Source organism: Paraburkholderia sp. UCT70 (genome assembly GCF_050434085.1).
Classification (GTDB): Bacteria; Pseudomonadota; Gammaproteobacteria; order Burkholderiales; family Burkholderiaceae; genus Paraburkholderia; species Paraburkholderia tuberum.
Window position 1 is genome coordinate 1,370,871 of record NZ_JBNPVZ010000002.1, and the last position, 56,269, is coordinate 1,427,139.

Sequence of the window (56,269 nt, forward strand, 5' to 3'; positions counted from 1 at the left end):
GCGCAGTGAGCGCTTGATGCACACGCCGCGGCGCGCACGAAGCGTGCGCGCCCGGCTGCTCATCACCGCGCGGCCAGAGCCACGAAGCGTTCATTAGCCGCGCCGCGCGACCATCTCCGAGACTGTCTGCGCGGCTCGCTGCAGCGGTTCCAGGAACGCCTTCACCATCTGTTTGGCCGAATTGCGCTGTGCGTTGCCGCTGATGTTCATCGCAGCGATCACGCGGCCCTGGCGATTGCGAATCGGCGCGGACAGCGAAATCAAGCCGCCTTCGAGCTCCTGATCGACGATCGCCCACCCCTGGCGACGCACCTGCTCGATCAGCTTCTTCAACTCTTGCTTGTCGGTGACGGTGCGCGGCGTGTGCGCGTAGAGCGGCGTCGAGTTCAGCGTCGCGTCGAGCGTCTCGTCGTCGAGCGAGGCAAGCAGCACGCGGCCCATCGACGTGCAGTACGCGGGCAGGCGGCTGCCGATCGACAGGTTGATCGTCATGATCTTGTGAGTCGGCACCCGCAGCACGTAGACGATCTCGGTGCGATCGAGCACGGCCGCGGAGCAGCTTTCGTGCACCTGCGCCGACAGGCTTTCCATCACCGGTTCGGCGAGATTCCAGAACGGCATCGAGGTCAGATACGCGAAGCCGAGGTCGAGAATCTTCGGCGTCAGACGGAACAGGCGTCCCTCGGCTTCCACATAGCCGAGTGTTTGCAGCGTCAGCAGGATCCGGCGCGCGCCGGCGCGCGTGAGGCCAGTCGCCGCGGCGACGTCGGTGAGCGTCTGTTCAGGCCGCGTCGCGTCGAACGCGCGGATGACCGCGAGGCCACGCGCGAACGACTGCACGTACGAGTCGCCCGGTTTCTCCGGGGCCGGTTCGGCGTTGGCGGGCGCGACGGAAGACGGCGGCAGGGCTTTGCTCATGGACCTTGATCGTGGGTTCGGAAGAGTGCGCGCGAAGGACGCGCGACGCGCGTTCGTTTCGATGCGGCGCCGCGTTTTGCGTTGCGGCGCAAAGGCGAGACGATAGCTTAAGCCTTCTATTTCGCCAAATAACGCCGATTCGTGCAAAAACCCAGGGTTTGCGCGGATACGATGTCTACTCCAAATTTGTATGATGACCCGATAACCTGACTAGTTCGCGACACCCTGTCCAACCGATCCGCCATGTTCGACAAGATTCCCGCGCGCGCTTTGAGCGACACAGTCGCGCAGCAACTGCTGAAGCAGATCGACAAGGGCACCTTTGCGCGCGGCGCCAGGCTGCCGACCGAAGCCGTGCTCGCGCAGCAGTTCGGCGTAAGCCGCACGGTGATTCGCGAGGCGCTGTCGCGACTGAAGAACGAGGGGGTGGTCGAGCCGCGCCAGGGCAGTGGCGTGTTCGTCGCCGGGCACGGCGCGATCCGCCCGCTGCGAATCGACTACGCGGAAGCCGTGGAGCCGGGCTCGGTCGTGCAGATCCTCGCGCTGCGTCGCGCGATCGAGGCGGAGGTCGCGTCGGAAGCCGCGATGCGCCGCAGCGATGCCGACATGGCCGCGATCGACGCCGCGCTCGCGCGCATCGAGCGCGCGGTCGGCAATGGCGAAGACGGCGTCGCCGAAGACGTCGCGTTTCATCGCGCGATCGCGGCGGCTACGGGCAATCCGTATTTCCTGAAGACGCTGACGTTCCTCAATCAGTACCTCGAAGCGGGCACGCTCGTCACGCGCCGCAACGAGGCGCTGCGCGAGGACTTCTCGCGGCAGGTGCGCGAGGAGCACGCGGCGATCGAGGCGGCGATTCGCGCCGGCGATCCGATGGCGGCGCGCAATGCCGCCCAGACGCATCTGTACAACGCCGCGCGGCGGCTTGCCGAGGCGGGCATCGTCTGACGCGCTGAAGGCGCGCGGTGATTCCGACGCGCGAACCCACGAATGCGGCACCAATCCATAGAGGTCATGCATGTCGAGAAATGTCGGTGTCATTGGTTTGGGGGCCATGGGGCTCGGCGTCGCGCGCTCGCTGTTGCGTGCGGGCTTCAGGGTCCACGCGTGCGACTTGCGGCGCGACGCGCTGCAGGCGTTCGTCGATGAAGGGGGCATCGGCTGTGCGACGCCCGCGGAGCTCGGCGCGCAATGCGAGGTCGTGATTACGCTGGTCGTGAATGCGGCGCAAACCGAGGCCGTGCTGTTCGGTGAGCACGGCGCGCTCGCGGCCATGAAGCCGGGCGGCGTCGTGATCGCGAGTGCCACGGTCGCGCCGGAGTTCGCGAGCGATCTCGGCAAGCGCGTCGAGGCGGCCGGTCTGCAGATGCTCGATGCGCCGGTGTCGGGCGGCGCGGCGCGCGCGGCGTCGGGCGAGATGACGATGATGACGTCCGGTCCCGCGGCCGCTTATGCCGCGTGCGAAGACGTGCTCGCCGCGATCGCCGGCAACGTGTATCGGCTTGGCGCCACGCATGGCGCAGGCTCGAAGGTGAAGATCATCAACCAGCTGCTGGCCGGCGTGCATATCGCGGTGGCCGCCGAGGCAATGGCGCTCGGCCTGCGCGAAGGTGTCGACCCGGACGCGCTGTACGACGTGATCACGCACAGCGCGGGCAATTCGTGGATGTTCGAGAACCGCGTGCCGCACATTCTCGCGGGCGACTACACGCCGCTGTCGGCGGTCGATATTTTCGTCAAGGACCTCGGCCTCGTGCTCGATACCGCGCGTCGCACAAAGTTTCCGCTGCCGCTGTCGGCGGCCGCGCATCAGATGTTCATGATGGCGTCGACGGCGGGCCACGGTGGCGAAGACGACTCGGCGGTCGTGAAGATTTTCCCAGGCATCGAATTGCCGACGAAGCAATAGGCGAGGGAGAGGTCATGACGGCTCAAACGAAACCCGCGCTGCTCGGCTGCATCGCCGACGACTTCACCGGCGCCACCGATCTCGCCAACATGCTCGTGCGCGGCGGCATGCGCACGGTGCAGACGATAGGCGTGCCCACCTCCAACGCAGCGCTCGGCGCCGACGCGCTCGTCGTCGCGCTGAAGTCGCGCACGATCCCGGCCGCCGACGCGGTCGCGCAATCGCTGGCCGCGCTCGCCTGGCTGCGCGCGCAAGGGTGCCGGCAATTCTTCTTCAAGTACTGCTCGACCTTCGATTCGACCGATGCGGGCAACATCGGCCCGGTGACCGATGCGTTGCTGAATGCGCTGTCCACCGAGTTCGCTGAGCGCGCGTCGTTCACGATCGCGTGTCCCGCGTTTCCCGAGAACGGCCGCGCGATTTTTCGCGGTCATCTGTTCGTCGGCGATGCGCTGCTGAACGAGTCGGGCATGGAAAACCATCCGCTGACGCCGATGCGCGACGCGAACCTCGTGCGCGTGCTGCGGCGGCAAACGCAATCGAAGGTCGGGCTCGTGCGTTACGACCAGCTCGCGCAAGGCGATGCGGCCGTGCGTGCCGCATTCGCCGCGTTGCGCGCCGACGGCGTGCGCATCGCGATTGCCGATGCGGTGTCCGACGCCGATTTGCACACGCTCGGCGCGGCCTGCGCGGATCTCGCGCTGATCACCGGCGGCTCCGGCGTCGCGCTTGGTCTGCCCGCCAACTTCCGGCGCGCGGGTCTGCTCGGCGAGCAAACCCATGCCGCGCAATTGCCGCGTATAGAAGGTTTGTCGGCGGTGCTCGCGGGCAGTGCGTCGACGGCGACCAACGCGCAGGTCGCCGCCTGGTGCGCGACACGGCCCGCGTTCCGCATCGATCCGCTCGCGGCGGCGCGCGGCGAGGACGTCGTCGGCGAGGCGCTCGCGTTCGCACAACAGCGTTTCGTGCACGCGGAAGCGGTGCTGGTCTATGCGACTGCATCGCCCGACGAAGTGCAGGCCGTGCAGCGCGAACTCGGCGTCAACGAGGCCGGGCTTCTGGTGGAGAAGACGTTGGCGGCGATTGCGCGCGGTCTGCGCGAACGGGGTGTGCGCAAGTTCGTCGTCGCGGGCGGCGAGACCTCGGGCGCCGTCGTGCAGGCGCTCGACGTGCGCATGCTGCGCATCGGCGCGCAGATCGATCCGGGCGTGCCGGCCACGGCGACGACCGAAGCGGAACCGCTCGCACTCGCGCTGAAATCCGGCAATTTCGGCGCCACGGACTTCTTCGACAAGGCCCTGCGCCATCTCGACGGAGCCGCGCAATGAGCGACGCACCGGCACTTCACACCTGCGCCGAAGCGCGCGTTCGCGAGGAAATCTGCGCGGTCGGCGCGAGCCTGTATCAACGCGGCTATACGGTCGGCAGCGCCGGCAACATCAGCGCGCGGCTCGACGACGGCTGGCTGATCACCCCGACCGACGCGTGCCTCGGCCGCCTCGATCCCACCGACATCGCGAAGGTCGATGCAAACGGTCACGCGGTGTCGGGCGGCAAGCCGTCGAAAACGCTGGCGCTGCATCGCGGTATCTATGCGCGCAACGGCGAGGCGCGCGGCATCGTCCATACCCATTCGACGCATCTGGTCGCATTGACGCTCGCGGGCGTGTGGAGCGAAGCGGACGTGCTGCCGCCGATCACACCGTACTACGTGATGAAAGTGGGCCACGTACCACTGATTCGCTACCAACGCCCGGGTGATCCCCGAGTGGCCGCGCAGATCGCTGCGCTGGCCGATCGAGTGCGCGCGGTGTTGCTCGAACGTCTGGGGCCGGTAGTGTGGGAGCGCTCGGTCGCGCACGCGTCGTATGCGCTCGAAGAACTCGAGGAGACCGCGCGCCTGTGGCTGATGACGAATCCGCGGCCCGCGCCACTCGACGCCGCCGCGATCGAAGAACTCCGTGCCGCGTTCGGCGCGCGCTGGTAGCAGCGCGCATGACCGATGAACGCCGCGCACCGTATCGCACTGTCTTGAAGGAGCTGCCGCCATGCCTCGCTTCGCCGCCAATCTGTCGATGATGTACAACGAGCACGCGTTCCTCGATCGCTTCGCCGCCGCCGCGCGCGACGGCTTCAACGCGGTCGAATTCCTGTTTCCCTACGAGTTCCGCACGGGCGAGCTGAAGGCGCGGCTCGACGCGCATGGCCTCACGCAGGCGCTGTTCAATGCGCCACCCGGCGACTGGAGCGGCGGCGAGCGCGGCCTTGCGTCGTTGCCGGGCCGTGAGGACGAGTTCCGCCGCGGCATCGACACGGCACTCGAGTACGCGCGCGTGCTCGGCAATCGCAAGCTGCATGTGATGGCGGGGTTGATCGCCGGCGATCAAGCGGGCGAAACGCAGCGCAAAACACAACGCGACGTGTACCTGAACAACCTCGCCTATGCCGCGCGGACCACGCAAGCCGAACAGATCACGGTCGTCATCGAGCCGATCAATACGCGCGACATGCCCGGCTATTTCCTCAATCGACAGGACGACGCGCAAGCGATCTGCGCCGAAGTCGGCGCGCCGAATCTGAAGGTGCAGTTCGATTGCTATCACTGCCAGATCGTCGAGGGCGATCTCGCGATGAAGCTCAAACGCGATATGGCCGGCATCGGTCACATCCAGGTTGCGGGTGTGCCCGAGCGGCACGAGCCCGACATCGGTGAGCTGAACTACCCGTACCTGTTCGATCTGATCGATGCGCTCGGCTACGACGGCTACATCGGCTGCGAATACCGGCCGCGCGCGGGGACCTCGGCGGGGCTTGGCTGGCTGAAGCCTTATCTCGATGCGGGGCGTTGACTCTTTCCGACAACCACTGACGGACACGTAACCATGAGAGTACTGATCACAGGCGGTGCCGGTTTTCTCGGCCAGCGTCTCGCGCGCGAGCTGCTCACGCGCGGCGCACTGAAAGATGCGCACGGCGCACCGCAAGCGATTACCGGTCTCGTGTTGCTCGACGTCGTGCGTGCACACGATTTCGGCGATGCGCGCGTGCGCACCGAAGTCGGCGATATCGCGGAGCGCAGTGTGCTCGAACGCGTGATCGATGATCAAACCTCGGTGATCTTTCATCTCGCTGCGATCGTCAGCGGCCAGGCCGAGGCGGACTTCGATCTCGGCATGCGCATCAATCTCGATGCGTCGCGGCTGCTGCTCGAAATCTGCCGGCAGCGCGGGCACCGACCGCGCGTCGTGTTCACCAGTTCGGTCGCGGTCTACGGTGGCGATCTGCCTGCAGTCGTGCAGGACGACACCGCGCTCAATCCGCAGTCGTCGTACGGCGCGCAGAAGGCTATCGCGGAGCTGCTGCTCAACGAATATTCGCGGCGCGGTTTCGTCGACGGCCGCGTGCTGCGGCTGCCGACCATCAGCGTGCGGCCGGGGCGGCCGAATGCGGCGGCGTCGTCGTTCGCGAGCGGCATCGTCCGCGAGCCGCTCAATGGCGAGGAGGCCGTGTGTCCGGTCGCCGGTTCGACGCGGCTGTGGTTGCTGTCGCCGCGCAAGGCGATCGAGAGTCTTATCGCCGGCCTCGAACTCGATGGCGCCGCGCTTGGCAAGCAACGCGTGCTGAACCTGCCGGGCTTGTCGGTCAGCGTCGACGAGATGATCGCGGCACTGCGCGAGGTCGCGGGCGAGGCGGTCGCAAACCGCATTGTGCGGCAGCCCGACGAGCGTATCGAGAAGATCGTCGGGAGCTGGCCGGGCGCGTGGGATACGTCGCGCGCCGAACGGCTCGGGCTCGCGACCGAGCGCAGTTTCGCGGACGTGATTCGCGGCTACATCGCCGATGAAGGAATCGAAGTTCACTGAAGATCACCCCCTCCGCGTATTCCCTGGTGTCGCCTGGCACGGCTGCGGCCGTGCTTGACATGCTTTCGCGCCCCCGCCTATTATCGAGGCTGTTTTGTTCGATATATGACCTTGTGTTCGTATATAGAACATGAGGCAGGGCGAAGAAGGGGCGGCAGCCGTATCGGTCGTCAATCCCAAGCCCATCGTTCACGATCTTGCGCTAAGCTGCTCCGACGTGACGGCCGCCGCGACGCCGCCGTTTTGCCGCCTCCCGCCCGCGGCCGTTGGCCCCCGGGCCGATGCCTCGGCGCATCGAACCGGCGTCATCGGTGCAAGGCCGGCCGAGGCGCAGCGCACGCAGCATCTCAACTGGAGACATCCCATGACCGAAGCATTCCTGTGCGACGCGATTCGCACCCCCATTGGCCGTTATGCGGGTTCGCTGTCGTCGGTGCGCGCCGACGATCTGGGCGCGGTGCCGCTCAAGGCGCTGATGGAGCGCAACAAGAACGTCGACTGGACCGCGATCGACGACGTCATCTACGGCTGCGCCAACCAGGCCGGTGACGACAACCGCAACGTCGCGCGCATGTCGCTGCTGCTCGCGGGTCTGCCGAAGGACGTGCCGGGCTCGACGGTCAACCGTCTGTGCGGCTCGGGCATGGATGCGGTCGGCATCGCCGCGCGCGCGATCAAGTCGGGCGAGGCCGCGCTGATGATTGCCGGTGGCGTCGAAAGTATGAGCCGCGCGCCGTTCGTGATGCCCAAGGCGACCAGCGCGTTCTCGCGTCAGAACGAGGTCTACGACACGACGATCGGCTGGCGTTTCGTGAATCCGCTGATGAAGAAGCTGTACGGCGTCGACTCGATGCCGGAAACCGGCGAAAACGTCGCGACCGACTACAACATCAGCCGCGCCGACCAGGACGCATTCGCGCTGCGCAGCCAGCAGAAGGCGGCGCGCGCGCAACGCGACGGCACGCTCGCGCAGGAGATCGTCGGCGTGACGATCGCGCAGAAGAAGGGCGATCCCATCACGGTCATGGAGGACGAGCATCCGCGCGAAACGAGCCTCGAAACGCTCGCGAAGCTGAAGGGCGTCGTGCGTCCGGACGGCACGGTTACGGCCGGTAACGCATCGGGCGTGAACGACGGCGCGGCGGCGTTGCTGCTTGCCAATGAAGAGACCGCGAAGCGCTTCGGCCTCACGCCGCGCGCCCGCGTGCTCGGTGTGGCCACCGCCGGAGTCGAGCCGCGCGTGATGGGCATCGGCCCGGCACCCGCCACGCAGAAGCTGCTCGCGCGTCTGGGCATGAAGATCGACCAGTTCGACGTGATCGAACTGAACGAAGCGTTCGCCTCGCAAGGTATCGCGGTGCTGCGCGCCCTCGGCGTTGCCGACGACGATCCCCGCGTGAACCCGAACGGCGGCGCGATTGCGCTCGGCCACCCGCTCGGCATGAGCGGCGCGCGTCTGGTGACGACCGCGACGTATCAGCTGCAACGCGCGCAGGGCCGCTTCGCGCTGTGCACGATGTGTATCGGCGTCGGCCAAGGCATCGCGATCGCGATCGAGCGCGTGTGATGCGTGAGTTGGTTTAGCGCGAGCTTCGGTCCCCGCGCTATGCGGGTCTCCGCGCAAGCTGAATAGTGAAAAGCAGAAGGGCCGGCGTCGAGACACGCCGGCCCTTTGTTTTGATCGCGCCTTGTTGCGCCGGGCGCAGGCGTTATGACGCCGCTTCGACGGTCAGATGCATGACCTCATGCACCGGCGCGAGCCGCGCGCGGATCGTCTCGGCCGTAACGCCGCCATGCGTGCGCACACTGACGATCGCGGCTCGCGCCTCCGGGCCGATCTGCCAGACGTGCAGGTCGGCGATCTCGGCGTCGCCGTGCGAATCCAGGATTTCGCGGATTTCGCCGGCCACGTGCTCGTCGGTTCTGTCGAGCAGCACGCCGGCCGTGTCGCGCATCAGCGTCCATGCCCAGCGCGCGATGACGATCGATCCGACGATGCCCATCAGCGGGTCCAGCCAGACCCACCCGAGATAGCGGCCGGCCAGCATGGCCACGATCGCCAGCACCGAGGTCAGCGCATCGGCGAGCACGTGCACGTAGGCGGAGCGCAGGTTGTTGTCGGACCCATGCGCATGGTCGTGATGATGGTGATGATCGTGATGCCCATGGTGCGCATGGCCGCCCGACAACAGCAGCGCGCTGACGATGTTCACGACCAGCCCGATCGCCGCAACCACCGCGGCCTGTCCGAACGCGACACCGGTGGGATGAACGAGCCGGACCGCCGATTCGATGCCGATGCCAAGCGACACCAGCGCGAGAATCAGCGCCGAAGCGAAGCCGGCAAGCTCGCCCACTTTTCCCGTTCCGAAACTGAACGCGCGGTTTGCCGAGTTGCGTCTCGCGAACGCATACGCGAGCGCGGCAATCCCGAGCGCGCCGGCATGCGTCGCCATGTGGAAGCCATCGGCGAGCAGCGCCATCGAGCCGGTCACGTAACCGGCCGCGATTTCGCCGATCATCATGACAACGGTGAGCGCGACGACGAAGTGGGTCCGGCGCGCGTTTTCGTCGTGCGAGCTGCCGAGAAACGAGTGCTCGTGTTTGTGGATCAGATGGTCAGTCATACAAACTTACTTCGAATAGCGGCGGATTGCGCCGATCAATGCATCAACTCCCTTCTTGCGCTGGCTGGCCGTCAGGTCCGGATGCGCGACATGCTCGCGCGCGTGCGCCTCGACGATCTCGTCGAGCAGGCCGTTCATTGCGCCGCGGGTCGCGGCCACCAGGTGCAGGACTTTTTCGCAATCGGCGTCGGACTCCAGTGAACGCTCGATAGCCTGAACCTGGCCCGCGATGCGACGAACGCGCTTCAATAAGCCGTCTTTGTGTATGCTCAGATGTGCCATACATATACCCCCTATAGGTATATAGGATAGCACGGTACTGAGATGGCGTTTCTGATGGCTGTCGGCGGCCATGCCGATGCATACGTCGGCAAATCGTTCGCGTCATACTGTTGGCCGTGGTTGTCCTGTAGGCGCAGAGTTCATGACGCCGGGCACGAATGCTGCGTAGCACGAAGCGATTGCGCTCGACGCGCATGACCGACCGTCAAGCCGTATTGATACCTTGCAGGAGGAGAACGCGGATGAAAACAGCGACGATAGCTGCAGTATTGGTCATCGCGGTGGTGGCCGCGGCCCCGCCGGCGCGAGCGCAGGACGACATGGCGAGCACCGCGCAAGCGATGCTCAGCGCGGCGCAGCCGGTGCATATGACGGCGGAGATCGTCGCCATCGATGCGGGCAACCGTTCGCTGACATTGAAGGGTCCGCATGGCGACGTCGCGATCGTGCTCGTCAGCCAGCAGGTCGCCGGTTTCGATCAGATGAAGATCGGCGATCGCGTCGACGTGCTGTACAAGAATGCGTTGCTCACCAAGGTCGAGAAGGCAAGCAGCGCGGGCAAGGGGATTCGCGAGCGGGTCGACCGGCGGAGCTATGCGCCGGCGTCGGGCGGGTACGAGACGGCGCGGCAGACCGAGGTGCTCGCGACCGTGCTGAAGATCGATCGCAAGCAGCGCCTCGTGACGCTGCGCGGCGCGTCTCAGACCCAGACCTTCGAAGCGGCGCCCGATGTCGATCTGAGCGACGTGAAGGTCGGCGACACCGTGCATGCGGCGTTCGTGTCGGCCGCCGCGGTGCAGGTGACGCCGGTCGGGCAGTGAGCGGTTGGGGCCGCAGTCCATTCCGGCGGCCGCATCTGTTTCGCAAACCATGTCGAAATATGTCGCGGGCTCCCGCCGAATGCTTGCAAAGCCTTGCCTGGCGGGCCCGCGTCGCGGCGAAACAGCGCGACATATGTTCCGTGATGATTTCCGCGGTGTGTCCTTCTATAGTCCGTTCGTCGCCACGCGGCAGTGACGCAAGTGGCCCGAATCCAGCAAGGACATACCGTGAAAAATCGTTCATTCGCAGGTTCCGAGAGGGTCTGCGCCAGCATGGCGCGAGGCGCGCTGCGCAAGGTCGTGCTCGGCGCGGCCGCCGCCGTGCTCGCGCTCGGCAGCGCATCGGCGTTCGCGTGGTCGGGTCACGGCACCGCGTACACGTCGCGCGGCGTCTATAACGGTGCGCACTACGGCTCGTGCGGCGGCGGTGGTAGCTGCTCGCACGCGGGCAGCGTGGCCGGCCCCTATGGCGGCTTCGCGAGCAACACTGGCACAGTCACGCGCACGGCGCCCGGCCAGTTCTCGAACTCGGGTACCGCGACGGGCCGCTACGGCAACTCGGTGCAGCACTCGGGCGACACCAGCTGCGCGGGCGGCTCCTGCTCGCATAGCGGCACGCTGGCCGGTCCCGACGGCAAAACGGCGACAACGTCCAGCGACGTGACGCGCACCGCGCCGGGCCAGTATTCGTCGTCAGGCTCGATCACCGGATCGAACGGCAATACGGTCAATCATTCTGCGTCGACGAATTGCGCGGGTTCGACCTGCGCGCGCTCGGGCACGGTGACGGGTCCGGACAACAACAACGTCTATCACTCAGGCACCGCGACGCGGGTCGCGCCCGGCGTCGTGACGACTTCGACGAGCGTGACCGGCACGCAAGGCCACACGGTGAGGTCGAGCGGTACGGTGGTAACAGGCGGCGTGGTGGTCGCGGGCGGGACCACGACGGCGACCGGTACGACCGTGGTCGTTGCGCCGAAGCCGGTGGTGGTCGTGGCGCCGCCCCCGCCGGTCGTCGTGCCGCCGCCGGTCGTGGTGACGCCTCCGCCGGCCTATGTTCCGCCGCCGATGGTGGTCGTGGCGCCGCCCCCGCCGCAGACCGTCTATGTCGCGCCGCGTCCCGTGTATGTCGCGCCGCGGGCTGCGGTCTGGGTGCCGGGCCATTGGGTCGGGCGCGTGTGGGTGCCGGCGCATTGGGCCTGACGATGAGCGCGGCGATGAGAATCAGAACCTGCGTAGAATCGTGGCGCTCACGTCGCGCCGCGCGGTGCGACGCGATGTGCGAAATGGCGGGCTCGTGTCCACCATCTGCTGAGGCGGAGCGTCACTCGCGAGCGCAAAGGGCTGCGCGGGGCGCGCTCCGCAAAACGGTCGCGCTCGCGACGATCGTCGTGGCGACGTTGCTGGCGATCAACGCAGTCATCGACGCCAGCGACGCCAACGACGACCTTCGCGCGAACCCCGCCGCCGGGGCGGCGAGCGACTGTTCCGCGCGCTACGCCGCGTTGCTCGATCTGGCCGAACTCGCGCGGCGTGACGGCAAATCGTCCGAGGTGGTCGTGCGTGGCTTGAGCCAGCAGAACGGGGCAATGAGCGAGTGCATACCTGCAGGCCGCGTCAGGCCTGCACCGCCATGACATTGAACGCGGCCGCGTCAGATCGCATTCCAGAAATATCGCGCCGGGGATCGGATTGAACACGTAGGCGTCGATGGGCTCGAATCCCAGCGATGCGTAGAGGCCGAGCGCCGCTTGCATCGTCGTCGGCAGTGTGTCGAGACGCATGCGGCGATAGCCCATCGCGAACAGCGAGAATCCCTTGAAGAGGTATCGGTCCTGATCCTGCGCAACCCAGTTTCTGGCCGATTCGTGAAACAGCCACGCCAGTGGCGCCACGCCGACGCTGCCGCGCCTGGGTGATGGCACTCTTACTCACAAACGACCCGTCGGCCACAGGTAACGCAAGGTCCAGTTCATCGACGAGCTCGCTGATTGACTGGTGTGTGGCTGATACCAACTGATGGATTGAATCGCTTGACCGGGTATTCGTGGAGGAGGCGCAAGATCAAACTATGTTTCAGCCAGGACTGGTGCATTGCAGAACATCTTTGTCAAAACGTTGCTCAAAATCGCTTCGGCCGAAGCGATCGACAGATCATTGGGCATCGTCATGTTGAAGTAGAGGATGCCGTCGACCAATGCGATAACGGCGAGCGCGTGGTCGGCGAAAGGGCCCGGCAACTGTATGTTGAGGCGCTTGCATAACTGCTCAGTGAAGTACGCGATCATGTCGCGCTTTTGCAGGCATAAGGCATTCACATGTTGTCGGAATTTCGCGTCACGCATGGCATGCAAACGTGCCTCAGCCCAGATGATGTAGTTGTTGTCGTCGCGATAGCACTGCGCGTACAACAAGGTGAGCTGCACTTGCAGGTTTTCGCTGGAAGGTGCGGCGTCTCGCAGCTTCTGCAAGTTTTCTTGCATGTTCTGGTGATCGAGACGGAGCAGTTCGACGAATAGATCGCTCTTGCTGCTGAAGTTCGAGTAAAACGCGCCGCGGGTATAGCCGGCCTGGGCTGCGATATCCTCCACGCTAGTCGCAGCAAACCCTTTTTCGGCGATGCTCGACGCTGCTGCGTCGAGCAAGCGCCGCCGGGTTCGCTCGCGACTTTCTTCTCGCGTCATTCGTTTGTGTGGCATGCGGCAAAGCGCTCATATGGCAAAGAACGATGGCCAAAATCCACGCTCCTGGCAAATCGTTGGGTGCGTAGGCTTGCTATTTGATGGCGACCGCTTCGGATTCGCGAGGTTGCCATCCGCCACCGAGTGCCTTGAAGGCAGCAACCGCTGCGCGTGCGGATTCCGTTTGCGCCTGCACCCGCTCATCCGAGGCGCGCAGCAGGTTGTCGTCGGCTTGCAGGACTTCAATCAGGCTGACGACACCTTTTTGATAGGCCGCAAACGAGGCGGCTCGCGCCCGGCCGAGCGAGTTCACTCCCTGGGCGAGAACGGCAGCCTGCTCCTCGCGCTTGACGAGTGCTGAAAAGGCGTTTTCTACATCCTCAGTTGCACGTAGTGCAGCGAGCCGATAGGCAGCCAACTGTTCCGCCTCCTGCCCCTTGGCCTGCCCGATCTGCGCATTGATGCGGCCGAAATCGAACAGACGCCAGCGCAGGCCCAGCACCCCGGCAGCCTGACTGGCGCCGCCGGTGAACAGATTGCCAGCGGCCATTGATGTTGCGCTGCCGATCAGTCCGCTCAGAGAGAGTTTCGGGTAATACTCGGCGATGGCCACGCCGATGCGCGCGTTCGATGCGGCGAGGCGACGCTCGGCCACGATCAGGTCGGGCCGGCGCCTGAGCAGCTCTCCCGGTGTTCCCGTGGCCGCGATCTGCGGGGCGGCCGGGATGTCGCCAGCTTCGACCAGCTCGGCCCGATGCGTGCCGGGCTGTGAGCCCAGCATCACATCCAGCGCGTTCATGGCCGCGTCGAGACCCGTCTCGAGCACTGGCACGGATGCCCGAACCTGAGCCAGCGCACCTTCAGCCTGGCTCACCTGAAGGTCGGCCGCCAATCCTTTGCTATACAGGAGGTTGATGGTCGAGAGCAGATCCTGCTGCGTCTGCACCTGCCGCCGTGCAACCTTCAGACGGGCCTGCAATCCACGAATCGTGATGTAAATATCGGCAGTCTGCGCCGCCACTGCCAGGCGCGTGGCCACCGCACCGGCTTCCGAAGCCTGGTATTCGGCAAGTGCCGCTTCCCGCCCGCGGCGCAGGCCTCCGAACACGTCCAGTTCCCAGCTCGCGTTGAAATTGGCCTCGTAATCATTGCCGTAGCGATCGAAACCGGGCGTCGAATTCAGGACTCGCCCCAAGGGGGTTTCAACCGACTGGTAGACTCGCGCCGCCTGCCCGCTGACAGTGCCGGACGGCAGCAGCGCGGCATTCGCCGCGCCAAGTCCCGCGCGCGCCTGCGAGACGCGAGCGGCGGCCTGCGCGAGGTCCAGGTTCTGTTCCAGCGCGAGCGTGACGAATCGTGTCAGTTGCGGATCATCGAAACCCGTCCACCACGTGACAAGGTCGGCCCTGGCCGCCGCGTGCCGGTGATCCACCGCGACCTGGCCCTGGAACTGCTCGGGCATGGCCACGTTGGGCCGGACATAATCGGGGCCTACAGCGCAGCCAGCCGAGAGACTGGCGACAATAACCGCGGCAAGGATGGGTTTGGGTAGCATGAGCGTCTTCGCAAGATTCCGGTGGTGACTATAATACCAAATAGTCACTGGTTGTCCATTCCTGTATGCTATACCCATGAAAAAAGCCACCACTTCGCCCATCCCGGCGCGCGGCCCCGCTGACCACGAGGTACGGGATCAGATCGTTGTCGCCGCCACCGAGCACTTCAGCCGGTATGGCTACGAGAAAACGACGGTGTCCGACCTCGCCAAGGCGATCGGGTTTTCCAAGGCCTACATCTACAAGTTCTTCGAGTCCAAGCAGGCCATTGGCGAGATGATTTGCGCGAACTGCCTGCACGAGATCGAAACCGAGGTCAGGTTGGCCGTCGCACAGACCGATCTGCCACCGGAGAAGCTGCGGCGGATGTTCAACGTCTTCACGGAAGCGAGCCTCCGTCTGTTTTTCCAGGACCGCAAGCTCTACGAGATTGCCGCATCGGCGGCCACGGAGAACTGGCAGGCGGTGCTTGCGTATGAAGAGCGCGTCCAGAAGCTGCTTCGGGACGTCCTCCAGGAGGGTCGGCAAAGCGGGGACTTCGAGCGCAAAACCCCCCTCGATGAGACTGCGATGGCGATCTATCTGGTGTTGCGCCCCTACCTCAACCCAATGCTCCTGCAGTACAGCTTCGATTACACCAAGGTCGCGCCTGCACAACTGTCCAGTCTCGTGCTCCGCAGTCTGTCGCCTTGACGGAAATTTCGGTTTGTGACCATTGACTAAGTTGGTCACTAGAACCATAATGAAAGCCCCGATCACTCCGTCAATGGGTCTTTCATGCTCCGGCGTCGCCTTGCTACCTCTACAGTCGTCTGTGCACTGGCACTTGCGCTAGCCGCCTGCGGCGCAAAAGCACCGTCCGATCCGCGCACCGAAGCGCCCCTGGTGCGCACCGCCATCGCTCAGGCGGCGATCCCCGCCTCCCGTTCGTTTACCGGAACCGTCGCCGCGCGCGTGCAGAGCGAGCTGGGATTTCGCGTCTCCGGCAAGGTGCTCGAGCGGCTGGTGGATGCCGGGCAAACCGTCAAACGCGGCCAGCTGCTGATGCGCCTCGACCCCATCGATCTGAGGCTTGCCGCGCAGGCCCGGCAGGACGCGGTCACCGCCGCGCGAGCACGGGCGCAGCAGACCGCGCAGGACGAAGAGCGCTACCGCGACCTGCGCGGCACCGGCGCGATATCGGCATCGGCCTACGACCAGATCAAGGCGGCGGCCGATGCCGCCAAGGCCCAGCTCAGCGCGGCCGAGGCTGACGCCGACGTTGCGCGCAACGCGACGGGTTACGCCGGGCTGGTGGCGGACGGCGACGGTGTCGTGATGGAAACGCTGGCCGAGCCGGGCCAGGTCGTCAGCGCCGGCCAGCCCGTGGTACGCCTGGCCCACGCCGGGCGCCGCGAGGCTGTCATCCAGCTACCCGAAACCCTGCGCCCCGCAATCGGTTCGGTCGCCCAGGCCACGCTGTTCGGCAACGGCGGTGTTAGCGTTCCGGCGACGCTGCGCCAGCTTTCGGATACGGCGGATCCTCGTACCCGGACCTTTGAAGCGCGGTATGTGCTGCAGGGAGAGCTGGCCGACGCCCCACTGGGCGCCACGGTGACGGTCCAGATTCCGGACGCGCATTCCGCGATGCAAGGCGGTTTGCAGGTGCCGATCGGCGCGCTGTTTGACGCGGGCAAGGGACCGGGGGTGTGGGTCATCAACGGCGAGCCGGCAAGGGTTTCCTGGCGGCCGGTTACTGTCGAACATCTGGGCGACGATAGTGCTCGCGTCGCCGGTGAGATCAGGCAAGGCGACCGGATCGTCGCGCTCGGCGCGCAGCTGCTGCGCGAAGGCGAGCAGGTCCGGATGACAAGTCAAGCGGTCGCCATGACGGCCGAGGGAGCCCGTCCGTGAGCGAAGGCCGTTTCAACCTGTCGGCGCTCGCCGTGCGCGAGCGCTCCATCACCCTGTTCCTGATCTGCCTGATTTCACTGGCCGGGCTCGTTTCGTTCTTCAAGCTGGGCCGGGCGGAAGACCCCGCGTTCACGGTCAAGGTGATGACCATCATCACCGCCTGGCCGGGAGCCACGGCGCAGGAAATGCACGATCAGGTCGCCGAGAAGATCGAAAAGCGCATGCAGGAGCTGCGCTGGTACGACCGGACCGAGACCTACACACGGCCTGGGCTGGCCTTCACGACCTTGACCCTGCTCGACAGCACGCCGCCGTCGGAAGTACAGGAACAGTTCTACCAGGCCCGGAAAAAAATCGGCGACGAAGCAGCCAACCTGCCGGCTGGCGTGATCGGGTCGATGGTCAATGACGAATATGCGGACGTCACGTTTGCCCTCTTCGCCCTGAAGGCCAGGGGCGAACCGCAGCGCCTGCTAGTGCGCGATGCGGAGACGCTGCGCCAACGGTTGCTCCACGTGCCGGGCGTGAAGAAGGTCGACATCATCGGCGAGCAGTCGGAGAGAATCTATATCGAGCTCTCACATGACCGGCTGGCAACGCTGGGCGTGAGCCCCCAGGACGTGTTCGCGGCGCTCAACGGTCAGAACGCCCTGACGCCGGCCGGCTCCGTGGAGACCAAAGGTCCGGAGCTGTTCATTCGTCTGGACGGTGCCTTTGACAACCTGCAGAAGATCCGCGACACGCCGGTCGTAGCGCAGGGCCGCACGCTGAAGCTGTCGGACATTGCCACCGTTACGCGTGGTTATGAAGATCCGGCGACGTTCATGATCCGCAACAACGGCGAACCTGCACTGCTGCTGGGCATCGTCATGCGCGACGGCTGGAACGGGCTCGACCTCGGCAAGGCGCTGGACAGCGAGGTCGGCGCAATCAACGCCGGGCTGCCGCTGGGCATGAGCCTCACCAAAGTCACCGATCAAGCCGTCAACATTCATTCGGCGGTCGACGAGTTCATGCTCAAGTTTTTCGTCGCGCTGCTGGTGGTCATGCTGGTGAGTTTCGTCAGCATGGGCTGGCGGGTGGGCCTCGTCGTTGCCGCGGCCGTACCGCTGACACTCGCGGTGGTGTTCGTCGTGATGGCCGCGACCGGCAAGAACTTCGATCGCATCACGCTCGGATCGCTGATCCTCGCGCTCGGCCTGCTCGTGGACGACGCGATCATCGCGATCGAAATGATGGTGGTAAAGATGGAGGAAGGCTACAGCCGCATCGCCGCCTCCGCCTACGCGTGGAGCCATACGGCCGCGCCGATGCTGGCGGGCACGCTGGTGACCGCCGTCGGCTTCATGCCCAATGGCTTCGCGCGCTCCACGGCCGGCGAATACACCAGCAACATGTTCTGGATCGTCGGCATCGCACTGATCGCATCGTGGGTCGTCGCCGTGGTCTTCACGCCCTACCTGGGTGTGAAGATGCTGCCCGACTTCAAAAAGGTCGAAGGCGGTCACGACGCGATCTACGACACGCCGCGCTACAACCGCTTCCGTCAGCTGCTCACGCGCGTCATCGCGCGCAAATGGCTGGTCGCCGGTTCGGTCGTGGGCCTCTTCGTCCTGGCCATCCTCGGCATGGGCGTGGTCAAAAAACAGTTTTTCCCGATCTCCGACCGTCCCGAAGTGCTGGTCGAGGTGCAGATGCCCTATGGCACGTCGATCTCGCAAACCAGCGCCGCCACGACGAAGGTCGAAGCGTGGCTCGCGAAGCAGAAGGAAGCCAGGATCGTCACCGCGTACGTCGGGCAAGGCGCGCCACGCTTTTACCTGGCGATGGGGCCGGAACTGCCCGATCCGTCGTTTGCCAAGATCGTGGTGCGCACGGACAGCCAGGATGAGCGCGACGCATTGAAGCAGCGACTGCGTCAGGCAGTCTCCAACGGTCTCGCCCCCGAGGCGCGCGTGCGGGTTACGCAACTCGTATTCGGTCCATATTCGCCGTTCCCGGTCGCCTACCGTATCTCTGGCCCGGACCCGGACAAGCTGCGCGGTATTGCGGGAGAAGTTGAGCAGGGGATGGAGGCCAGTCCGATGATGCGTACGGTCAACGCTGACTGGGGTACGCGCACGCCCACGCTGCACTTCACGTTGCAGCAGGACCGTCTGCAGGCGGTGGGGCTGACATCCAGCGCCGTGGCGCAACAACTGCAATTCCTGCTAACCGGCGTGCCCGTCACCGCCGTGCGTGAGGATATTCGAACCGTGCAGGTCATCGCGCGTTCGGCCGGCGATGTTCGTCTCGACCCGGCGCGGCTCGGCGACTTCACGCTGGCTGGCGCGAACGGGCAACGCATTCCGCTGTCGCAGGTGGGCAAGGTCGACGTGCGCATGGAGGAACCAATCATGCGCTGGCGGGACCGCGTGCCGACGATCACGGTACGGGGCGACATTGCCGACAACCTTCAGCCGCCGGACGTATCGACGGCGATCACCAGGCAGCTTCAACCCATCATCGCCAGGCTTCCGACCGGCTACCGTATCGAAGAGGCGGGCTCCATCGAGGAATCGGCTAAAGCGACGAAAGCCATGTTGCCGCTCTTCCCGATCATGCTGGCGGTTACGCTCATCATCATCATCTTCCAGGTGCGCTCGATCTCCGCAATGGTGATGGTGTTCCTGACCAGCCCGCTGGGCTTGATCGGGGTGGTGCCGACGTTGATCCTGTTCAGGCAGCCGTTCGGCATCAATGCGCTGGTCGGTCTCATCGCGCTATCGGGCATCCTGATGCGCAACACGCTGATCCTGATCGGACAGATTCACCAGAACGAGCAGGCGGGGCTGGATCCGTTCAGTGCGGTCGTCGAAGCCACCGTGCAGCGTGCCAGACCGGTGATCCTGACGGCCATGGCGGCGATCCTCGCTTTCATCCCGCTGACCCATTCGGTGTTCTGGGGAACCCTCGCGTACACGCTGATCGGCGGTACGTTCGCCGGGACGATTCTGACCCTGGTCTTCCTGCCGGCGATGTATTCGATCTGGTTCAAGATTCGACCCGAGCGTATCGCCGGCTTGCGCAAAGATCGGCATGAGCAGGTGCAGCCTTCCGAGCGAACGCTGCAGGACGCGCTCGACGCGGGCAGTTAAAAAAACACCATCAATTCACCTGAAGGGAGCTGTTCATGTCGAATTCCACTGTTGTGGTTGTTACCGGCGTCTCATCGGGTATCGGACGCGCCGCTGCCGAGAAGTTTGCCCGGCGGGGGTGCCGCGTATTTGGCACCGTGCGCAGCATCGCAAAAGCGGCGCCTATCTCGGGAGTCGAGCTTGTCGAGATGGATGTTCGCAACGATGCTTCGGTCCAGGCTGGAATCCAGTCCGTCATCGATCGCGCCAGGCGAATCGACGTGCTCGTCAACAATGCAGGAACGAGCATGATTGGCGCGGTCGAGGAAACGTCGACTGCCGAAGCCTCGTCTCTGTTCGATACCAATGTATTCAGCATTCTGCGCGCGACACAGGCTGTACTCCCCCACATGCGGGCACAACGCGGTGGAAGGATCGTCAATGTCAGTTCGGTGCTCGGGTTTCTCCCGGCGCCCTACATGGGACTCTATTCGGCGTCCAAGCACGCTGTGGAAGGGCTGACCGAAACCCTGGATCATGAGGTGCGCCAGTTCGGCATACGCGCAACGCTGGTCGAACCGACTTTTACCAGGACCAATCTCGACATCAATGCGCCCCAGGCGGGTTCGAAAATCGCCGACTATGACCGCGAGCGTGCCCTTGCAATGAGCGCAGTCGTGAACAGTGTCAAAGGTGCCCCCGAGCCCGAGGGCGTGGCAAACACGATTGTCGAAGCGGCGCTTGGCGCCTGGCGGATGCGTCGCACGCCTGCCGGACAGGCGTCGTTGCTCAGCAAGTTACGCCGCTTTATGCCCGCTGGTCCCGTCGATTCAAGCTTGAGGAAAACATTCGGCCTTGGTTGAAGCGCTCGTCCACGCATCACATTGCGGCCAAGGTTCGACGAGTCCCTGTTTCTGAAAAAGGCGTGCGACCGCTGATTTGCGCAAACCCTGATACTTCGCCGCTTCGCACCGGCAGCCGTCGTCCAATGGCTTATAAGCGAAGAAGTAAGTTAGCCTTTCGTAACGATCAAGGGAGGGAGCGAAATGGCCGAAAAACTTTATCCCGTAAGACTTTGAGGAAGCCTTTCAGTGGTTTATAGAAGATACGCTTGCTCGCAGATCGTGTCGTCGATCGGACGCATCGCGACGCAGCCGACGATACCGCCAGGATCGGCGCCCGCGCCGTTGCTCGCGAGCAGCACGCGGCCGCGCGGCGCCGCGAATTTGCCTGGCAGGCTGGCGAGTTCGGCGTCGAATTGCTGGAAGCCGAGATCGATGCCGAAACTGTCCGCGGGCTCGCGGAAGATGGTCCGTACAGCCTCGATCTGCTCGGGGAAGCGGGCAGTGTGCAGATGGATCATGCGATGGGTCGGGTCATTGAACGCGCAGCGGAAACCGGATCTCGAACGTGGTCCCCACGTCCTCGCGCGACGCAAACTCGATCTGCCCATCGAGCACGCGGCATAGCTCCCTGACGATCGCGAGCCCGAGCCCCGTGCCCGGAATCTCGTCGCAGGCCGCGCGCTCGAACTCATCGAATACGCGCGCCGCGTCGGCGGGCGCAATGCCGACGCCGGTGTCGGAGACGCGAATCGCCCAGTGTTCGGCGCCATGCATCGCGAACCGGATTTCGACTTGCCCCGACTTCGTGTACTTGATCGCGTTGGTCAACAGATTGACCGCGATCTGCTTGAGCTTCAGCCGATTCGACGTGACGACCGGCAGCGCCGCGTCGAACGCGCTGCGCAACGCAAGCCCTTTCGCCTCGATCGACGGTCGCGTCGACGCGACGAGTTCGTCGAAGAGTTCGCGCAAATCGACGTCTTCGAGCACGAGCGGGGCGGCGTCTCCGAGTACGACCGAGTACTCGACCATCTGGTCGACCAGTTGCTTCATGTCGGCAGCCTGACGGTTCGCGAGCGTCAATGCGGTATCGGCTTTCGACGGCGCTCGCTCGATCAGTTGCAGCGCGATCGAAAACGCGTTGAGGAAATTGCGCAGATCGTGCACGACGCTGCGCGTGATCTGCATCCGCGATTCATATAGATCGCCGACCAGCCGTTGCTCGAGCGTCAATTCGTGATTCGCGCGTTCGAGCCGTCCCGTGTATTCGTCGATCTTGCGATCGCGCTCGGCGACCACTTCCTTGATCGACTCATACCTGACCACGCTGAATGCTTCGGCGATCAGGCGGCGCGCGCGGCTCTCGTGACGGCGCGTGCACGTCCGGTCGCGCTCGACGAACTCTTCGAGCGCTTCGAAGATCACCTGCTGAAAGAGGTCCAGTTCGCGCACCAGCTCTTCGATCCGGTAGCCCTGCTGCCAACGGACCTTGCCGTGCTTCTTCGCGTCGCGCTCGATCGACGTTTCGACGCGCTCGAGATCTTCTGCATCGAGCACCCGGTACAGCTCGTCGAGAATATCCGGCAGATGGTCGGCCAGTTGCCGATAAGTGAGCTTGTCCGCTTCGACGAGATCGGCGTCGGCGGAAACGGCATGCATCCATTGCCGCGTCAGGCCGCCCCGTTCCGCGCGGATGAAGTTGGCGAAGTTGCGCAGCGGGCTCACGCGTCTGTCGGTCATGATGGATACCGGAATGGAGTTTCTACAACATACAACGCGCGAACGGTCCGAACGCCTCGATTTGCGCAGGCACCGCAAACCTGTTTCGCTGCCGATCGGCCAGGCGACCCGACGCGCGCCGGCAACCCGCGTCATTATCCGCGTAATTGCCGTTCGTGGAACATCTCTTGCGAGACTCTGATCAGACAAGAAGGCAAATTTCGTCCGCAAAACATGATGTATTCGATCTTGCTGGTCGACGACGAACCGGAAATTCTAGCCGCATGGCGGTTGATTCTGGAGAGCGAAGGGTATGAGGTGAGTTGCGCGAGCAACGGCGCCGAAGCACTCGCTTGTGTCGTCGCTCACGTTCCCGACCTGATTGTTACGGACTGGATGATGCCGGTCATGGACGGCGCGGAGTTATGCCGCCGTTTGAAATCGATGCCGCTATCCGTCAACGTACCGATTCTGGTCCATACCGCGGTGCCGCCTTCGGGCAGCGATGCGCATTACTGCAGCGCATGTCTGCTGAAGCCGATCGGCGCGGATCTCTTTCTGACCACGATCGCGCAGCTCTGCGCGCCACGATGCTGATATGGCACGCGTCGCCGCGTTCACCGTCGTGTGATGACGTCAACGCCGTGCCACGTCATCGTCCGGAACGTCTGCTGAGTCGGCCTTCAGGAAATCGACGAACGCGCGCAGCGGCGCGGGCACATGACGATGGCCCGGATAGTAAAGAAAAGGCCCTGAAAAGCGCTGCCACCACGGTTCGAGAATCGCTTCGAGCGCGCCGCTGTCCAGATGCGGGCGCAGCATGTCTTCGAACAGGTGAATGATGCCGAGGCCCGCGACCGCGCCGCTGACCGCGAGGTCGATCGCGGCGCCGGGCCGCACCAGCAGCGGCCCTGTCGGATTCAATTGCAGCAGCTCGCCGTCGCGCTCGAAGTACCAGGTCGGCATCGCGCCGCTGGCGAATTGCCCGCGCAGGCAGGCATGCGCGAGCAATTCGCCGGGATGTTGCGGACGGCCGTGCGCGTCGAGATACGCGGGCGACGCGGCGGTCGCGAAGCGCTGCACGCGCGCGCCGATCGGCACCGCGATCATGTCCTGCTCGAGGCGTTCATCGTAGCGAATGCCCGCATCGCAACCGATCGACAGCACGTCGACGAAACCATCCTCGACCACCACTTCGACGCGAATATCCGGGTACTGCTTCAGAAAGCGCGCAAGCACGTCGGGCAGCACGATGCGCGCGACGCTCGACGGCACGTTGAGCTTCAATGTGCCGGTCGGCTTGTCGCGAAAGCCGTTCAGCACGTCGAGCGCCGCTTCCATTTCGCCGAACAGCGGCGTCAGCTTCTCGATCAGACGCAGCCCGGCTTCGGTCGGCGCGACGCTGCGCGTGGTGCGGTTCAGGAGCCGCAGCCCGAGTTTCGTTTCGAGGCGCCGCACCGCGACGCTCAGACTCGACGCCGACACGCCGCTCACGCGCGCCGCGTCGCGAAAGCCGCCGGCGCGGGCGACAGAAACGAAGGCGGCCAGATCATTCAGTTCCATGACGATTGATTGTGCAGAATTTTGAACAACCCGTACACGTTAGACCGCTTTATTCAACAACGCAATTCCGGCGATACTGCCGCTCATCACTTCACAAGGAGATCGTCATGCCGAACTTCAGCTTCAACGACACTTTCGCACTAGCCGGCCGCCCGGTGCGGCGCATGGGCTATGGCGCGATGCAGCTGGCCGGCCCCGGCGTGTTCGGGCCGCCGAAAGACCGCGACGCGGCGCTCGCGGTGCTGCGTGAGGCGGTCGCGTTGGGCGTCGACCACATCGATACCAGCGATTTTTACGGGCCGCACGTGACCAATCAGTTGATCCGCGAGGCGCTCCACCCGTATCCACGCGATCTGACGATCGTGACGAAGGTGGGCGCGGTGCGCGATGGCGCCGGCGCCTGGCTGCCGGCGCAGGAGCCCGCCGACCTCGAGCGCGCGGTGCATGACAATCTGCGCAACCTCGGGCTCGACGCGCTCGACGTGGTCAACCTGCGCGTGATGGGCAACGTGCACGAGCCGAGCGAGGGCTCGATCGAAAAGCAGGTCACGGCGCTTGCCGAGCTGCAGCAGCGCGGGCTCGTGCGTCATGTCGGCCTGAGCAACGTGACGGCCGCGCAGATTGCCGAGGCTCAGCGCATCACGAAGGTCGTGTGCGTGCAGAATCACTACAACCTCGTGCATCGCGACGACGATGCGTTGATCGATGCGCTCGCGGAACAGGGCATCGCCTACGTGCCGTTTTTCCCGCTGGGTGGCTTCACGCCGATTCAATCGTCCGAGTTGTCGGAGCTTGCGCGCAAGCTCGAGGCGACGCCGATGCAGGTCGCGCTTGCCTGGCTATTGCATCGGGCACCTAACATTCTGCTGATTCCGGGCACGTCTTCGGTGACTCATCTGCGTGAAAACCTGCAGTCGGCGCAGTTGAAGCTCAGCGACGAGGTGCTCGATCAACTAGGTGCGATCGGCGCTGAAAAGGGCTGATTACACCGATGCCGCGATGAACTCCCGCAACCATTGATGCGCGGGATCGCGATGCACCCGCTCGTGCCATAGCATCGCCATCTCGTAGCCCGGCACCTCGACGGGCGGCTCGACCATCCGCAGCGCGTCCGTGCCGCGCACGAGACGCGCGGGCAGCATCCCCACGAGATCCGTGCTCGCGAGCACCGACTGCATGAACAGAAAGTGCGGCACCGACAGCACGACCTTGCGCGCGAGTCCCACCTTCGCGAGCGTCTCGTCGGTGACGCCGAAAAAGCCGCCGCCATCGGGCGACACGATCACGTGTTCGAGCTTGCAGAACTGCGCGAGGGTGGGCCGGCGCTTCAGCTTCGGATGACCCGCGCGGCCGACCAGCACGTAGCGCTCGGCAAACAGCACGCGACGGCGCAAGCCTTCGGGCGCGCCTTCGCTCGTATGAAAGCCGATATCGATATCGCCCTGTTCGGCCTGGCGAGCGAGCCGCGGCGGCACCGCCTCGACGATCGCGAGACGCGTGCCGGGCGCCACCGCGCGCAAGCCCGCGAGCATCGGCAGGATGATCGTGGACTCCGCGTAGTCCGTTGCGGCGATGCGCCAGGTTTGCGTCGCCGCGGCCGGATGGAATGGACTGGTTGGCGCGACCGCGCGCTGCAGTGCGTCGAGCGCTTCGCGCAATGGCTCGCGCAGTGCCTGCGCTTTCGCGGTGGGCCGCATGCCGCGCGGTCCCGGCAACAGCAGCGGATCGCCGAATACATCGCGCAGTTTCGCCAGATGCACGCTGACCGACGGCTGAGAGAAGTTCAGCCGTTCGGCGGCGCGGGTCACGTTGTGCTCTTCGAGCAGCACGTCGAGCGTGACCAGCAGGTTCAGGTCGAGTCTTCTGAGATTAACCACGGCAATACCTGACATATTGGGAATTCATTTCCAATATATCTTGGCGATGCCTATCGTGACTGTTTTCTGCCACGAAGGTCCCATCATGAACGTTCTCATCATCTATGCGCATCCCGAACCGAAATCGTTGAACGGTTCGCTGAAGGACTTCACTGTCCGCCATCTCGAAAGCGCCGGCCATACGGTGCAGGTGTCCGATCTGTACGCGATGAACTGGAAAGCGTCGCTAGACGCACACGACACCAGCGAGCGTCACAGCGGCGAGCGCTTCTTCGCGTCGCTCGAATCGAAGCATGCGTTCGAGAACGGCTTGCAGAGCGAGGACATCGCGCGTGAGCAGGACAAGCTGAAGTGGGCCGATGCGGTGATCCTGCAGTTTCCGCTGTGGTGGTTCTCGATGCCGGCGATCATGAAGGGCTGGGTGGAGCGTGTCTATGCGTACGGTCTCGCGTATGGCGTCGGCGAGCATTCCGATGCGCGCTGGGGCGAGCGTTATGGCGAGGGCCGTTTCGCGGGCAAGCGCGCGATGCTGATCGTCACGACGGGCGGCTGGGAGTCGCACTACAGCGCACGCGGCGTCAACGGTCCGATCGACGACGTGCTGTTCCCGATCCAGCACGGTGTGCTGTATTACCCCGGCTTCGAGGTATTGCCGCCGTTCGTCGTCTATCGCACGAGCCGCGTCGACGAGGCGAAGTATGCCGAGGTCAGCGAGGCGCTTGGGCGACGGCTCGACACGCTGTGGACGGCCGCGCCGATCGCGTTCCTGCCGCAGAACGGTGGCGCGTATGAGATTCCGGCGCTCACATTGCGGGACGATCTGGCGCCGGGGCGGGTGGGGTTTGCCGCGCACGTTGAAGATGCGGGCGCAGAGACGGCAACTGAAGCCGATGAAGCGACCGAAGCCTGACTGGTTCGTATGTTTCGCTGAAATTTGGTTGTAAGTCGCCATTGCTACAGTCGTTCGCGGACATAGGCCGAGGCATGCCGGGGCGCTCTTCTTCGGATGCCTGACGAACGTAAGCAGCAAGAAGCAAGCGCAAGGGGCGACTCACCATGAATCCAGTCCATACGTTCTGGCTCATTCTGATGCTGATCGCATCGCCGGCGTGGGCGTTCCAGTCGCGCGTCGTCACGATTCCGAGCGCGGCGATGCATCGTACGTTCGACGCAACCATCGTGCTGCCCGATCGATACGCGCGTGGCAACCAGGCCGCGCGCTTTCCGGTCGTCTACGTGCTACATGGCTCGGGCGGCGATTACACGGACTGGACCGCGAATTCGCATATCGGCAAGCTCGCCGACCGCTATCACGTGATCCTCGTGATGCCCGACGGCGGCCGCGACAGCTGGTACATCGATAGCCCCGTCGATCCGCGCAGCCGCTACGAAACCTACGTGGGTACGGAAGTGGTGGCCTATATCGACAGCCATTTCCGCACGATCGCGACGAAGCAGGCGCGCGCTATCACGGGCTTGAGCATGGGCGGCTTCGGCGCGCTACGCATCGCGCTCGACCGGCCCGACGCTTTCGGCGCGGCGGGCAGCATCAGCGGTGCGGTGGACCCGCGCGGCAGCGAGGACGAGCCCGGCATCGAGCGGGTGTTCGGCGACCCGATGCAAGATGCGGACTTCTGGAACAGCAAAGCGATCGTCGCGAGTGCGGAGGATTTCGGCCGCGACCATATCGCGCTGACGATCGATTGCGGCGTGAACGACTCGCTCGTGCAGTCGAACCGGCTGCTGCACGAGCGGCTCGTCGAACTCGGCGTGCCGCACGATTACGCCGAGCGGCCCGGCGGCCATACGTGGAAGTACTGGTCGAACGCGGTCAAATATCAGGTGCTGTTCTTTGCCGGCACGTTCAGGCAGGCGGCGCGCGAAATGCGTGACGCGCGGGCCGCGGCCGCGGCCTGACGGCGGACGGCTATCCGCGTCAATCGATTCCGTGAAACACCGCGTCGTCCGGTCCCAGGTAGACCGGCGGGCGCCACGCGGCATCGCGCATCGAATGCTGGACCTGTTTGTCGACGCCGAGCAGCACCGCGAAAATCGCCATCCGCACCGGAATGCCGTTGTCGGTCTGCCGGAAAATCGCGAGCCGCGAATCGTGATTGAGGTCGGTGCTCAAATCGTTCGCGCCGGGCCGGCTGTCGCGCGGCAGCGGGTGCATGATCAGCGTTTCGGCGCCGCACACGCTATCGACGAGCGCCTGGTTGATCTGGAAGTCGGGCGTGTAGCCTTCGAACGATTCGTCGGTGAAGCGCTCCTTCTGGATGCGCGTCGCGTATACGACGTCGGCGCCGCGCAAGCCAGTGTGCAGGTCGTGCGTCTGTTCGATCACGTGAGCGTTGCGCGAAATCTGCTCGATGATATAGCCCGGCAATTCGAGCATCGGCGGCGAAATCAGCGTGAACTTGATGCCGCGATACAGCGCCAGCAGCTTCACGAGCGAATGCACGGTACGTCCGTACTTGAGGTCGCCGACCAGCGCGATGTGCGCGCCGTCGACGATCTTGCCGAGCCGCGAGAACTCACGCTGGATCGTGTAGAGATCGAGCAGCGCCTGGCTCGGATGCTCGCCGGGACCGTCGCCGCCGTTGATCACCGGCACGTTGGTCGCGCGCGCGAATTCGGCCACCGAGCCTTGCTCCGGGTGGCGGATCACCAGCGCGTCGACATAGCCGCTCATCACCCGGCTCGTGTCGTAGATCGATTCTCCCTTCGCCATCGACGAAAACGTGAAGCCGGTCGTGTCGCACACCGAGCCACCGAGCCGGCAGAACGCCGCGCCGAAGCTCACACGAGTACGCGTGCTCGCCTCGAAGAACAGATTGCCGAGCACCGCGCCTTCGAGCACGCGCGAGATTTTGCGGCGCCGGGCGATCGGCTGCATGATGTCGGCGACGCGAAAGAGTGCCTCGACCGAGTCGCGCGAAAACTGATCGACCGACAGCAGCTGCGGCTTGCCCTCGAACAGAATCTGGCTTGCGAGCGATTGCGAGTCTACGCTTTGCGTATATCCTTCGCCCGGCTCCGTGTTCGCGACGATCTCCGACACGAAACGCTCGACGATTTCCGGCATCGCCCGCGATTCCTGCGAGTCGTCCGGCAGCAGCCACGTATCCAGCGCCCGGCGTGACACGCCGATGCGGTTAGCGAACGTATCGCGCGTCATGTTCAGGCGACGCATCGCATCGCGTAGGAAGGCTTGTTGCGGAACGCTCATGAGGGCACCTGTCGCAAAAGTGGGTCGGCGGGAGTAAGGCAGCAAAGCGCGTTGATGTACGCGGTGCGTATATTAGTTTCCGGCGCGTAGAAGTCAAGCGTTTTCCTCCGCGAGCTGGTTCGTCGGCCCTCGCAGGACGGCATCGTCGCGCATTTCAGCGCGCTCGCGGACGCGAGCGCGCATCCAGTCGTGCTCTACGATATTCCGCAACGCACCGGCGTGCGGCTCGACCTCGACACGCTGCTGACGCTCGCCGTGCATCCGCGAATTCAGGCGATCAAGGATTGCGCCGGTTCGCTCGACACGACGCTCGCGTTGATTCGCGACGGCCGTCTGCAAGTGCTCGCGGGCAATGACCTCGAGCTCTTCTCGACGGTGTGCGCGGGTAGAAGTGGGGCGATCGCGGCGTCGGCGCATTGGCGGCCCGAGCGTTTCGTCGCGCTTTATCGCGCGTTGACGCAGGGGAAGTTCGACGAAGGACGACGCATTTTTCACGCGCTCGTGCCGCAGATCCAGCTCGCGTTCGCGGAACCGAATCCCGCGCCGGTGAAGGCGCTGCTCGCGGCGCGGGGATGGGTGCGCAACGAATTGCGTTTGCCGATGACGCGTGCGAGCGAGGCGTTGACCGAACGGCTAGCGGCGTTGGGGGAGACGCTGCTCAGATAGAGACTCCGCTTGCGGCCATCGTTCTGCCGCGGAGCATTGCGCCGAAGTCGTCGGCGTTGATCGGCTTGCCGAGCAGGTAGCCCTGCACTTCGTCGCACATCATCGAGCACAGCTTGTCGAGCTGCGATTGGGTTTCGACGCCCTCGGCGACCACGTCCATTTCGAGCGAGTGCGCGAGCGCGATGATCGCCGACACGATTGCGCTGCCCGCGGCGCCGTTCGCGTCGAGACCGTTGATGAAGAAGCGATCGATCTTCAGCTGCTTCACCTGGAAGCGCTGCAGATACGCGAGGCTCGAATAGCCGGTGCCGAAGTCGTCGATCGAGATGTCGAAGCCGCTCGCCTGAAACGCGCGGATTACTTCGACGGTGCGCGCGGCATCCTGCATCGCTACGGTCTCGGTGATCTCGAACATGATCTGCTCGCACGCGACGCCCTCGCTCCTGACGATGTCGAGGATCGTCTCGACGAGGTCCGGTTGCAACAGCTGACGCGGCGACAGGTTGATCGCCACCTTCATCGCCGGCAGGCCCTGTTCGATCCAGCCGCGAATGCGCCGGCAGGTTTCACGCACGACCCAGTATCCGATCTGCACGATCTGCCCGGAGCGCTCGGCGACCGGGATGAATTCGGCCGGCGTCAGCGCGCCCATTTCCGGATCGTGCAGGCGGATAAGCGCCTCGGCGCCCGCGAGCGCGTCGCCGCCGCGCTGAAACTTCGGCTGGAACAGCAGCGAGAAACGATCATTCGCGAAGGCGTCGTGCAGCACTTGCTGGATCCGCAGCGTGCGCGTGGCGGCCTCGTTCATGCTGCGCTCGAAGAAGCGGTAGGTGCCGCGGCCGGCGCGTTTCGCTTCGTACATCGCGGCGTCCGCGTGCTGGAGCAGCGTCTCGACGCTGTCGCCATCGCGCGGATAGAGCGCAATGCCGATGCTCGGCATCACCTGCAGCGGTTGTTCGTCGCTCCACGTGCCCTGGCGCATCCGGTGAAGCACGCCGTCGGCGAGCGCGGCCGCGTCGTCGCCGCACGTAAGGTGTTCCGTGAGCACGACGAACTCGTCGCCGCCGAGCCGCGCGACGGTGTCGCTCGAACGCACGCATTGCTGCAGGCGTTGCGCGAATGCGGACAGCACCGCGTCGCCGGCCGAGTGACCGAGCGAATCGTTGATCGTCTTGAAGCCGTCGAGATCCATGAACAGCACCGCGAACAACGTACGCTGGCGGCGCGCGCCGCTGATCGCGCGTTCGATCCGCTCGGTCAGCGTCGCGCGGTTCGGCAGCCCCGTCAGCGCGTCGAGCGTCGCGAGCCGCACGATCTGGCCGTTCAGCCGCGACACCGCGCCGAGCAGGAAGGTGGTGCGCACGTCGAAGCGCGACAGCATCAGCGTGACGATCAGCACCGCGAACGTGAGCAGGACCACCGAGGTGGCGAGCCATTGCGCATTCATGTCGTTGGCCGCGCCGCAGATCGCGCCCGGCGCGAAGTCGGCGGCGGCCATGCCGGTGTAGTGCATGCCGCTGATCGCGACGCCCATCACCAGCGCCGCGGCGAGACGTTTGCGCACGATATGGCGCTCGTGTTCGTTGCTGAGCGCGCGCGCCATCCACAGCGCGGCGCTCGACGCACCGATCGCGATCGCGATCGAGGCCGCGAACCATGCCGGCTGGTAGTGGATCGCGGGCGCCATGCGCAGCGCCGCCATCCCGGTGTAATGCATGCCGGCGATAGCGATCCCCATCGCCACGCCGCCCATCAGCAGCCGGACCGGCGTCAGGCGCTGCTGGGTCGTCAGCGAGAGCGCCAGATACGAAGCGCCGATCGCGAGGGCCAGCGAGCAGGCGGTCGTCGCCAGGTCATACCCGAGCGGGATAGGCAGCGAGAACGCGAGCATCGCGACGAAGTGCATCGACCAGATGCCGACACCGAGCGCGAACGCGCCGCCGAGCCGCCATGCATGCCGCCGGCGCGTCGAGCCGAGCAGGAAGATGCGGCCCGTCAGATCGAGCGCGGTGTACGACGCGAGTGTCGCGACCGCGAACGAAATCGCGACGAGCCAGAAATTATATGAACTCTGCATATTGGGTCCGCCGGGAGGAGTCCGGCTGGACATCTTATCGGCACTTTTCCAACTTTTGTTCAACTTATTTGCGATTTGCGAACAGGGGACAAAACGGGCGCGCGGACGGCGGCGGATGCCGCGCTGGAACGCGTATCGGATTGCGAGTCACGCTATGCATCCGAGCGTGGATCGGACGGCGGATCGGCGTCCTCGCGGCTCAATTGGAAGCCTTCGTCCAGCCAGCCGGTGACGCCGCCCGCCATCAGCTTGACGGGCCGCCCCAGCTGGGCGAGCCGCAGTGCGCCGCGCGCCGCGCCGTTGCAGTGCGGGCCCGCGCAGTAGGTGACGAACAGCGTGTCCGGCGCATAAGCCGCGAGCTTCGACGCGACGATCTTGCCGTGCGGCAGATTCAGCGCGCCCGGCACGTGGCCCTGCGCGAACAGCGCGGGACTGCGCACGTCGAGCAGCACGAAGCCGAACGCGCCGCTCGCGAGCGCGGCGTGGACGTCGGCGCAATCGGTTTCGAAGCGCAGCGACGCCTGGAAGTGCGCGAGCGCGGCGGCGCTGTCGGCGGCGGGGATCGCGGTGACGGCGTTCGGGACGGTGGTGAGGTTGTCGTGAGTCATGGCAGCAGGGGTGAGTTGATCGGGTGGTGGGGCGCGCGCGTTTCAGGCACGATCGATTGTGACGAGCGGCGGGTCGCCCGGTAAGTGGCGTGATCGTCAATCTTCGGTAACATTGCGCCATGCACAATCATCTCGTCGTCGCGCTGGCCTACGACCGGCTCTGCACCTTCGAATTCGGCTGCGTGACCGAATTGTTCGCGATCGAGCGTCCCGAGCTCGGCGTGTCGTGGTATCGCTTCGCGGTCTGCGCGAGCGAGCCCGGTCCGATCCGCGCGGCGGGCGGCATCACGCTGGCCGCGCCCTACACGCTGAAGCTGCTCGCGAGCGCCGACACGATCGTGATTCCGGGTTGGCGCGATGCCGACGAGGTGCCGCCGGCCGCGCTGCTGTGCAAGCTTCGCGCGGCATACGAGCGCGGCGCGCGGTTCTGCTCGATCTGCTCGGGCGTGTTCGTGCTCGCGGCGGCCGGCGTGCTCGACGGCAAGACCGTGACGACTCACTGGCGCTACGCGGACAAGTTGCAGCAGCGCTATCCGCAACTGCGTGTGCAGCCCGACGCGCTGTATGTCGATGAAGGGCAGGTGATCACGTCGGCGGGATCGGCGGCCGGGCTCGACATGCTGCTGCATCTGGTGCGGCGCGATCATGGCGGCGCGGTCGCGAATCGCGTCGCGCAACGGCTCGTGGTGCCGCCGCATCGCGAGGGCGGCCAGGCGCAGTTCGTGCCGCGCCCGATGCCGCCCGACGAAAGCGGACGTATCGCGAAGCTGATGGACTGGATGCGCAGCCATGCGGCCGAGCCGCATACGCTGCGCTCGCTCGCCGGGCGCGCGGCGATGAGCCCGCGCACGCTGCAACGGCAGTTCCGCGACGCGACCGGCATGGCGCCTTATGAATGGCTCGTCAGGGAGCGCGTCGCGCTTGCGCGTGAGTTGCTCGAAGCCGCGACGCCGCTGCCGATGGCGCGCGTCGCCGAGCTGGCGGGATTCGGGTCGGAGGAGTCGTTGCGGCGGCATTTTCGCCGGATCGCGTTGACGAGTCCGGGGGCGTATCGGCGCAGGTTCGGTGGGGAGGGGTGAGTGGGGCCGGGCGATGCAATCACCTTGCTCACCGCGGCGGCGACCTGACTAGGCGAGCGAGCGCCGATGGCTGGCTATCGCGTAGCGCGTCCCGCTCATCACGAAGGCGAGTATGGCGACGGTGGTCGCTGGAAAAGCCCAGTCCAGCAGATCGTAAGCACAATCGACGCCGCAGGTTGCTTTGAGCCACGTCCAGAGCGGATGCGACGCATTGATGACATTGGACATGTATTCGAACCACCATGGGCGTTCGTCAGCAACAGGAGCGCGGTCGCGTTGAACGCCGGTCGAGCGCGCCCACTGGCGATACCCGTAGGCAAGCAGCCCACCGATCGCCACTGCCGCGACAAGCAACGACAGCCCGAATGCCAGGTCGAGCCGTTCGTCGAGCGTGCTGGCGCTGGCGTTTGCGCTGATCGCCGATATCGACAGCCCGCGTGGCGGCATGATCCATGTGCGCCCGTTCAATCTGCAGGCGCTGGTCACGTCACTGCATCCGGGTTGAACGCGCATTGAATTCGCGGCACGCTCCGAGGTCACAGCAGCAGGCATGGAGCTCACGTCGAGCTTGCCCATTCAACGGAACCCGCTATGTCCGATATCGCAAAGATCATCGCCAACTTCAACGCCGGGCGGGACCCCGAACGACTCGCGATGAAATACAAAGCCATGCGCGGCTCGCCGTTCGTGTTTCTGCGCGGCACCTGCCATCTGTTCTATGCGCGTCTGCCGCGCGCGAACGTACTCGACGACGCGCCGCACGTGTGGATCTGCGGCGACATGCACCTCGAAAATTTCGGCAGCTACAAGGGCGACAATCGCCTCGTCTACTTCGACAACAACGACTTCGACGAAGCCTGTCTCGCGCCGGTTCCGTACGAGCTCGTGCGTCTGTTGACGAGCGTGCTGGTCGGCGCGGCCAACCTGAAGCTGAGCCGCGCTGAAGCGCTCGCGCTGTGCCACACCGCGCTCGATGCCTACGGCGCCGCGCTCGCGTACGGCAAGTCGCGCTGGATCGAAGCGGAGACCGCGACCGGCATGGTGCGCGATCTGTTCGTCGCGCTCGCAAGCCGCACGCGTGCCGTGCATCTGGACCGGCGCACGGTGCTCAAGGGCAAAACGCGCATGCTGAAGGTCGACGGCAAGAAAGCGCTGCCCGTCAGCGATGAACGGCGTGCCGCGGTCGCGCAGTTCATGCAGCAGTTCGCGGTGACGGAGCCGAATCCCGAGTTCTACCGCACGCTCGATGTCGCGCGCCGCATTGCGGGGACGGGCAGCCTCGGTGTCGATCGCTATGTGATTCTGGTCGAGGGCAAGGGCTCGCCCGATGGCAACTACCTGATCGATTTGAAAGAGGCGCTGCCGTCATCAGTGAGTGCGCACGTGACGGCGACGCAGCCGAAGTGGCAGACCGAGGCGCAGCGTGTCGTCGAAGTGCAGCGGCGCAATCAGGCGGTCTCGCAGGCCTTTTTGCACGCGGTGGAATTCAACCAGCGCTCCTATGTGCTGCGGAGTTTGCAGCCATCGGAAGATCGCGTCGTGCTTGCCGGCTGGGACGGCAAGCTGCCGCGACTCGAGGCAGTGATCAACAGCATGGCCGAGTTGAGCGCGTGGGCGCATCTGCGCAGCGGAGGGCGGCAGAAGTCGGCGATCGCAGACGATTTGATCGCGTTTGGCAGTCGGCGCGATTGGCAACTGCCGTTGATCGATCTTGCGACGCAGTGTGAGGCGCAGGTCGCGGCTGACTGGAAGGCTTATTGCGAAGCTTATGATCGGGGAACCTTCGAGACTGGCGGTTTCCAGGGATGATCGGCGGGGGATTGAAGACGCGGTAAGTAGAGGGTGACAACGTGCAAGCTTCGTTCACGGCGCGATCCAATGGCCGTGCCACGCGTGCCCCTCTCGTCGACAGATCGAGATAGTCGATCTCCTGAACCGAAACCATCACCACACTGAAGTGTTCGTAGCCATCGAGTTCTCCGATAAGCCATTGCTGTGATAGGGCCCGGCCGGTCGAACTCCGAACGAGCGTTCCGAGCTTTCGACGGCGCACGGTCGGATTCCTGTCGATCACCGAAGGTGCATTGAAGATCGGCTCCGTCGCTTTTCAGATCGACTCATTTCGACGAGTTGGGCGGCAGAGTTCCGGTGGCGACATCGTGTGAATAGTGCGGCGATGCCCACGTTCGATGCATCCCGGGACTCGGCGCGAATCATTCATATATGCCCAGCATTTTCCACCCGAGCGGGCCAACAACCAGCCATGCAACGGTGTAAAAGAGACTCATCCGAACGATGAGCTTAAAAATGAGATGCCCGAGTTCATCGTGAATTTTTGTCAAAAAGTTTTAATCTCAAATTAATGTCGTTGACCGAGACTCCGTTTAGATGGTTAATTCGTCGGGTGTTTTCTGGAAAATCAGAGGAGGTCAAATGGGACAGCAGAAACAGGATGAAACCGGCGGCAAGGAAGAGTGCCAGCTTTGCCGTATCACCTATTCAATCTACTCAAACTTCCCGCCAATGCCGTCCGCCATGGCGCTGAACGCCGAAACCGGCGAATGGTTTCCGTTCGATAGGCTGAAGTCGTATTCAAACGGTTACGACATGGCCGAAGCCCTGGGTTACGCATGGGCGTGCGATTGTCGCGAGCGTGCCCCCAAACGGTTCAATGAGCAGTTCGAGTTAAGAGACTCCACTGGCAAGCGACAGGCGGGGGTGCGTTACCGGATACGCGTCGGTTCGAGGGTCCTTGCGAAAGGCGTTACGGATGCTCAGGGGCGCACCCAGCGTGTTTCAACAGGTAACGCAAAGCAGGTTTTTATCGATGTTGCCGGGTCATAGCGGCGGACAGCAGGTAATTCTTTTATTATGGGAGAACAGATGACAAATGACTTTTCGAGCAAAAATAGCCAATACCTCAAGACCGACGAGAATGAAGAATGGGCCGAGGTCGGCACAGCCATTACCAATACAACTCCTGCTTCAATATCCAATGTCGTAATCAATACGTTGCCAATATGTGAAAATATGAGCAACGCCGAGTTTCGAAATCTAATAATGCGTTTGCGAGACGCAGCGTTGATTCTCATAAATGAGCGTATTGCAGATTTCGTGTGCAATAGCTTCCGATAGAGGGGGCAACGATGCGGCAGTATGCAAGCCAGATTCGGCACGTAGAATAATCGCAATCTACCCACATTTTTGTACCCTTCCTGATGTTGATGTTTCGACAAATTGCAAGTTGAAGGTCTTGATTCATGAATGTACGCACTATGCCGATACATTCGATTCAGACGATGTAGTTTATGGTTTTGGACCTGGTATTGGTTATTGGGCGCAAACTGATCCAGAGGGGGCATGCAGGAATGCAGACAATTTCGCGTGCTATATTGCCCATTTTGATACCCTCAGTGAATTTTCCGAAAAGAAGATTTGGTAATATGATCAAAAAAATTATTTTATCCGTTTTTTTTGTATTCTCTTTTGCTATATCGCAGCAATTGATGGCTTGTACGATATCGGAAGATTTGACCGAAAGCGTTCCACTGAACTACCAAGGAATTCCAAACGCCTACCGTCTAAAAATGGTGAGCATGGTATTGAATGCCCGGCAATGGCCCAATGTTGAGATTCAAGCCCAAATCGTCGCAAACGCTTACGTTGGGGAAGCCAATGCTAAAGAACTGGCAGAGTCGCGGGGCACGCTGCTAAAAGAATTTTTGATTGAACTTGGTATAAAGCCGCAATATATATATGTTGACACTCATCTGGAGAAATTGCCTTATGCAAAAGATAGCACTGGGCGCAGTGGATATCTACAGCTTAGCGTGGGTCTCATGCCGTTATGCAAGGGTGGCTGCCAGCGACTGTGCGACGATCCGCGCGTGACGCCGACAAGCAAGGCAATCAAGTAGGCCTCTGCTGCCACCTAAAGGCACTGCTTCGGCCGAGCCGCAATCTTGCTCATTCGCCCCTACTGCTGCGACTCGCTGTGAACGATGAGCAGTTCGACCATGATGACGATGACATTAGGCCAACGGTTAGCGTCGGCAACCGTGTCAGCGATCGGTCTCCTCGGATGCGGGGGCGGTGGCGATTGGGCCAGTACGGATGTAAGTGGACCGGCAGCATCTGCACAGGCAAAAGCGTTAGCCGCCACCTCGAGCCCCATCGCGGAGGCCGGATCGGCCACGTCCACGATCACATAACTTCAGCGCTATCAGATCGACCCCACAAAGGTCTTCGTCAAGGGTATCTCGTCTCGTGGTTTCGCGGCAGTGCAGATGCACGTCGCCCACTCATCCACCTTTAAAGGGGCCGCTGTCTACGCGATGGTGCAGCGCGTGACGGGCCGACCGTAGAGCCGTTCCACGGCCGGCGGGACGCGCAACTGCTTACTTCCGTGAGGCTCACGCATCAACCGTTGGCATGAGATCAGATGTCGCGCGTCCGCGGGATGACAACGGCCTGGCCGTGCAGTTTGCCGTCCGCGTCGCGAAGTTGCCACAGCGTGGCTTCCTCGATCATGAAGCGCTGGCCGGACTTAGTGACACGCACGCCCTTGTAGCCCGCCTCGTAGCCCAGCCGCTGGACGCGTGCCAGGAATTGCTGCCGCTCCTCGCGGTTCGGGGCCTCGGCTGAGAGTCGGGACGGCAGTCGGATGATTTCATCCCAACTGTATCCAAAGCGGCGCTGTGCGGCCTTGTTGCCGTAGATAAAGAGCGGGTCGGGATCGGCGTTGTGCGCGAGTACCGCGAATGGGGCACTCTCGTAGAGCCATACGGTTGCTTCGTCCACGGGCATGGCCTGCGGCACCAGCGGACGACCAAGCCGCTGGGCGTAGCTGTCGGCAAGGAGCTGATAGAAAGCTGGATTGCGGTGGAGCGGAATCATCTGAGACGTCTGGACGGAGATCGTGGACCTTTGCAAGGGCGTAGGCGCTCACGATACAGCATCTGCAAGCGAAGTTTCGCGGCCCTATGTTATCCAATTAGACTCGATCTGGAATGTTGCGCTCCATCTTGCCCCGGCGCGAATCTCTCATACGTGCCCCAGCACCTTCCACCAAAGCGGCCCAACGACCAGCCAGGCCACCATGTAAAACAGGCTCATCAAAAATCCCGCCTTCCACCATTCGCCCTGGGTCACGTAGCCCGCGCCGAACATGACGGGACCGGAGCCGATGCCATATTGCGTCAGGCAGCCGTTCACATTGCTCAGAATCCCGAGCGAGACTGCGGCGACGAAGGGCGGGACGCCGGCGGCGACCATCAGTGCCATGGAGAGCGGAAACAGCGCGCTGATATGCGCGGTGGCGCTGGCGAAAAAGTAGTGAATGTAAACGTAGATCGCCGCCACCATCATATAGACCGCCAGCATCGGAAAGCCCGCGAGATGCGCGCCGAATTCCTTGCCGAACCAGCTCACCATGCCATATTCGTTGAGCTTGGAGGCCAGCATGATGAGCAGGCCGATCCAGATCATCGTGTCCTAGGCGGACTTCTCGTTCAGCGCGTCCTGCCAGGTCAGCACGCCGCTGATGAACAGCAACGAAACGCCGATCGCCGCCGCGAGCGTCGCGCCGACGCCGAGATCGTCGCCGAACACCCACAGCACCAGCAAGCCGACGAAGATGCACGCCATGATGATTTCTTTGACCGAGACGGGGCCCATCGTTGTGAGCTCTCGTTGCGCGAGGTCGGTGGCATCGGGGGTGCGTCTGACCTGCGGCGGGGCGATCCACAGCATGGCGATCGGAATGACTGCGAGGCACAGCAGACCGGGGATCGACGCCGCCACCGCCCAGTCGAGCCAGCTGATCGACACGCCCTGGTCCGCGGCCAGCCTGACCGCCAGCGGATTGCCCGCCATTGCCGTGATGAACATGCCCGCCGTGATGATGTTCGCGTGGAAGGCGCAGAGAATCAGGTAGCGTCCCACCTTCGCGCGTGATTCCGGATCGGCGTGACTGCCCAGCACTTCGGAAATGGCTCGCGTGATCGGCAACATCACGCCGCCCGCGCGCGCGGTGATGCTCGGCATCGCGGGGGAGATCACGAGTTCGGTCAACACGAGCCCGTAGCCGAGCCCGGTCGTTCGCTTTCCCAGCAATCGCATGAACAGAAGGGCGATCCGGCGGCCAAGGCCGGTCTTGATCACGCCGCGTGAAATGAAAAACGCGAGCATGACGAGCCATACGAGGTCGGTGCCGGTGGATTTGGTGACGTCGGCAAACGACAGAACGCCGACGAGCACGCCAATGGTCGAGCCGATGATGGCAACCACCGACATCGGCAGCGGGGCGGTCATGATGCCGGCAATGGTCGCGACGAACACGGCGAACATATGCCACGCCTTCGGCTGGAGCCCGGCGGGCGCGGGCAGAAACCACAGCACGACGCCGACCGCGATCGGTACCAGATATTTCCAGACGCCGGCCGGCAGTCCGACCGAGGGCTTCGGCGTGGCGGGAGGCGAACTGGTGGGCCGTGAAACCTTGGCAGGTGTAGGAGCCATGATGGACCTCGTGCCGGCGTGGTTGGGTATTTTCGGAGTGCGCGGGAAGGCGTCACCGCTCGTGGAGCACGCTTTCCGTCGCGTCCTTGACGATGCGCGCGCTACCTAGCAAGGTCTCGCGCTCGATAGGGTCGAGTTCCGGATAGGCGATTAACCGCGCGCCCGCGCCATTGACGACCATTGGCAGCGACACGCACACGTCCGGTACGCCTTCCACTTCGGGCTGGACGATGCCAACCGTGAGAATCAGATCGGTGTCGTGCACGATGGCCTCGCAGATCCTTCCTATCGCGCTGGCGATGCCGTAATGGGTGGCGCCTTTGCCTTCCTTGATGAGCTTCGCCGCCTCGTGGACGGAGCGCAGGATCAGATCCCTGCTGGCGGGGCCCAGCTCCTTACCGTTCCGCGTCAGGAAGGTTTCGAGGGGCATGCCGCAGACCGTTGCGGCGGACCACTGGATCACGGCCGATTCGCCGTGCTCGCCGAGCACATAGGCGTGAATCGCGGAGGCCACCACGCCGAGCCGCTCGGACAGCAGGGAGCGCAGCCGCCCGGTATCGAGCGAGGTTCCCGTGCTGATGACGCGCTCGCGCTCGCAACGCAGTTGGTCGTAAACGGCGCCGGTCAGCACGTCGCATGGGTTGGTCGCGATCAGATAGATGGCGTCGGGCGCGAGCGGCGCGATCCGCCCGACGATTTCGGTCGCGATGTCCGCATTGGTTCTGGCAAGGTGCAGGCGTGTCTCGCCGGGTTTGACGCCGGCGCCGGCCGTGATCACGACGATGTCGGCGTCACGCGCGTCTTCGTAGTCCCCTGCGCGAAAACGGCTGTGCCCCCAGAATGCCGCGGCGTGGGCGAGATCGAGAACCTGTCCCTCAGCGCGCACCCGCGCGACATCGATGATGACGACTTTCGCACTCGGAATGGCCAACGCCACGAACAGCGCTGCCGATCCCCCGACCAGCCCCGCGCCGACGATAACGATCTTGGCCTGCCGCATAGCGAACCTCGTCAAGTTCGGGCTTCAGCCCCCTCGGGGCATAGTCGCACGCGCGCGTTTGTCATCAATCGGACCTTGGTCTTACACGGCCGCGGCGCGTTTTTTCACGCGGTTCGCTCAACCCATTGACTCCGCCAATCCGGTGCCTCGAACGGATCAGCAAAATACTGCGTCTCGTGGACGACCTTGCCTTCGCGGAACTCCATCACGCTGACCGTGTAAGCGATGCGCCCCCGATAGTTGATCGTGTACTCGGTGATCCACAGATTGCCCTCGCCTTGAATGCGCCTGATTGCGAATCCCGATGGCTTGCCGGGATGATGGCCGCGCAGCGCCTGCAAATTGGTTCGTCCATGAATTCGCTCGCCCGATTGGGGATAGTCGCAGAGCGCATCGTCGGCGTAGATAGCGTGTTCGGCGTCGAGATCGCCGTCCGCCGACGCTCGCCAGTGTGCGTTCAAGGCTGCACGTATCGCTTCTTCGTTCATGGAGCGCCTCCAGAGCCGGGTGTTGCAGTCGACCAGCCGCGCGTGGCCGTCGCGTTGAAATTTCGCCGCCAGCGCATAGTCTGCGCCATAAAATCTCTGGCCCAACCGTTGCTGGAAGTACTCTCCCAGACGTGCAAAAAATGTCTGGCGCCTGCAGGGATTGCTCGCCGAGCAGTCCGGTCATTCGGACTGCCGGCCTGCGCGCGAGGGCCGGGACATCCGTTTGCCGTCTCCTATGTTCCGGAGTCTCCGAAGAGAAGGCGCGCGCTCGGTAAGCATTGGCGACATCTGTTGCTCCGCCCGCCGCGCGTCCGCGAACTGCTGCCTGAATTCAACCGGCGTCATGTCCTTGGCGGCTTTGAATTGCCGGTTGAAATTCATGTATATCGCTTCGCTGCCGGGCTGCGCGAAGAACGATGCGTATCTGAAGCGGCAACTGCCGGGCTTTCTCGAAGGCAGGAGCCCGCCGGATTTTCCGGCCGATCATTTCGAAGTCGATTTCGTCGGCCGCGCGACGCCAGACGATCTCACCGAGCTTGGCCGTGCGCAAATGGGCTTCGACTTGTGACCGGAAAGGGCATCGCCGCGTCTGGATCGGGAGCAGAACTTGCTGCCGCTTCAGCATGGCAACGACCTAGGGAGGACCGGCCATGGCAACCATACCGAACAAGGACGAAAACCCGATTCGCCCGGATCAGTCCGACGTCGTGCAGACGGATCTGCCCGACGTCGGTCCATCGCAGGACCCGGATGAGCCGCCACTCGATCCCGACATCGACCCCGATCGCGAGGACGACAAGCCATAGATGAGCGCGTTCGCCCGATAAAAAGAATCGAAGTGAAATGCGTGCGTTTCTGATAACCGCGGCATTTCCCCACATGGCGGAATTGCCGCGCGAGTTCGGTTTTGCCATGAGTGCCGCGCATAGCGAATTCAACGGAGACGGAGGTTTGCCGGAGCGATGCGCTCCGTGACAGCCTCGCTGAGGGGGCGTCTCCGCGCGCACAAAAAGATGCACGCGAGCGACACGCGCCAGGGCTGCCAAAGAGAAACGTGTGAGCGCGGCGTGTCCTTGAGCCGCTACAACTGACTCTCGATCGCGGCTTTATCGATGACCGACCAGACTTGCTGGATCTTGCCGTCACCAAACTCGTAGAAGACGTTCTCGGAAAACTCCACCCGTTTTCCTTGCACGGGAAGCCCAAGTAACATGCCGATGGGTGTGCAGTCAAAATGCAATCGGCTTGCGATATGTGGCGGCTCGCAAACCAGCATCTGAATCTCGAAGTGCAGGTCCGGAATTTCGCGGAAGTCTCTTTCCAGCATCTCGCGATAGCCCGACAAACCGATTCGTTGGCCGTTGTACTTCACGTCTTCGCCAACGAAGTCTCGTAGCTTTGACCAGTCCTGCGTGTTCAGGCAGGCGATATAGCCGCGGTAGAGTTCCGACAGATTGAATTCGCTCATCGCAATCGTCTTCCATGCCTCAGTGGATAAGCCGATTGTCGGCGATCCGAGACTTTGCGTTGCATGGCTGCCAGGGATTTTCGTCGGAAGCTGCAACTGTCCGTTGCAGTCGGACAACCCTCGATGCGCGCCGCATCACCCTCGCACGCATGCCAGAAACCCCTCCAGACAAACCCGGATTGCTGCGCCGATTTCCCCGCTGCTATCGTTCGCTGGACAGTGTGGAAGCGCTTCCACTTAAGCGTTGACAGTAAGTCCAAACGCCAGTGCCTCGAGTTCCACCACACCCGGTTCAACGACCTCATTGGCAGGAGAGAATCCGTGGTAAACGACGCATCCGCAATCATCGACGCCGCCCGTCCAACCGCTCACGGCGAACCGCATTCCGATCCATTCACACCGCCCGCCGATTCGTCGCTGTGGCGCCAGGATTTCCTGCTCGGCGCGGCCACCGCGTCGTATCAGATCGAAGGCGCGGTCAACGAAGACGGCCGCCTGCCGTCGATCTGGGACACGTTCTCGGCCACACCGGGCAAGGTGTTGGCCGGCGACACCGGCGCCGTCGCGTGCGATCACTATCATCGCTGGGAACAGGACGTCGACCTGCTCGCGGGCCTCGGCCTCGAAGCGTACCGGCTGTCGACCGCATGGCCGCGTGTGATGGACGAAAACGGCACGCCGAACCGCAAGGGGCTCGACTTCTACAAGCGCCTGCTCGGACGGCTCAAAGAGAAGAACATCACGACTTTCGTCACGCTTTATCACTGGGATCTGCCTCAGCATCTCGAGGATCGCGGCGGCTGGCTCAATCGCGAAACCGCGTACCGTTTCGTCGATTACGCGGATCTGATGAGCCGCGAGCTGCACGGCCTCGTCGATGCGTGGGCGACGCTCAACGAGCCGTGGTGTTCGGCGTACCTCGGCTACGGCAACGGCCATCACGCGCCGGGACTCTCGAACCTGCGTTTCGCCGCGCAGGCCATGCATCATCTGCTGCTCGCGCACGGTCTCGCGATTCCGGTGCTGCGCGCGAACGACCCGCGCTCGCACAAGGGCATCGTCGCGAACGTCGGGCGCGGCACGCCGAATAGCGACAACGCCGCCGACCGTCGCGCGGCCGAGCTGTTCGAAGTTCAGCACAACGCGTGGATTCTCGATCCGCTGTTCAAGGGCGAGTATCCGCAAGACCTGTTCGAGTTGTGGCCGGGCAGCGAGCCGCTCGTGCTCGAAGGCGACATGCAGACGATCAATACGCCGCTCGATTTTCTCGGCATCAACTATTATTTCCGCACCAACGTGGCGAGCGATGGTGGGCACGGTTTCAAGGAGGTGCCGCTCGAGGGTGTCGAGCGCACGCAGATGGGCTGGGAGGTTTACCCTGACGGTCTTCGCGATCTGTTGACCGGTTTCAGGAATACCTATGCCAATCTGCCGCCGATCTACATCACCGAGAACGGCATGGCATCGGACGACAAGGTGATCGACGGCCGCGTCGAGGACACGCAGCGCATCTCGTTCCTGAAGCGCCATCTCGCCGCGGTCGATCAGGCGATCAAGGCGGGCGTCCACGTGCGCGGCTATTTCCTGTGGTCGCTGATGGACAACTTCGAGTGGGCTTTCGGCTATGAGCGACGCTTCGGCATCGTGCACGTCGACTACGAAACGCAGAAGCGTACGGTCAAGCGCAGCGCGGAGCTGGTGTCGAAATTCCTCGAAGATCGCAACGCGCAAGCGCAATAAACACAATTAAAACGACGCAGCAACGATGTAAAGCCGGGTGGAGACGGAAGGTATTTCGACTTGACACACGGGCACTGAGCCTGGAGGAGACGGAATGAACAGCAACAGAATGGTCTTGCGAGGCGTAGTTGCGGCACTGGCGCTGTATGGTGTCGTCGCGCATGCGGAACCGCTCAAGGCTAACGTGATTCACTGGTGGACCTCGGGCGGCGAGTCGGCCGCGATTCGACAGTTTGCCGTCGCGTACGACAAGGCCGGCGGCCAATGGGTCGACAACGCAGTCGCCGGCGGAGATCAGGCGCGTGCCACCGCGATCAACCGGATCGTCGGCGGCGATCCACCCACCGCCGCCCAGTTCAATACGTCGAAGCAGTTTCACGATCTGATCGACCAGGGGCTCCTGAATAACGTCGACGACGTCGCCGCGAAAGAAAACTGGAACGGCATTTTCCCGCAGTCGATTCTCGACAGTATCCGCGTGAAGGGCCATTTCTACGCGGCGCCGGTCGACATTCATATGCCCGCGTGGTTCTTCTACTCGAAGCCGGTGTTCCAGAAAGCGGGCATCGCGAGCGAGCCAAAAAGCTACGACGAATTCATCGCCGATCTCGGCAAGCTGAAGAGCGCGGGCGTGATTCCGCTCGCGTTCGGCGGCCAGCCGTGGCAGGAGAAGATCACATTCGACGCGGTGCTTGCCGATGTGGGCGGCCCGGACCTGTATATGAAGGTCTATCGCGATCACGATCAGAACGCGGTGAACTCCGATGCGTTCAAAAAGGTGCTCGTGTCGTTCAAGCGGCTGCACGATTTTGTCGATCCGGGCTCGCCTGGCCGCAACTGGAACGACGCGACCGCGCTCGTGACTTCGGGCAAGGCCGGCGTGCAGATCATGGGCGACTGGGCGAAGGGCGAGTTCGTCGCGGCGAATCAAACGGCGGGCAAGGACTTCGGCTGCTTCCCGGGCTTCGGTCCGCGTTCGCCGTATCTGGTCGCGGGCGACGTCTTCGTGTTCCCGAAGACCGACAGCGCGTCGGCGATCAAGGCGCAGAATCTGCTCGCCACGGTGATGACCTCGCCGTCCGCGCAGGTCGCGTTCAGCGCGAAGAAGGGCTCGATTCCGATCCGGTCTGACGTCGACGAAAGCAGCCTCGACGTCTGCGCCAAGGAGGGCATCGCGATCATGAAGGACAAGTCGCGCCAGTTGCCGAATCCGGAAATGCTGCTGTCGCCCGATACGCAGGGTGCGCTGACTGACGTCGTGACGAACTTCTGGAACAAGAACGAGTCCGTCGACGACGCGCAGAAAGCGTTCGCCAGCGCGTTGAAGGGCTAGGCCTCGCCATGCACGCGCTCAAGCTGCCAGCCGAGGGTTCGAAACCACAGGGTAAGTCGCACCCCAAACCGCGAAACAAGCCGCTGAACCGGCGGTTTTCGATCGCGGTCTGGCTGGCCTTGCTGCCGATGCTCCTGACCGTCGTGTTCACGTACCTGGGCACGATGGTCTGGACCGCGCGCGTGTCGCTCAGCAATTCGCACACGTTTCCGTCGAACGACTTCGTGGGCTTCACGCAGTACGTGCGGCTCTTTCACAACGACCGCTGGTTGACGTCGCTGCAGAACATCGTGATCTATGGCGCGTGTTTCATCATCGCGTGCATGGTGATCGGCTTGCTGCTGGCGATCTTTATCGATCAGCGAGTGGTCGCGGAAGGCGCGTTGCGCACGGTGTTTCTGTATCCGTACGCGATGTCGTTCGTCGCGACCGGGCTCGTGTGGCAATGGATCCTGAATCCCGCGCTCGGTGCGCAGCAGGTGCTGCGCAATCTCGGCTTCGCGCATGCGCGCTTCGACTGGATCGTCGATCAGGACTGGGTCATCTACACGATCGTGTTCGCGACCGTGTGGCAAGCTTCGGGCCTCGTGATGGCGCTGTTGCTCGCGGGCCTGCGCGGCATCGACGAAGAGTTGTGGAAAGCCGCGCGCATCGACGGCATTCCACGCTGGCGCGTGTACGCGAGCATCGTGGTGCCGATGCTCGGACCGTCGATCTCGACCGCGTTCGTGCTGCTGTTCGTGATGGTCGTGAAGCTGTACGACGCGGTCGTCGCGATGACGCAGGGCGGCCCCGGCACTGCGAGCGAAGTACCGGCCAAATTCATCATGGACTATCTGTTCGGGCGCGCGAACATCGGCCTTGCGTCGGCTGCATCGATCGTGCTGCTCGCGACGGTGCTGGCGGTTCTCGCACCGTTCTTCTATGCACGCAGCCGTGCGGCGCTGCGCGGGGAGAGAGGATGAACACGCTCGATTCCACGCTCAACGGCGGCATGCCGCATCGCGCGCGCACGCGGCCCCGCCGCTCGGCGTTCTCGCCGGCGCGGCTCGGCATCTACGCGTTTTTGCTCACCGCGGCGGTGTTCTTTCTGCTGCCGCTCTACGTGATGCTGGTCACGTCGGTCAAACCGATGAGCGAGATCCGCCTCGGCAATCTGCTCGGCTTGCCGATGCATTTCACGCTCGACGCGTGGAGCGCCGCATGGCAGTCGGCCTGCACCGGGCTCGATTGCAACGGCATTCGCGTCGGCTTCTGGAACTCGGTGCGTATCGTCGTGCCAAGCACGGTGCTGTCGATCATGGTCGGCGCGGTGAACGGCTACGCGCTGTCGTTCTGGCGGCCGCGCGGCGCGGGTCTGCTGTTCGGCGTGCTGCTGGTCGGCGCGTTCATTCCAGTGCAGGTAATGATCTATCCGCTCGTGCGCGTGCTCGCGAGCGTGCATCTGTTCAGCTCGCTGCCGGGCATCGTGCTGATCCATACGATGTTCGGCATGCCGGTGATGACGCTGCTGTTCCGCAACTACTACGCGTCGATTCCGCAGGAGCTGTTCAAGGCCGCGCGCATCGACGGCGGCAGCTTCTGGCGCATCTTCTTTCAACTGATGCTGCCGATGTCGACGCCGATCATCGTCGTCGCGCTGATCATGCAGGTCACGAACATCTGGAACGACTTCATTCTGGGCCTTGTGTTCGCTGGCACGAAGAATCTACCGATGACGGTGCAGTTGAACAACATCATTAACACGACGACCGGCGAGCGGCTCTACAACGTCAATATGGCGGCGACCATCCTGACGTCGCTGGTGCCGCTCGCGGTTTATTTCATTTCGGGCCGCTGGTTCGTGCGCGGCATCGCGTCGGGCGCCGTCAAGGGGTAGGGCATGGCAAACATGGCTAATACGATCGATGCAGCCGGCGTGCCGGGTGCAAGCGCTGACGCTGACTCCGACGCCGCGGCGCTCACGCATCCCGCCAATGTGGCGGTCCGCAATCTGACGATTCGCCTCGGTTCGAACACGGTGATCGAGAACCTCGATCTCGACGTGCTCGCCGGCGAGTTCGTCGTGCTGCTGGGACCGTCGGGTTGCGGCAAGTCCACGCTGCTGCACAGCATCGCGGGATTGATCGATGTCAGCGACGGCAGCATCGAGATCGCCGGCGAAGACATGACGTGGGCCGATCCGAAGGATCGCCGCATCGCGCTGGTGTTCCAGTCGTACGCGCTGTATCCGACCATGAGCGTCGAGCGCAACCTGTCGTTCGCGCTGCGCATCAACGGCACGCCGAAGGCGGAAATCGCGCGGCGCGTCGCCCGCGCGTCGGAGATGCTGCAACTGGGGCCGCTGCTCAAGCGCAGGCCGTCGCAGTTGTCGGGCGGACAGCGGCAGCGCGTCGCGATCGGCCGCGCGATCGTGCGCGAGGCCGACGTGTTCCTGTTCGACGAACCGCTGTCGAACCTCGACGCGAAGCTGCGCACCGAACTGCGCCGCGAACTGAAGCAGCTGCATCACAGCCTGGGCGCGACGATGATCTACGTGACGCACGACCAGGTCGAGGCGATGACGCTCGCGACGCGCATGGCCGTGATGCGCGGCGGCGTGATCCAGCAGTTCGGCACGCCGGCCGAGGTCTATGCGCGGCCGAACAATCTGTTCGTGGCGACCTTCCTCGGCTCGCCGGCGATGAATCTGCTGAAGGGCACGCTCGAGACGCGCGACGGCGCGCTCCGCTTCTGCTCCGGGCATGCACAAATCGATGTGTCGGCGTACGAGTTCAGGCAGGCGCCCGCGCACGGTGTGCCCTGCGTACTCGGCGTGCGCGCCGAAGACGTGCATATCACAAAAGGCGCCAGCGAGCGCGCGAAAGTTTCGCTGATGGAGCCGATGGGCAACCACCGCGTGATCTGGCTCGACTATCATGGCGAACAGATCGCGTCGATCGATCAGACCAAAGCGCCGATTGCGGAGGATGACACCGTGGCGTTCTCGTTCGACGCCGCGCATGTCTCGCTATTCGACGAAGCGAGCGGCGCGCGCTTATAACGCCGCGGCGCGTCACGCGCGAAGCGGCTCGTCGAGACAGGCTTGATGGAGAACCGCGTGGCAACACTCAAGGACGTCGCGGAACTGGCCGGCGTGGGCATGTCGACCGCCTCACGAGCCATTTCCGGCAAGGGACCGATTTCCGCCGATGCCGCGGCGCGCGTGAAGGCGGCGATCGAGGCGCTGAATTTCCGCCCGTCGTCGATCGGCCGGGCGATGGCGACGCAGCAGCTCGGCATCATCGGCATCTTCGTGCCGACTTTTTTCGGTTCCTACTACGGCACCATTCTGAAGCAGACCGACACCGAACTGCGCGCGGTGGGGCGCCATGTCGTGGTCGCGACCGGTTGCGGCGAGGTGTCGCCGCGCGAGCAGGCGATCGAGGCAGTGCGCTTTTTGATTGGCCGCGATTGCGATGGCGTGGTCGTGATCAGCCACGATCTGCACGACGAAGACCTGATCATGCTGCATGGCATGCATCCGAAGATGGTGTTCCTGAATCGCGCGTTCGAGCAGTTGCCCGAAGCGTCGTTCAGCGCGGATCATCGGCGCGGCGGCGAACTCGCGGCGCGCACGCTGCTCGATCACGGGCATCGCGACATCGCGGTGATTTCCGGGCCCGCTACCGCATCGGACAACGTGATGCGGATCGACGGCTTTTTCGCCGAACTCGCGCGAGCCGGCATTGCGCGCGACGACGTCACGCTGATCGAATCCGACTTTTCGCCCGAAGGCGGCTACGCGGCCGCGCAGAAGCTGCTCGCGACGCAGCGGCGCGTGACCGGCCTGTTCTGCGCGAACGACACGATGGCGGTCAGCGTGCTCGCGCGCTTTCACCAGGCGGGCATTTCGGTGCCGAACGACATCTCCGTGATCAGCTACGACGACGACTACTCGGCCGCCTACGCGGCGCCCGGGCTCACGTCGGTGCATATTCCAACCGGGGAACTTACGCAAAACGCGGTGCGCTGGCTCATCAACCAGTGTTACGGCACCACCTGGGAGATCTTGCGCGAGTTTCCGCTCAGCGTGACGATGCGCGAATCGGTCGGGCCAGCGCCGATGCCGAAGAAAAATACGCGCGGCGCAAAGCGGTAGAAGGGTTCGCCTAATCGTGGCGGTGTGATGCCTGGCGCGCGGACGCGCGCCGTGGCGGCTGTCGTATGCGGGCGGTGTGCAGACCTGCGAACGAACTAGGGGCGCGGCCGCCAACAATGCGCGGCGGGGGTTTTCCTTGAAATCCAACGGATATTTCCGCGCGGTTTTTCACGTGCGGCATGGTGCGCCTATTCGCGTTTTCACTTACGTATCGACGATCTTTTTCAGCCTCCCGCAATCCTTCGCAATAGTGCTTTGCGGTTTTCCCTCATTAAACTTACTTCAAATTTCTTTACACTTCCTGGTAACAAGCTGTTACGGGGTGAGTGTGATGTTGGTCATCTTTCTGATCGCCTGTCCGATCTGCATTGCTGCGCTGTTCGGTTTCGCGCGCCATGTGGACCCGCAGACAGGGCAATTCAAACGGTAGATCTTCTGCGCGCGTTTTTTTCCGCGGCTGCGCCGTGGAGATTTTCGCTTTGCGATTAACGTCCGTTAGTTTGTTGTGCGCTTGAAAGGAGCAATCGTTTGCGTTCTTTCGGTTTGCTTTCTCGTTTTCGTTTTCGTCAATAGCCCGTTCTCCCTTCCATAAGTCTTGCCTTGGCGCGCCGGTTCGCGGCACGATGCGCGATTACTTTCGTTTTAGGTCGGCATCGCGTATGCAAGATTCTCTGCAAAAAATGGCGGCGCATGCCAGCGTGCTGAAGGGCGTTCTTCCTTTGAGCCGGATTGCGGCGGCGCGCGATGCGCTGGCCGGTGTGCAGCTTGCGTCGATGGATATTCCGCAGGTCCTCGGCTATGCGCGCATTGCCGGCATGCCGGCCGTCACCGGGCTCTACACGCTGTTCCTGCCGCTCGTCGCATTCGCGTTCTTCGGTGCTTCGCGGCATCTGGTCGTCGCCGCCGATTCGGCCACCGCGACGATCTTCGCGAGTCGTCTTTCGACGATGGCACCCGCGTCGAGCGCCGAGTATGCGGCGCTCGCGGCGATGGTCGCGTTGCTGACTGCCGCGTTGCTGCTCGTCGCGCGCATCTTCAAGCTCGGCTTTCTCGCCGATTTCCTGTCGCGTACGGTGCTGGTCGGCTTTCTTGCGGGCGTCGGCGTGCAGGTCGGCATCGCGATGCTCGCCGACATGCTCGGCGTGCCAGGACATGCGGCGAGCAGCGTGAAACAACTGCTGCTCGTCGTGAGCGACGCCGCGCAAATCAATCGGCCGACACTGGCGATCTCGCTGCTCGTGGTGACCGCGATTCTCGTCTGCAAGCGCTTCTGGCCGCGCCTGCCGGTGTCGTTGGCCGCAGTCGTCGCGGGCATTGCCGCGAGCGATGTATTCGGATTCGCCGCGCACGGCATCTCCATCCTCGGACCGGTGGAGGGCGGATTGCCGCCGCTGCGGATTCCGTCGGTGACGTGGCAGCAGATGCTCGATCTCGTGCCGGTCGCGGCGTCGTGCTTCGTGATGATCGTCGCGCAAAGCGCCGCGGCGAGCCGGGTGTTTGCCGACCGCTATCACGAGCCGGTCGATACCAACGCAGACCTGCTCGGCATCGCCGCCGCCAACGCGGCGGCGGCGTTTTCCGGCGCGTTCGTCGTCAACGGCAGCCCGACGCAGACCGCGATGGCCGATCGCGCCGGCACGCGCAGCCAGTTCGCTCAGCTCGTGTTCGCGGCGGTCGTGGTGGTCGTGCTGCTGTTTTTCAGCCGCTATCTTCAGTATCTGCCGCACTGCATTCTCGCGAGCATCGTGTTTACGATCGCGGTCGGCCTGATCAATCTGCAGTCGCTCTTTTCGATTCGCCGCGAAAGTCCCGGCGAATTCGCGCTGGCTTTGTTCACGGCGGCGGCGGTCGTGCTGATCGGCATCGAGCACGGCATTCTGGTCGCCGTCGCGTTGTCGTTGCTGCGTCACGTGCGACACAGCTACCGCCCCCACACGATGATGCTCGCGCCCAACGGCGACGGCATGTGGGTGCCGGTGCCGGCGGTGCCCGGCGTGGAGACCGCGCCGGGGTTGATCGTCTATCGTTTCGGCGCCGATCTGTTCTACGCGAACGATCATTTTTTCGTCGACGATACGCGCCGCCTGATCGATCACGCACCGAACGCCGTGCGCTGGTTCGTCGTCGATGCGAGCGCGATTACGGATGTCGATTATTCGGCGGCGCGCTCGGTCGGCGAGTTGTGCGCGGCGCTCAAGCGCAATGGGATCGAGGTGGTCTTTGCGCGGGTGAATCGGTATTTGCGCTCGGATATGGATCGGCATGGAATCACGCCGATCGTCGAGGAGCGCTGTATTTTCGGCACGCTGCATGAGGCGCTGAGCATGGCGGGAGTGGAGAATCCGCATGAGCAGGTTAAGGGGGCGCCATAACGGGGAGCCCTAGCTTCGCACTGAGGCGGCGCATGCCGCGAACACCGCCTCGGACGGGCAAATTGCTAGCAAACGTTGTCTGCGCCTCATTTGTTGTCGCTTGCCTCAATTATTCTGACCTTCCGCTTCGACTGGCGGATATCGATTACATCTATAGCGCCGAACTTCATCTGCAGTTCGCGAGCGGCGCGACCCGGGCTGCGCAGTTGTCAGACTGGAGTTCGTTCCCAAGCGATCACGCCATGCTATGGATGGCCATCGCCACCGGCATCTTCCTCGTGTGGCGGGGCATCGGCGTGCTGGCGCTTCTCTACACCGCGCTCTTCATTTGCCTTCCGCGGGCCTATCTCGGCTTTCACTATCCGACCGATTTGTTGGTAGGGGGCGCCGTGGGCATCGTGATTACCTTGGTCCTGACTCGAGATACGATCCGCGCGCGCTACGCGACCCCGGCGCTGCGATGGATCGAACGCCATCCGGGACCTTCTGCAATGCTGGCCTTCATTTTATGTGTCGAACTCGTCACGCAGTTCGAAGAACTGCGTGCTCTGGCCTGCGGAGTGTTCAAACATCTATGACCCGCGCGGAGCGCCACGGCGCATGCCGATATTCTTCAGGTTCGCCTGGCGCCGCCTTTCAGTGAGCCGAGATTAGCGAGCACACTCTATTGCCATCTCATGCAATATTCTGTCTAATGAATTCAGAATAAAACGTCCGATTTATTCGGCTCGCTGACTTAGTCGACGGGGTTCACTTCATGTACTCTCTGCTGCCGCTCAAGGCCCAGGTGCGCCGTCACGCGCGAACGCTCGCCGGGTATTTTCCAGCTCCCTTTTCACGCGACGAATCAAGCAGTGTCGACATCCTCGGTGTCATGACCCCCAGGTTGCTGAATGGGAACACCCTGCTGAACCTCAACTACGGCGAAGTGGACCGCTTCACCGGCAAAACCCGCGCGACGGGCACGTTATTCGTCGCAATTGGCGACGACTTCGTGCGCGTCGCCACTTCGGTCAAAAGGCAAACCGGCGAGCGGGCCGTGGGCACGGTACTCGACCGCTCGCATCCCGGCTATCGGATGCTGCGCGGGGGGCAACCCTACACCGGTTACGCGACGCTATTCGGCAAGCAATACATGACACGGTACGAGCCGATCCGGGACAGTTCTGGCGAGGTAATCGGCGCGCTGTATGTCGGCCTCGACGTCAGTGAGGAGTGGAACCTGTCGATCGGAGCCAGACTCGCGCTGCTTACCCTGGCCGCCAATACCGTACTTCTGCTGGGCTATGGTCGGCTGCTGGAGGCCGTGATCCCCCCCGACCGATCGACCCCGGGAGCGGCGTTGCCAGCTTTCCTGCAAACCGGGGTGATCGGCTTCGGGCTACTCGGCGCGCTGCTGGTCAGCGCGCTGGTCTTTGTGACGACCCGGCGCGGTCTCGGCATGCAACTGCTCGAAGCGAAGGCCGCCGCCGAAAAACTCGCGGCCGGCGATTTGACCGCGCAAGTTCATGTCAGCCGGCGCGACGAACTGGGCCAGTTGATGCAGGCAATGAACGGCATCAGTGTCGGTTTGGCCTCGGTAGTCGGCAACGTCCGACGTGCCTCCGATATGATCGCGCTGGGCGCGCGCGAAATTGCGGCCGGCAACGCGGAGCTTTCGTCCCGCACCGAGGCGCAGGCTGGCTCGCTCGAGGAAACCGCATCGACGATGGAACAATTGACGGCGATGGTCCGCGCCAATGCCGAACGCGCTTCGCACGCCAACCAACACATCGCCTCGGCCTCCGATCTCGCGGTCAAAGGCGGCACCGTGGTGGGGCATGTGGTGACCACCATGTCGTTGATCCGCGGCAGTTCACACAAGATCGTCGACATCATTAGCATGATCGACTCAATTGCCTTTCAGACCAATATCCTGGCTTTGAACGCGGCCGTCGAGGCAGCGCGCGCCGGCGACCAGGGACGCGGCTTTGCGGTCGTCGCAGCCGAGGTGCGCAGCCTGGCCCAACGCAGCGCCATGGCCGCCAAGGAAATCAAGGCGCTGATCACCGACTCGGTCGGCAACGTCAATGCAGGCGGCGAACTGGTCGACCAGGCTGGCCGGGACATGACCGAAATCGTCACGGCTGTCGATAGTGTGGTCACCTTGATGGGTGAGATTACCCACGCGAGCAACGAGCAAAGTACCGGCATCGGCGAAGTCAACCGCGCGATCGGGCAGATGGACGAGATGACCCAGCAGAACGTTGCCCTGGTGGAGCAGGTGGCAGCCGCGGCAGCCAGCATGCAAGAACAGGCGTCCACATTGGAAGATGCCGTGCAGGTATTTCGGCTGGTAGGCGACGGGCAAACTGACATTCGCCCCATACGATGAGCGCTGCGCGCGAGGTGCACGCAGGCGTTTCTCGCACTTTCCTGCACTAGAATGGGTTATTGCCGACGTCGTAGATGTATCTGATCAGCCCGACGTGCGGGATTCTCTTTGGAGGAATGCCATGCCGACTTACCGGTACAGGTGTGAGAAGTGCGGTGAGATGTTCGAACATGCCGAGCATCTTGCTGAACATGAAAACGCTCATCCGGCTTGCCCAAAGTGCGGAAGCGAGAAGGTTCTGCACATACCCACGCCATTTGTGCCGAAAACCTCCAGAAAGAGCTGAAACCTGTCTGACCGGGCGACGGCAAAATCCGGGCCATTTGCAGCCGTTGCCCATGCTTTCGCGCGGACATTCGTGCGTCGGTTCTGCCCTGCCGGCGGATCTTCGCTCGCCGATCCTGTCGTCGCCCTGGGGGATGGCGTAAGCCGGTTGCCGACTGTGTGGCGCAGTCGAGTCCCGTAACGACATTTCTGTAGGCAATCCATCCGGACAAATGGCATAGACGCTAATCGCGGTAAATGGCGTCCACCTGGATCAAATGCACCAAAGCGACAGGAACGAAATCCGCCGCGAATTTGAATAAGATATATAGCGCGGCATTCACGTTCAATTTCGGCTTAACGCGGGGAATTGAAAAGGCATAGCTCGAGGAATTCCAGTTGAAGAACGCGCCAATTCCGCCAACTTGCGCGAGAGCTTGATTGCGGTATACCAATTTTCGATTCAAACCCACTTTGTGAGGTCGAGATGAAGATCGGATTCGGTAGAGCATTCAGATCGCTAGACGTTGATCACCTGCTGTATGCGGACATTTGGAACCTGTTAGCAAGCACCAAACCAACCGCAAGCAAACCACACGGCGAGGGCACGTTCTCCGTTCCCTACCAACCCCTTGGAATTGGCGACTGGTACTGGTTAAGCCAACAGCCGGTGGGTGAAGAAACCGTTTTTATCAAGGTGGCAGACCGGCTAATTGCGAAGTGGGGCGGAGCGGCAAAAGGTTTGAAGAGCTACACGTCGGACGTGACTGAAGTTCCGCCTGAACTCTTCGAAGGCGAAGTCGCCATGGCGACTTCGCACGTGGTAACCGCAGGCGAGTCGGCTGATAAGGCGCGCGGATTCGACCCGAAGGCGCAGACGGTCTACACCCGCAAGGCACGGCGGGTCGCGAAGGTTTATTCGACAGCGGCCACCAAAGCGCGGCAACTCCTGTGGGGGCAAACCAGCGGCGACGACGACGCGGTCGAATTGGCCAACACGATCGCGGGACTGCTGATCAGCGAGGGAGGCGCCGACCGGGATAAGTCAGGAGGAGGCGTTTTCATGGCGACCTTCATGCTGCTCGACTTGATTGAGAAGCAAATATGCTATGGGCTAAACGGCCAGTACTATACCTGGGCGTCAATGTTGATGCATGCCGGCGCGTCAGACGCGCAACCCGCTCCGGACGACATTCCAGGACGGAGCGCGAAATCAGGCCTCACGCGTAAGATGGCAA

At 63.4% G+C, this 56,269-nt stretch carries 53 protein-coding genes and 3 pseudogenes (2 of these 56 only partly in view); 38 read left to right on the top strand and 18 right to left on the bottom strand.

Annotated features, from left to right (window positions below):
- A protein-coding gene (locus OKW41_RS08630; protein WP_429572188.1) for a M20 aminoacylase family protein crosses the window boundary here: on the top strand, positions 1-9 show its final stretch. The gene continues 1,182 nt to the left of window position 1, outside the view; the window shows 9 of its 1,191 coding nt (coding positions 1,183-1,191); its start codon lies beyond the left edge, outside the window; the stop codon is at positions 7-9.
- Positions 10-93: 84 nt separating this feature from the next.
- Here the strand turns inward: OKW41_RS08630 and OKW41_RS08635 are convergent, their stop codons facing one another.
- A complete protein-coding gene (locus OKW41_RS08635; protein WP_018424811.1) occupies positions 94-918 on the bottom strand; it encodes an IclR family transcriptional regulator in 825 nt (274 codons plus the stop codon).
- Positions 919-1,161: 243 nt separating this feature from the next.
- Between OKW41_RS08635 and OKW41_RS08640 the strand changes: the two genes are divergently transcribed.
- From OKW41_RS08640 to pcaF, 7 genes are all read left to right on the top strand, one after another.
- Positions 1,162-1,866, top strand: a complete 705-nt coding sequence (locus OKW41_RS08640; protein ID WP_429572189.1) for a FadR/GntR family transcriptional regulator — start codon at positions 1,162-1,164, stop codon at positions 1,864-1,866.
- Between the two features lie 70 nt (positions 1,867-1,936).
- On the top strand, positions 1,937-2,827 hold the full coding sequence (ltnD, locus tag OKW41_RS08645; RefSeq protein ID WP_429565129.1) for an L-threonate dehydrogenase: 891 nt from the start codon (positions 1,937-1,939) through the stop codon (positions 2,825-2,827).
- Between the two features lie 14 nt (positions 2,828-2,841).
- A complete protein-coding gene (otnK, locus tag OKW41_RS08650; protein ID WP_429572190.1) occupies positions 2,842-4,155 on the top strand; it encodes a 3-oxo-tetronate kinase in 1,314 nt (437 codons plus the stop codon).
- Positions 4,152-4,814: an aldolase gene (locus OKW41_RS08655; protein ID WP_429572191.1), complete on the top strand. Its 663-nt coding sequence runs from the start codon at positions 4,152-4,154 to the stop codon at positions 4,812-4,814. The genes otnK and OKW41_RS08655 overlap by 4 nt, the downstream gene beginning before the upstream one ends.
- Positions 4,815-4,875: 61 nt before the next feature.
- On the top strand, positions 4,876-5,676 hold the full coding sequence (gene otnI, locus OKW41_RS08660; protein ID WP_429572192.1) for a 2-oxo-tetronate isomerase: 801 nt from the start codon (positions 4,876-4,878) through the stop codon (positions 5,674-5,676).
- 33 nt (positions 5,677-5,709) lie between these two features.
- Positions 5,710-6,690: a D-erythronate dehydrogenase gene (gene denD, locus OKW41_RS08665; RefSeq protein ID WP_429572193.1), complete on the top strand. Its 981-nt coding sequence runs from the start codon at positions 5,710-5,712 to the stop codon at positions 6,688-6,690.
- A gap of 364 nt (positions 6,691-7,054) precedes the next feature.
- Complete coding sequence (pcaF, locus tag OKW41_RS08670; RefSeq protein WP_429572194.1) at positions 7,055-8,257, top strand: 3-oxoadipyl-CoA thiolase; 1,203 nt, start codon at positions 7,055-7,057, stop codon at positions 8,255-8,257.
- A 142-nt stretch (positions 8,258-8,399) separates the two neighbouring features.
- On the opposite strand, the gene dmeF is transcribed toward pcaF, so the two are convergent.
- Both dmeF and OKW41_RS08680 read right to left on the bottom strand, forming a co-directional pair.
- A complete protein-coding gene (dmeF, locus tag OKW41_RS08675) occupies positions 8,400-9,317 on the bottom strand; it encodes a CDF family Co(II)/Ni(II) efflux transporter DmeF (RefSeq protein ID WP_429572195.1) in 918 nt (305 codons plus the stop codon).
- Between the two features lie 6 nt (positions 9,318-9,323).
- Entirely contained in the window at positions 9,324-9,671 is a 348-nt protein-coding gene (locus OKW41_RS08680; protein WP_429446287.1) for a metal/formaldehyde-sensitive transcriptional repressor, read from the bottom strand.
- A 170-nt stretch (positions 9,672-9,841) separates the two neighbouring features.
- Here OKW41_RS08680 and OKW41_RS08685 point away from each other — a divergent pair, with 170 nt between their 5' ends.
- From OKW41_RS08685 to OKW41_RS08695, 3 genes are all read left to right on the top strand, one after another.
- Positions 9,842-10,420, top strand: a complete 579-nt coding sequence (locus OKW41_RS08685) for a copper-binding protein (RefSeq protein ID WP_429446289.1) — start codon at positions 9,842-9,844, stop codon at positions 10,418-10,420.
- Positions 10,421-10,693: 273 nt separating this feature from the next.
- Positions 10,694-11,626, top strand: coding sequence for a hypothetical protein (locus tag OKW41_RS08690; protein ID WP_429573370.1), 933 nt, complete (start codon positions 10,694-10,696; stop codon positions 11,624-11,626).
- 14 nt (positions 11,627-11,640) lie between these two features.
- On the top strand, positions 11,641-12,060 hold the full coding sequence (locus OKW41_RS08695) for a hypothetical protein (RefSeq protein ID WP_429572196.1): 420 nt from the start codon (positions 11,641-11,643) through the stop codon (positions 12,058-12,060).
- 432 nt (positions 12,061-12,492) lie between these two features.
- On the opposite strand, the gene OKW41_RS08700 is transcribed toward OKW41_RS08695, so the two are convergent.
- Both OKW41_RS08700 and OKW41_RS08705 read right to left on the bottom strand, forming a co-directional pair.
- Positions 12,493-13,122, bottom strand: coding sequence for a TetR/AcrR family transcriptional regulator (locus OKW41_RS08700; protein ID WP_429572197.1), 630 nt, complete (start codon positions 13,120-13,122; stop codon positions 12,493-12,495).
- Between the two features lie 76 nt (positions 13,123-13,198).
- A complete protein-coding gene (locus OKW41_RS08705) occupies positions 13,199-14,659 on the bottom strand; it encodes an efflux transporter outer membrane subunit (protein ID WP_429572198.1) in 1,461 nt (486 codons plus the stop codon).
- A gap of 76 nt (positions 14,660-14,735) precedes the next feature.
- Between OKW41_RS08705 and OKW41_RS08710 the strand changes: the two genes are divergently transcribed.
- The 4 genes from OKW41_RS08710 to OKW41_RS08725 all read left to right on the top strand — a co-directional run bounded on the left by OKW41_RS08710 (position 14,736) and on the right by OKW41_RS08725 (position 20,532).
- Complete coding sequence (locus OKW41_RS08710) at positions 14,736-15,353, top strand: TetR/AcrR family transcriptional regulator (protein WP_429446301.1); 618 nt, start codon at positions 14,736-14,738, stop codon at positions 15,351-15,353.
- A gap of 84 nt (positions 15,354-15,437) precedes the next feature.
- A complete protein-coding gene (locus tag OKW41_RS08715) occupies positions 15,438-16,553 on the top strand; it encodes an efflux RND transporter periplasmic adaptor subunit (RefSeq protein WP_429572199.1) in 1,116 nt (371 codons plus the stop codon).
- On the top strand, positions 16,550-19,690 hold the full coding sequence (locus OKW41_RS08720) for an efflux RND transporter permease subunit (protein WP_429572200.1): 3,141 nt from the start codon (positions 16,550-16,552) through the stop codon (positions 19,688-19,690). Before OKW41_RS08715 ends, OKW41_RS08720 begins: the two co-directional genes overlap by 4 nt.
- A 35-nt stretch (positions 19,691-19,725) precedes the next feature.
- On the top strand, positions 19,726-20,532 hold the full coding sequence (locus OKW41_RS08725) for an oxidoreductase (protein ID WP_184060687.1): 807 nt from the start codon (positions 19,726-19,728) through the stop codon (positions 20,530-20,532).
- A 233-nt stretch (positions 20,533-20,765) separates the two neighbouring features.
- Here OKW41_RS08725 and OKW41_RS08730 read toward each other — a convergent pair whose 3' ends face one another.
- Together OKW41_RS08730 and OKW41_RS08735 are read right to left on the bottom strand one after the other, a co-directional pair.
- Entirely contained in the window at positions 20,766-21,032 is a 267-nt protein-coding gene (locus OKW41_RS08730) for a hypothetical protein (RefSeq protein ID WP_429572201.1), read from the bottom strand.
- 13 nt (positions 21,033-21,045) lie between these two features.
- Positions 21,046-22,254, bottom strand: a complete 1,209-nt coding sequence (locus OKW41_RS08735; RefSeq protein ID WP_429572202.1) for a sensor histidine kinase — start codon at positions 22,252-22,254, stop codon at positions 21,046-21,048.
- A 213-nt stretch (positions 22,255-22,467) separates the two neighbouring features.
- Between OKW41_RS08735 and OKW41_RS08740 the strand changes: the two genes are divergently transcribed.
- Entirely contained in the window at positions 22,468-22,830 is a 363-nt protein-coding gene (locus OKW41_RS08740; protein ID WP_429572203.1) for a response regulator, read from the top strand.
- A gap of 39 nt (positions 22,831-22,869) precedes the next feature.
- Here the strand turns inward: OKW41_RS08740 and OKW41_RS08745 are convergent, their stop codons facing one another.
- Complete coding sequence (locus OKW41_RS08745; protein ID WP_429572204.1) at positions 22,870-23,796, bottom strand: LysR family transcriptional regulator; 927 nt, start codon at positions 23,794-23,796, stop codon at positions 22,870-22,872.
- A gap of 107 nt (positions 23,797-23,903) precedes the next feature.
- Between OKW41_RS08745 and OKW41_RS08750 the strand changes: the two genes are divergently transcribed.
- On the top strand, positions 23,904-24,779 hold the full coding sequence (locus tag OKW41_RS08750; protein ID WP_429572205.1) for an aldo/keto reductase family oxidoreductase: 876 nt from the start codon (positions 23,904-23,906) through the stop codon (positions 24,777-24,779).
- Here the strand turns inward: OKW41_RS08750 and OKW41_RS08755 are convergent, their stop codons facing one another.
- Positions 24,780-25,688 carry a LysR family transcriptional regulator gene (locus OKW41_RS08755; protein ID WP_429572206.1) on the bottom strand — a complete coding sequence of 303 codons (909 nt, stop codon included), beginning with the start codon at positions 25,686-25,688 and terminating at the stop codon, positions 24,780-24,782.
- 70 nt (positions 25,689-25,758) lie between these two features.
- On the opposite strand from OKW41_RS08755, the gene OKW41_RS08760 reads away from it, so the two are divergent.
- Positions 25,759-26,583 carry an NAD(P)H-dependent oxidoreductase gene (locus OKW41_RS08760; RefSeq protein WP_429572207.1) on the top strand — a complete coding sequence of 275 codons (825 nt, stop codon included), beginning with the start codon at positions 25,759-25,761 and terminating at the stop codon, positions 26,581-26,583.
- 146 nt (positions 26,584-26,729) lie between these two features.
- A complete protein-coding gene (locus OKW41_RS08765) occupies positions 26,730-27,590 on the top strand; it encodes an alpha/beta hydrolase (RefSeq protein ID WP_429446321.1) in 861 nt (286 codons plus the stop codon).
- A gap of 19 nt (positions 27,591-27,609) precedes the next feature.
- On the opposite strand, the gene OKW41_RS08770 is transcribed toward OKW41_RS08765, so the two are convergent.
- Complete coding sequence (locus OKW41_RS08770; RefSeq protein ID WP_429446322.1) at positions 27,610-28,902, bottom strand: aspartate carbamoyltransferase; 1,293 nt, start codon at positions 28,900-28,902, stop codon at positions 27,610-27,612.
- A gap of 123 nt (positions 28,903-29,025) precedes the next feature.
- Between OKW41_RS08770 and OKW41_RS08775 the strand changes: the two are divergent.
- Positions 29,026-29,568: pseudogene (locus OKW41_RS08775) on the top strand (dihydrodipicolinate synthase family protein); the annotation flags it as partial.
- Here the strand turns inward: OKW41_RS08775 and OKW41_RS08780 are convergent.
- Together OKW41_RS08780 and OKW41_RS08785 are read right to left on the bottom strand one after the other, a co-directional pair.
- The gene (locus OKW41_RS08780; RefSeq protein WP_429572208.1) at positions 29,561-31,645 is read right to left on the bottom strand and encodes a putative bifunctional diguanylate cyclase/phosphodiesterase; all 2,085 of its coding nucleotides are present in this window, start codon (positions 31,643-31,645) and stop codon (positions 29,561-29,563) included. The pseudogene OKW41_RS08775 and the gene OKW41_RS08780 overlap by 8 nt on opposite strands.
- Before the next feature lie 152 nt (positions 31,646-31,797).
- A complete protein-coding gene (locus tag OKW41_RS08785; protein WP_429572209.1) occupies positions 31,798-32,253 on the bottom strand; it encodes a rhodanese-like domain-containing protein in 456 nt (151 codons plus the stop codon).
- Positions 32,254-32,372: 119 nt separating this feature from the next.
- On the opposite strand from OKW41_RS08785, the gene ftrA reads away from it, so the two are divergent.
- Positions 32,373-33,332, top strand: coding sequence for a transcriptional regulator FtrA (ftrA, locus tag OKW41_RS08790; protein WP_429572210.1), 960 nt, complete (start codon positions 32,373-32,375; stop codon positions 33,330-33,332).
- 48 nt (positions 33,333-33,380) lie between these two features.
- Here ftrA and OKW41_RS08795 read toward each other — a convergent pair whose 3' ends face one another.
- Positions 33,381-33,908 (bottom strand): hypothetical protein, encoded by a 528-nt coding sequence (locus OKW41_RS08795; protein ID WP_429572211.1) that lies wholly within the window; start codon positions 33,906-33,908, stop codon positions 33,381-33,383.
- Positions 33,909-33,923: 15 nt separating this feature from the next.
- Here OKW41_RS08795 and OKW41_RS08800 point away from each other — a divergent pair, with 15 nt between their 5' ends.
- The 4 genes from OKW41_RS08800 to OKW41_RS08815 all read left to right on the top strand — a co-directional run bounded on the left by OKW41_RS08800 (position 33,924) and on the right by OKW41_RS08815 (position 37,249).
- Positions 33,924-35,141 (top strand): DUF2252 domain-containing protein, encoded by a 1,218-nt coding sequence (locus OKW41_RS08800; protein WP_429572212.1) that lies wholly within the window; start codon positions 33,924-33,926, stop codon positions 35,139-35,141.
- 624 nt (positions 35,142-35,765) lie between these two features.
- Positions 35,766-36,176: a hypothetical protein gene (locus tag OKW41_RS08805; RefSeq protein WP_429572213.1), complete on the top strand. Its 411-nt coding sequence runs from the start codon at positions 35,766-35,768 to the stop codon at positions 36,174-36,176.
- Between the two features lie 250 nt (positions 36,177-36,426).
- Positions 36,427-36,774: a M35 family metallo-endopeptidase gene (locus OKW41_RS08810; protein ID WP_429572214.1), complete on the top strand. Its 348-nt coding sequence runs from the start codon at positions 36,427-36,429 to the stop codon at positions 36,772-36,774.
- A 1-nt stretch (position 36,775) separates the two neighbouring features.
- Positions 36,776-37,249, top strand: coding sequence for a hypothetical protein (locus OKW41_RS08815; protein ID WP_429572215.1), 474 nt, complete (start codon positions 36,776-36,778; stop codon positions 37,247-37,249).
- Between the two features lie 520 nt (positions 37,250-37,769).
- Here OKW41_RS08815 and OKW41_RS08820 read toward each other — a convergent pair.
- The 4 genes and pseudogenes from OKW41_RS08820 to OKW41_RS08835 form a co-directional block, all read right to left on the bottom strand.
- A complete protein-coding gene (locus OKW41_RS08820) occupies positions 37,770-38,228 on the bottom strand; it encodes an MEKHLA domain-containing protein (protein ID WP_429572216.1) in 459 nt (152 codons plus the stop codon).
- A 147-nt stretch (positions 38,229-38,375) separates the two neighbouring features.
- A pseudogene (locus OKW41_RS08825) lies at positions 38,376-39,851 on the bottom strand (DASS family sodium-coupled anion symporter).
- A 52-nt stretch (positions 39,852-39,903) separates the two neighbouring features.
- Positions 39,904-40,851 carry a lactate/malate family dehydrogenase gene (locus OKW41_RS08830; RefSeq protein WP_187613962.1) on the bottom strand — a complete coding sequence of 316 codons (948 nt, stop codon included), beginning with the start codon at positions 40,849-40,851 and terminating at the stop codon, positions 39,904-39,906.
- Between the two features lie 104 nt (positions 40,852-40,955).
- Positions 40,956-41,339, bottom strand: a complete 384-nt coding sequence (locus tag OKW41_RS08835; protein ID WP_429572217.1) for a nuclear transport factor 2 family protein — start codon at positions 41,337-41,339, stop codon at positions 40,956-40,958.
- 379 nt (positions 41,340-41,718) lie between these two features.
- Here OKW41_RS08835 and OKW41_RS08840 point away from each other — a divergent pair.
- Positions 41,719-41,907, top strand: a pseudogene (locus OKW41_RS08840) (YbiU family protein); the annotation flags it as partial.
- An 82-nt stretch (positions 41,908-41,989) separates the two neighbouring features.
- A complete protein-coding gene (locus OKW41_RS08845) occupies positions 41,990-42,145 on the top strand; it encodes a hypothetical protein (protein WP_429446341.1) in 156 nt (51 codons plus the stop codon).
- 275 nt (positions 42,146-42,420) lie between these two features.
- Here OKW41_RS08845 and OKW41_RS08850 read toward each other — a convergent pair whose 3' ends face one another.
- A complete protein-coding gene (locus OKW41_RS08850) occupies positions 42,421-42,807 on the bottom strand; it encodes an ester cyclase (RefSeq protein WP_429348248.1) in 387 nt (128 codons plus the stop codon).
- A gap of 321 nt (positions 42,808-43,128) precedes the next feature.
- Between OKW41_RS08850 and OKW41_RS08855 the strand changes: the two genes are divergently transcribed.
- From OKW41_RS08855 to OKW41_RS08905, 11 genes are all read left to right on the top strand, one after another.
- Positions 43,129-44,547: a GH1 family beta-glucosidase gene (locus OKW41_RS08855; protein ID WP_429572218.1), complete on the top strand. Its 1,419-nt coding sequence runs from the start codon at positions 43,129-43,131 to the stop codon at positions 44,545-44,547.
- Between the two features lie 94 nt (positions 44,548-44,641).
- Positions 44,642-45,880, top strand: a complete 1,239-nt coding sequence (locus OKW41_RS08860; protein WP_429572219.1) for an ABC transporter substrate-binding protein — start codon at positions 44,642-44,644, stop codon at positions 45,878-45,880.
- Positions 45,881-45,888: 8 nt separating this feature from the next.
- Positions 45,889-46,845 carry a carbohydrate ABC transporter permease gene (locus OKW41_RS08865; RefSeq protein WP_429446346.1) on the top strand — a complete coding sequence of 319 codons (957 nt, stop codon included), beginning with the start codon at positions 45,889-45,891 and terminating at the stop codon, positions 46,843-46,845.
- Positions 46,842-47,759 carry a carbohydrate ABC transporter permease gene (locus tag OKW41_RS08870; RefSeq protein ID WP_429572220.1) on the top strand — a complete coding sequence of 306 codons (918 nt, stop codon included), beginning with the start codon at positions 46,842-46,844 and terminating at the stop codon, positions 47,757-47,759. The genes OKW41_RS08865 and OKW41_RS08870 overlap by 4 nt, the downstream gene beginning before the upstream one ends.
- A 3-nt stretch (positions 47,760-47,762) precedes the next feature.
- Positions 47,763-48,923 (top strand): ABC transporter ATP-binding protein, encoded by a 1,161-nt coding sequence (locus OKW41_RS08875; RefSeq protein WP_429572221.1) that lies wholly within the window; start codon positions 47,763-47,765, stop codon positions 48,921-48,923.
- A 45-nt stretch (positions 48,924-48,968) separates the two neighbouring features.
- On the top strand, positions 48,969-50,021 hold the full coding sequence (locus OKW41_RS08880) for a LacI family DNA-binding transcriptional regulator (protein WP_429572222.1): 1,053 nt from the start codon (positions 48,969-48,971) through the stop codon (positions 50,019-50,021).
- A 659-nt stretch (positions 50,022-50,680) separates the two neighbouring features.
- A complete protein-coding gene (locus tag OKW41_RS08885; RefSeq protein ID WP_429572223.1) occupies positions 50,681-52,393 on the top strand; it encodes a SulP family inorganic anion transporter in 1,713 nt (570 codons plus the stop codon).
- A gap of 32 nt (positions 52,394-52,425) precedes the next feature.
- Positions 52,426-52,971, top strand: coding sequence for a phosphatase PAP2 family protein (locus OKW41_RS08890; RefSeq protein ID WP_429446355.1), 546 nt, complete (start codon positions 52,426-52,428; stop codon positions 52,969-52,971).
- A gap of 179 nt (positions 52,972-53,150) precedes the next feature.
- Positions 53,151-54,767, top strand: coding sequence for a methyl-accepting chemotaxis protein (locus OKW41_RS08895; protein WP_429446358.1), 1,617 nt, complete (start codon positions 53,151-53,153; stop codon positions 54,765-54,767).
- A 121-nt stretch (positions 54,768-54,888) separates the two neighbouring features.
- Entirely contained in the window at positions 54,889-55,053 is a 165-nt protein-coding gene (locus OKW41_RS08900; RefSeq protein ID WP_184040287.1) for an FmdB family zinc ribbon protein, read from the top strand.
- A gap of 465 nt (positions 55,054-55,518) precedes the next feature.
- Positions 55,519-56,269 carry the 5' portion of a hypothetical protein gene (locus tag OKW41_RS08905; RefSeq protein WP_429572224.1) on the top strand. It continues 341 nt past the right edge of the window, so only the first 751 of its 1,092 coding nucleotides appear in the window; its start codon is at positions 55,519-55,521; its stop codon lies off the right edge, out of view.

Coding starts and splice junctions, on each gene's coding strand:
- OKW41_RS08705 (WP_429572198.1), bottom strand. CDS start 14,659: ATGCTACCCAAACCCATCCTTGCCGCGGTTATTGTCGCCAGTCTCTCG.
- OKW41_RS08685 (WP_429446289.1), top strand. CDS start 9,842: ATGAAAACAGCGACGATAGCTGCAGTATTGGTCATCGCGGTGGTGGCC.
- OKW41_RS08690 (WP_429573370.1), top strand. CDS start 10,694: ATGGCGCGAGGCGCGCTGCGCAAGGTCGTGCTCGGCGCGGCCGCCGCC.
- OKW41_RS08895 (WP_429446358.1), top strand. CDS start 53,151: ATGTACTCTCTGCTGCCGCTCAAGGCCCAGGTGCGCCGTCACGCGCGA.
- OKW41_RS08795 (WP_429572211.1), bottom strand. CDS start 33,908: ATGGGCAAGCTCGACGTGAGCTCCATGCCTGCTGCTGTGACCTCGGAG.
- OKW41_RS08695 (WP_429572196.1), top strand. CDS start 11,641: ATGAGAATCAGAACCTGCGTAGAATCGTGGCGCTCACGTCGCGCCGCG.
- OKW41_RS08845 (WP_429446341.1), top strand. CDS start 41,990: ATGGCAACCATACCGAACAAGGACGAAAACCCGATTCGCCCGGATCAG.
- OKW41_RS08745 (WP_429572204.1), bottom strand. CDS start 23,796: ATGGAACTGAATGATCTGGCCGCCTTCGTTTCTGTCGCCCGCGCCGGC.
- OKW41_RS08655 (WP_429572191.1), top strand. CDS start 4,152: ATGAGCGACGCACCGGCACTTCACACCTGCGCCGAAGCGCGCGTTCGC.
- OKW41_RS08865 (WP_429446346.1), top strand. CDS start 45,889: ATGCACGCGCTCAAGCTGCCAGCCGAGGGTTCGAAACCACAGGGTAAG.
- otnI (WP_429572192.1), top strand. CDS start 4,876: ATGCCTCGCTTCGCCGCCAATCTGTCGATGATGTACAACGAGCACGCG.
- OKW41_RS08755 (WP_429572206.1), bottom strand. CDS start 25,688: ATGTCAGGTATTGCCGTGGTTAATCTCAGAAGACTCGACCTGAACCTG.
- OKW41_RS08740 (WP_429572203.1), top strand. CDS start 22,468: ATGATGTATTCGATCTTGCTGGTCGACGACGAACCGGAAATTCTAGCC.
- OKW41_RS08785 (WP_429572209.1), bottom strand. CDS start 32,253: ATGACTCACGACAACCTCACCACCGTCCCGAACGCCGTCACCGCGATC.
- OKW41_RS08870 (WP_429572220.1), top strand. CDS start 46,842: ATGAACACGCTCGATTCCACGCTCAACGGCGGCATGCCGCATCGCGCG.
- OKW41_RS08810 (WP_429572214.1), top strand. CDS start 36,427: ATGAGCGTATTGCAGATTTCGTGTGCAATAGCTTCCGATAGAGGGGGC.
- OKW41_RS08640 (WP_429572189.1), top strand. CDS start 1,162: ATGTTCGACAAGATTCCCGCGCGCGCTTTGAGCGACACAGTCGCGCAG.
- OKW41_RS08890 (WP_429446355.1), top strand. CDS start 52,426: ATGCCGCGAACACCGCCTCGGACGGGCAAATTGCTAGCAAACGTTGTC.
- OKW41_RS08700 (WP_429572197.1), bottom strand. CDS start 13,122: ATGCCACACAAACGAATGACGCGAGAAGAAAGTCGCGAGCGAACCCGG.
- OKW41_RS08770 (WP_429446322.1), bottom strand. CDS start 28,902: ATGAGCGTTCCGCAACAAGCCTTCCTACGCGATGCGATGCGTCGCCTG.
- OKW41_RS08815 (WP_429572215.1), top strand. CDS start 36,776: ATGATCAAAAAAATTATTTTATCCGTTTTTTTTGTATTCTCTTTTGCT.
- OKW41_RS08780 (WP_429572208.1), bottom strand. CDS start 31,645: ATGCAGAGTTCATATAATTTCTGGCTCGTCGCGATTTCGTTCGCGGTC.
- ftrA (WP_429572210.1), top strand. CDS start 32,373: ATGCACAATCATCTCGTCGTCGCGCTGGCCTACGACCGGCTCTGCACC.
- OKW41_RS08835 (WP_429572217.1), bottom strand. CDS start 41,339: ATGAACGAAGAAGCGATACGTGCAGCCTTGAACGCACACTGGCGAGCG.
- otnK (WP_429572190.1), top strand. CDS start 2,842: ATGACGGCTCAAACGAAACCCGCGCTGCTCGGCTGCATCGCCGACGAC.
- OKW41_RS08760 (WP_429572207.1), top strand. CDS start 25,759: ATGAACGTTCTCATCATCTATGCGCATCCCGAACCGAAATCGTTGAAC.
- OKW41_RS08635 (WP_018424811.1), bottom strand. CDS start 918: ATGAGCAAAGCCCTGCCGCCGTCTTCCGTCGCGCCCGCCAACGCCGAA.
- OKW41_RS08860 (WP_429572219.1), top strand. CDS start 44,642: ATGAACAGCAACAGAATGGTCTTGCGAGGCGTAGTTGCGGCACTGGCG.
- OKW41_RS08900 (WP_184040287.1), top strand. CDS start 54,889: ATGCCGACTTACCGGTACAGGTGTGAGAAGTGCGGTGAGATGTTCGAA.
- dmeF (WP_429572195.1), bottom strand. CDS start 9,317: ATGACTGACCATCTGATCCACAAACACGAGCACTCGTTTCTCGGCAGC.
- OKW41_RS08735 (WP_429572202.1), bottom strand. CDS start 22,254: ATGACCGACAGACGCGTGAGCCCGCTGCGCAACTTCGCCAACTTCATC.
- OKW41_RS08680 (WP_429446287.1), bottom strand. CDS start 9,671: ATGGCCGCCGACAGCCATCAGAAACGCCATCTCAGTACCGTGCTATCC.
- OKW41_RS08710 (WP_429446301.1), top strand. CDS start 14,736: ATGAAAAAAGCCACCACTTCGCCCATCCCGGCGCGCGGCCCCGCTGAC.
- OKW41_RS08715 (WP_429572199.1), top strand. CDS start 15,438: ATGCTCCGGCGTCGCCTTGCTACCTCTACAGTCGTCTGTGCACTGGCA.
- pcaF (WP_429572194.1), top strand. CDS start 7,055: ATGACCGAAGCATTCCTGTGCGACGCGATTCGCACCCCCATTGGCCGT.
- OKW41_RS08725 (WP_184060687.1), top strand. CDS start 19,726: ATGTCGAATTCCACTGTTGTGGTTGTTACCGGCGTCTCATCGGGTATC.
- OKW41_RS08805 (WP_429572213.1), top strand. CDS start 35,766: ATGGGACAGCAGAAACAGGATGAAACCGGCGGCAAGGAAGAGTGCCAG.
- denD (WP_429572193.1), top strand. CDS start 5,710: ATGAGAGTACTGATCACAGGCGGTGCCGGTTTTCTCGGCCAGCGTCTC.
- OKW41_RS08875 (WP_429572221.1), top strand. CDS start 47,763: ATGGCAAACATGGCTAATACGATCGATGCAGCCGGCGTGCCGGGTGCA.
- OKW41_RS08765 (WP_429446321.1), top strand. CDS start 26,730: ATGAATCCAGTCCATACGTTCTGGCTCATTCTGATGCTGATCGCATCG.
- OKW41_RS08800 (WP_429572212.1), top strand. CDS start 33,924: ATGTCCGATATCGCAAAGATCATCGCCAACTTCAACGCCGGGCGGGAC.
- OKW41_RS08750 (WP_429572205.1), top strand. CDS start 23,904: ATGCCGAACTTCAGCTTCAACGACACTTTCGCACTAGCCGGCCGCCCG.
- OKW41_RS08850 (WP_429348248.1), bottom strand. CDS start 42,807: ATGAGCGAATTCAATCTGTCGGAACTCTACCGCGGCTATATCGCCTGC.
- OKW41_RS08830 (WP_187613962.1), bottom strand. CDS start 40,851: ATGCGGCAGGCCAAGATCGTTATCGTCGGCGCGGGGCTGGTCGGGGGA.
- OKW41_RS08885 (WP_429572223.1), top strand. CDS start 50,681: ATGCAAGATTCTCTGCAAAAAATGGCGGCGCATGCCAGCGTGCTGAAG.
- OKW41_RS08820 (WP_429572216.1), bottom strand. CDS start 38,228: ATGATTCCGCTCCACCGCAATCCAGCTTTCTATCAGCTCCTTGCCGAC.
- OKW41_RS08880 (WP_429572222.1), top strand. CDS start 48,969: ATGGAGAACCGCGTGGCAACACTCAAGGACGTCGCGGAACTGGCCGGC.
- ltnD (WP_429565129.1), top strand. CDS start 1,937: ATGTCGAGAAATGTCGGTGTCATTGGTTTGGGGGCCATGGGGCTCGGC.
- OKW41_RS08730 (WP_429572201.1), bottom strand. CDS start 21,032: ATGATCCATCTGCACACTGCCCGCTTCCCCGAGCAGATCGAGGCTGTA.